48 protein-coding genes and 1 pseudogene (1 of these 49 running past the window's edge) are annotated in these 57,671 nt (G+C 64.2%); 27 read left to right on the plus strand and 22 right to left on the minus strand.

Annotated elements, in window-relative coordinates; all coding sequences use genetic code 11:
* Positions 1 to 103 precede the first annotated feature (103 nt).
* Positions 104 to 1,684, minus strand: coding sequence for an FMN-binding glutamate synthase family protein (locus F3H26_RS06700; protein ID WP_149775283.1), 1,581 nt, complete (start codon positions 1,682 to 1,684; stop codon positions 104 to 106).
* 203 nt (positions 1,685 to 1,887) lie between these two features.
* Here F3H26_RS06700 and F3H26_RS06705 point away from each other — a divergent pair, with 203 nt between their 5' ends.
* Entirely contained in the window at positions 1,888 to 2,256 is a 369-nt protein-coding gene (locus F3H26_RS06705; protein ID WP_149775284.1) for a fluoride efflux transporter FluC, read from the plus strand.
* Entirely contained in the window at positions 2,253 to 2,615 is a 363-nt protein-coding gene (locus tag F3H26_RS06710; protein ID WP_149775285.1) for a fluoride efflux transporter FluC, read from the plus strand. The genes F3H26_RS06705 and F3H26_RS06710 overlap by 4 nt, the downstream gene beginning before the upstream one ends.
* Before the next feature lie 6 nt (positions 2,616 to 2,621).
* Here the strand turns inward: F3H26_RS06710 and F3H26_RS06715 are convergent, their stop codons facing one another.
* Genes F3H26_RS06715 through F3H26_RS06730 form a run of 4 tightly spaced genes read right to left on the minus strand, consistent with a single transcriptional unit; the run spans position 2,622 to position 6,619 of the window.
* Positions 2,622 to 2,948, minus strand: coding sequence for a cytochrome o ubiquinol oxidase subunit IV (locus tag F3H26_RS06715; protein ID WP_149775286.1), 327 nt, complete (start codon positions 2,946 to 2,948; stop codon positions 2,622 to 2,624).
* A complete protein-coding gene (locus F3H26_RS06720) occupies positions 2,941 to 3,573 on the minus strand; it encodes a cytochrome c oxidase subunit 3 (protein WP_149775287.1) in 633 nt (210 codons plus the stop codon). Before F3H26_RS06720 ends, F3H26_RS06715 begins: the two co-directional genes overlap by 8 nt.
* Positions 3,570 to 5,660: a cbb3-type cytochrome c oxidase subunit I gene (locus tag F3H26_RS06725; RefSeq protein WP_149775288.1), complete on the minus strand. Its 2,091-nt coding sequence runs from the start codon at positions 5,658 to 5,660 to the stop codon at positions 3,570 to 3,572. The genes F3H26_RS06720 and F3H26_RS06725 overlap by 4 nt, the downstream gene beginning before the upstream one ends.
* Entirely contained in the window at positions 5,657 to 6,619 is a 963-nt protein-coding gene (locus tag F3H26_RS06730; RefSeq protein ID WP_223162453.1) for a cytochrome ubiquinol oxidase subunit II, read from the minus strand. The genes F3H26_RS06725 and F3H26_RS06730 overlap by 4 nt, the downstream gene beginning before the upstream one ends.
* 141 nt (positions 6,620 to 6,760) lie before the next feature.
* Here F3H26_RS06730 and F3H26_RS06735 point away from each other — a divergent pair, with 141 nt between their 5' ends.
* The 7 genes from F3H26_RS06735 to F3H26_RS06765 all read left to right on the plus strand — a co-directional run bounded on the left by F3H26_RS06735 (position 6,761) and on the right by F3H26_RS06765 (position 16,431).
* Positions 6,761 to 7,993, plus strand: a complete 1,233-nt coding sequence (locus F3H26_RS06735; RefSeq protein ID WP_149775289.1) for a lytic murein transglycosylase — start codon at positions 6,761 to 6,763, stop codon at positions 7,991 to 7,993.
* 416 nt (positions 7,994 to 8,409) lie between these two features.
* Entirely contained in the window at positions 8,410 to 10,038 is a 1,629-nt protein-coding gene (locus F3H26_RS06740) for a peptide ABC transporter substrate-binding protein (RefSeq protein ID WP_149775290.1), read from the plus strand.
* Positions 10,039 to 10,106: 68 nt separating this feature from the next.
* Entirely contained in the window at positions 10,107 to 11,030 is a 924-nt protein-coding gene (gene oppB / locus F3H26_RS06745) for an oligopeptide ABC transporter permease OppB (RefSeq protein WP_149775291.1), read from the plus strand.
* A gap of 10 nt (positions 11,031 to 11,040) precedes the next feature.
* A complete protein-coding gene (locus F3H26_RS06750) occupies positions 11,041 to 11,970 on the plus strand; it encodes an ABC transporter permease subunit (protein ID WP_149775292.1) in 930 nt (309 codons plus the stop codon).
* Position 11,971: 1 nt separating this feature from the next.
* On the plus strand, positions 11,972 to 13,777 hold the full coding sequence (locus F3H26_RS06755) for an ABC transporter ATP-binding protein (RefSeq protein WP_149775293.1): 1,806 nt from the start codon (positions 11,972 to 11,974) through the stop codon (positions 13,775 to 13,777).
* A 251-nt stretch (positions 13,778 to 14,028) separates the two neighbouring features.
* Positions 14,029 to 14,922 (plus strand): UTP--glucose-1-phosphate uridylyltransferase GalU, encoded by an 894-nt coding sequence (galU, locus tag F3H26_RS06760; RefSeq protein WP_149775294.1) that lies wholly within the window; start codon positions 14,029 to 14,031, stop codon positions 14,920 to 14,922.
* 72 nt (positions 14,923 to 14,994) lie between these two features.
* Positions 14,995 to 16,431: a mannose-1-phosphate guanylyltransferase/mannose-6-phosphate isomerase gene (locus F3H26_RS06765; RefSeq protein ID WP_149775295.1), complete on the plus strand. Its 1,437-nt coding sequence runs from the start codon at positions 14,995 to 14,997 to the stop codon at positions 16,429 to 16,431.
* Between the two features lie 519 nt (positions 16,432 to 16,950).
* Here the strand turns inward: F3H26_RS06765 and fcl are convergent.
* Together fcl and gmd are read right to left on the minus strand one after the other, a co-directional pair.
* Positions 16,951 to 17,928 carry a GDP-L-fucose synthase gene (fcl, locus tag F3H26_RS06770; protein ID WP_149775296.1) on the minus strand — a complete coding sequence of 326 codons (978 nt, stop codon included), beginning with the start codon at positions 17,926 to 17,928 and terminating at the stop codon, positions 16,951 to 16,953.
* 10 nt (positions 17,929 to 17,938) lie between these two features.
* Positions 17,939 to 19,063: a GDP-mannose 4,6-dehydratase gene (gene gmd, locus F3H26_RS06775; RefSeq protein WP_149775297.1), complete on the minus strand. Its 1,125-nt coding sequence runs from the start codon at positions 19,061 to 19,063 to the stop codon at positions 17,939 to 17,941.
* Between the two features lie 162 nt (positions 19,064 to 19,225).
* Between gmd and F3H26_RS06780 the strand changes: the two genes are divergently transcribed.
* Entirely contained in the window at positions 19,226 to 20,530 is a 1,305-nt protein-coding gene (locus F3H26_RS06780; protein WP_149775298.1) for a UDP-glucose dehydrogenase family protein, read from the plus strand.
* Between the two features lie 10 nt (positions 20,531 to 20,540).
* On the opposite strand, the gene F3H26_RS06785 is transcribed toward F3H26_RS06780, so the two are convergent.
* The gene (locus tag F3H26_RS06785) at positions 20,541 to 21,623 is read right to left on the minus strand and encodes a helix-turn-helix domain-containing protein (protein ID WP_394349764.1); all 1,083 of its coding nucleotides are present in this window, start codon (positions 21,621 to 21,623) and stop codon (positions 20,541 to 20,543) included.
* 141 nt (positions 21,624 to 21,764) lie between these two features.
* On the opposite strand from F3H26_RS06785, the gene F3H26_RS06790 reads away from it, so the two are divergent.
* Positions 21,765 to 22,781: an Ldh family oxidoreductase gene (locus F3H26_RS06790; RefSeq protein ID WP_149775299.1), complete on the plus strand. Its 1,017-nt coding sequence runs from the start codon at positions 21,765 to 21,767 to the stop codon at positions 22,779 to 22,781.
* 40 nt (positions 22,782 to 22,821) lie between these two features.
* Here F3H26_RS06790 and F3H26_RS06795 read toward each other — a convergent pair whose 3' ends face one another.
* Both F3H26_RS06795 and F3H26_RS06800 read right to left on the minus strand, forming a co-directional pair.
* Complete coding sequence (locus F3H26_RS06795) at positions 22,822 to 23,880, minus strand: ABC transporter ATP-binding protein (protein WP_149775300.1); 1,059 nt, start codon at positions 23,878 to 23,880, stop codon at positions 22,822 to 22,824.
* Positions 23,877 to 24,671, minus strand: a complete 795-nt coding sequence (locus F3H26_RS06800) for an IclR family transcriptional regulator (RefSeq protein WP_149775301.1) — start codon at positions 24,669 to 24,671, stop codon at positions 23,877 to 23,879. Before F3H26_RS06800 ends, F3H26_RS06795 begins: the two co-directional genes overlap by 4 nt.
* A 142-nt stretch (positions 24,672 to 24,813) precedes the next feature.
* Here F3H26_RS06800 and F3H26_RS06805 point away from each other — a divergent pair, with 142 nt between their 5' ends.
* The 10 genes from F3H26_RS06805 (at position 24,814) to F3H26_RS06850 (ending at position 36,063) form a co-directional block, all read left to right on the plus strand.
* On the plus strand, positions 24,814 to 26,073 hold the full coding sequence (locus tag F3H26_RS06805; RefSeq protein ID WP_149775302.1) for an ABC transporter substrate-binding protein: 1,260 nt from the start codon (positions 24,814 to 24,816) through the stop codon (positions 26,071 to 26,073).
* Positions 26,074 to 26,164: 91 nt separating this feature from the next.
* The gene (locus tag F3H26_RS06810; protein WP_149775303.1) at positions 26,165 to 27,088 is read left to right on the plus strand and encodes a carbohydrate ABC transporter permease; all 924 of its coding nucleotides are present in this window, start codon (positions 26,165 to 26,167) and stop codon (positions 27,086 to 27,088) included.
* Between the two features lies 1 nt (position 27,089).
* Positions 27,090 to 27,938 carry a carbohydrate ABC transporter permease gene (locus F3H26_RS06815; protein ID WP_149775304.1) on the plus strand — a complete coding sequence of 283 codons (849 nt, stop codon included), beginning with the start codon at positions 27,090 to 27,092 and terminating at the stop codon, positions 27,936 to 27,938.
* Between the two features lie 22 nt (positions 27,939 to 27,960).
* Positions 27,961 to 29,301, plus strand: a complete 1,341-nt coding sequence (melA, locus tag F3H26_RS06820) for an alpha-glucosidase/alpha-galactosidase (protein WP_149775305.1) — start codon at positions 27,961 to 27,963, stop codon at positions 29,299 to 29,301.
* A gap of 12 nt (positions 29,302 to 29,313) precedes the next feature.
* Positions 29,314 to 31,023 carry an IlvD/Edd family dehydratase gene (locus F3H26_RS06825; RefSeq protein WP_149775306.1) on the plus strand — a complete coding sequence of 570 codons (1,710 nt, stop codon included), beginning with the start codon at positions 29,314 to 29,316 and terminating at the stop codon, positions 31,021 to 31,023.
* Complete coding sequence (locus F3H26_RS06830; RefSeq protein WP_149775307.1) at positions 31,023 to 31,790, plus strand: SDR family NAD(P)-dependent oxidoreductase; 768 nt, start codon at positions 31,023 to 31,025, stop codon at positions 31,788 to 31,790. The genes F3H26_RS06825 and F3H26_RS06830 overlap by 1 nt, the downstream gene beginning before the upstream one ends.
* A gap of 4 nt (positions 31,791 to 31,794) precedes the next feature.
* Positions 31,795 to 32,688 carry a 2-dehydro-3-deoxygalactonokinase gene (locus F3H26_RS06835; RefSeq protein ID WP_149775308.1) on the plus strand — a complete coding sequence of 298 codons (894 nt, stop codon included), beginning with the start codon at positions 31,795 to 31,797 and terminating at the stop codon, positions 32,686 to 32,688.
* Positions 32,685 to 33,290: a 2-dehydro-3-deoxy-6-phosphogalactonate aldolase gene (locus F3H26_RS06840; RefSeq protein ID WP_149775309.1), complete on the plus strand. Its 606-nt coding sequence runs from the start codon at positions 32,685 to 32,687 to the stop codon at positions 33,288 to 33,290. Before F3H26_RS06835 ends, F3H26_RS06840 begins: the two co-directional genes overlap by 4 nt.
* The gene (locus F3H26_RS06845; RefSeq protein ID WP_149775310.1) at positions 33,287 to 34,147 is read left to right on the plus strand and encodes an SMP-30/gluconolactonase/LRE family protein; all 861 of its coding nucleotides are present in this window, start codon (positions 33,287 to 33,289) and stop codon (positions 34,145 to 34,147) included. The genes F3H26_RS06840 and F3H26_RS06845 overlap by 4 nt, the downstream gene beginning before the upstream one ends.
* On the plus strand, positions 34,144 to 36,063 hold the full coding sequence (locus F3H26_RS06850) for a beta-galactosidase (protein ID WP_149775311.1): 1,920 nt from the start codon (positions 34,144 to 34,146) through the stop codon (positions 36,061 to 36,063). Before F3H26_RS06845 ends, F3H26_RS06850 begins: the two co-directional genes overlap by 4 nt.
* Before the next feature lie 34 nt (positions 36,064 to 36,097).
* Here the strand turns inward: F3H26_RS06850 and F3H26_RS06855 are convergent, their stop codons facing one another.
* The 9 genes from F3H26_RS06855 to F3H26_RS06895 form a co-directional block, all read right to left on the minus strand.
* On the minus strand, positions 36,098 to 37,360 hold the full coding sequence (locus F3H26_RS06855) for an ABC transporter permease subunit (protein WP_149775312.1): 1,263 nt from the start codon (positions 37,358 to 37,360) through the stop codon (positions 36,098 to 36,100).
* Positions 37,357 to 38,277, minus strand: a complete 921-nt coding sequence (locus tag F3H26_RS06860) for an ABC transporter permease (RefSeq protein ID WP_149775313.1) — start codon at positions 38,275 to 38,277, stop codon at positions 37,357 to 37,359. The genes F3H26_RS06855 and F3H26_RS06860 overlap by 4 nt, the downstream gene beginning before the upstream one ends.
* Positions 38,278 to 38,290: 13 nt before the next feature.
* On the minus strand, positions 38,291 to 39,403 hold the full coding sequence (locus tag F3H26_RS06865) for an ABC transporter ATP-binding protein (protein ID WP_149775314.1): 1,113 nt from the start codon (positions 39,401 to 39,403) through the stop codon (positions 38,291 to 38,293).
* A 120-nt stretch (positions 39,404 to 39,523) separates the two neighbouring features.
* The gene (locus F3H26_RS06870) at positions 39,524 to 40,648 is read right to left on the minus strand and encodes an extracellular solute-binding protein (protein ID WP_149775315.1); all 1,125 of its coding nucleotides are present in this window, start codon (positions 40,646 to 40,648) and stop codon (positions 39,524 to 39,526) included.
* 316 nt (positions 40,649 to 40,964) lie between these two features.
* Positions 40,965 to 42,053 carry an ABC transporter ATP-binding protein gene (locus tag F3H26_RS06875; protein WP_149775316.1) on the minus strand — a complete coding sequence of 363 codons (1,089 nt, stop codon included), beginning with the start codon at positions 42,051 to 42,053 and terminating at the stop codon, positions 40,965 to 40,967.
* Between the two features lie 3 nt (positions 42,054 to 42,056).
* Complete coding sequence (locus F3H26_RS06880) at positions 42,057 to 43,712, minus strand: alpha-glucosidase (protein ID WP_149775317.1); 1,656 nt, start codon at positions 43,710 to 43,712, stop codon at positions 42,057 to 42,059.
* Between the two features lie 9 nt (positions 43,713 to 43,721).
* A complete protein-coding gene (locus F3H26_RS06885; RefSeq protein ID WP_149775318.1) occupies positions 43,722 to 44,870 on the minus strand; it encodes a carbohydrate ABC transporter permease in 1,149 nt (382 codons plus the stop codon).
* 11 nt (positions 44,871 to 44,881) lie between these two features.
* Positions 44,882 to 45,889 carry a carbohydrate ABC transporter permease gene (locus tag F3H26_RS06890; RefSeq protein ID WP_149775319.1) on the minus strand — a complete coding sequence of 336 codons (1,008 nt, stop codon included), beginning with the start codon at positions 45,887 to 45,889 and terminating at the stop codon, positions 44,882 to 44,884.
* 65 nt (positions 45,890 to 45,954) lie between these two features.
* Entirely contained in the window at positions 45,955 to 47,223 is a 1,269-nt protein-coding gene (locus tag F3H26_RS06895) for an ABC transporter substrate-binding protein (RefSeq protein WP_005977152.1), read from the minus strand.
* Between the two features lie 223 nt (positions 47,224 to 47,446).
* On the opposite strand from F3H26_RS06895, the gene F3H26_RS06900 reads away from it, so the two are divergent.
* The 5 genes and pseudogenes from F3H26_RS06900 to F3H26_RS06915 all read left to right on the plus strand — a co-directional run bounded on the left by F3H26_RS06900 (position 47,447) and on the right by F3H26_RS06915 (position 52,458).
* Complete coding sequence (locus tag F3H26_RS06900) at positions 47,447 to 48,478, plus strand: LacI family DNA-binding transcriptional regulator (RefSeq protein ID WP_149775320.1); 1,032 nt, start codon at positions 47,447 to 47,449, stop codon at positions 48,476 to 48,478.
* 2 nt (positions 48,479 to 48,480) lie between these two features.
* Positions 48,481 to 49,779 (plus strand): annotated as a pseudogene (locus F3H26_RS19600) (GH1 family beta-glucosidase); the annotation flags it as partial.
* Positions 49,780 to 49,827: 48 nt separating this feature from the next.
* The gene (locus tag F3H26_RS19605; protein ID WP_223162459.1) at positions 49,828 to 50,808 is read left to right on the plus strand and encodes a glucokinase; all 981 of its coding nucleotides are present in this window, start codon (positions 49,828 to 49,830) and stop codon (positions 50,806 to 50,808) included.
* Between the two features lie 39 nt (positions 50,809 to 50,847).
* The gene (locus F3H26_RS06910) at positions 50,848 to 51,774 is read left to right on the plus strand and encodes a carbohydrate kinase family protein (RefSeq protein ID WP_149775322.1); all 927 of its coding nucleotides are present in this window, start codon (positions 50,848 to 50,850) and stop codon (positions 51,772 to 51,774) included.
* 18 nt (positions 51,775 to 51,792) lie between these two features.
* Positions 51,793 to 52,458 carry a D-lyxose/D-mannose family sugar isomerase gene (locus F3H26_RS06915; RefSeq protein ID WP_149775323.1) on the plus strand — a complete coding sequence of 222 codons (666 nt, stop codon included), beginning with the start codon at positions 51,793 to 51,795 and terminating at the stop codon, positions 52,456 to 52,458.
* Here the strand turns inward: F3H26_RS06915 and F3H26_RS06920 are convergent.
* Together F3H26_RS06920 and F3H26_RS06925 are read right to left on the minus strand one after the other, a co-directional pair.
* Entirely contained in the window at positions 52,452 to 53,381 is a 930-nt protein-coding gene (locus tag F3H26_RS06920; RefSeq protein ID WP_149775324.1) for a cation transporter, read from the minus strand. The two genes, F3H26_RS06915 and F3H26_RS06920, sit on opposite strands and share 7 nt — an antisense overlap.
* Positions 53,382 to 53,458: 77 nt before the next feature.
* Positions 53,459 to 55,084, minus strand: coding sequence for a GMC family oxidoreductase (locus F3H26_RS06925; protein WP_149775325.1), 1,626 nt, complete (start codon positions 55,082 to 55,084; stop codon positions 53,459 to 53,461).
* A gap of 161 nt (positions 55,085 to 55,245) precedes the next feature.
* On the opposite strand from F3H26_RS06925, the gene F3H26_RS06930 reads away from it, so the two are divergent.
* On the plus strand, positions 55,246 to 56,796 hold the full coding sequence (locus F3H26_RS06930) for a trimethylamine methyltransferase family protein (RefSeq protein ID WP_149775326.1): 1,551 nt from the start codon (positions 55,246 to 55,248) through the stop codon (positions 56,794 to 56,796).
* 42 nt (positions 56,797 to 56,838) lie between these two features.
* On the opposite strand, the gene F3H26_RS06935 is transcribed toward F3H26_RS06930, so the two are convergent.
* A protein-coding gene (locus F3H26_RS06935; protein WP_149775327.1) for an NAD(P)/FAD-dependent oxidoreductase crosses the window boundary here: on the minus strand, positions 56,839 to 57,671 show its 3' portion. The gene runs 508 nt beyond the window's last position; the window shows 833 of its 1,341 coding nt (coding positions 509-1,341); its start codon lies beyond the right edge, outside the window; the stop codon is at positions 56,839 to 56,841.

A 57,671-nucleotide genomic window follows, 5' to 3' on the forward strand; every position in this document is an offset into this window, starting at 1 on the left:
CACCAGATACGAGAAACATGACGCCAACTTCCTCGCCCTAGTCAAACTCGCCGCAACACGCATCTGGTTGCGCGTCTATGAGTCGGTGACCTAGGCCCGGATGTCAGAACTGCGCCGATGAGGCACGCGCCCAATCATCGGCGAATTCGGCAGGGATTTCGGCACCCAGCAAGGCGCCGTCCTCGAGAAAGGTGTAAAGCTGGGCATAGGACCATTCGCGTTCGTCCGCCGTCCGGCGAAAGATGTCGGACGGGCGCAGATCCGACACCCGCTCCTTGCCCATGGCGCCCAGGATCTCGCGGAAGCTTTCCAGCGTCGCATCATGGAACCGGTGTACGCGCTTGCGTTTTTGCGGGACGTTGACCGCGCGGCCGCGTACCGGGTCCTGCGTGGCCACCCCCGAGGGGCAGCGGTTGGTGTTGCAATGCAGCGCCTGGATGCAACCCACCGCAAACATCATCGCCCGCGCCGCGTTGCACATGTCGGCCCCCAGGGCGCATTTTTCGATCATGTCATACCCGGTGGCGACCTTGCCCGAGGCGATCACCCGGATCTTGTCGCGCAGACCCACGCCACGCAGGCTGTTGTCCACGAAGATCAACGCCTCGTTCAGCGGGGCGCCCAGGCGATTTGTAAATTCCACCGGGGCGGCCCCGGTGCCGCCCTCGGCCCCGTCCACGGTGATGAAGTCGGGCAGGATGCCGGTTTCCAGCATGGCCTTGCAGATCGCCAGAAACTCGGATCGCGCCCCGATGCACAGCTTGAACCCGACGGGCTTGCCGCCCGACAATTCCCGCAATTGCCGGACGAAATGCAACAGCCCGGCCGGGCCGTCGAAGGCCGAATGCGTCGGCGGTGAGATCACGTCCTGATGCACCGGCACGCCGCGGATTTCGGCGATTTCGGCATCCACCTTGGCCGCAGGCAGCACGCCGCCATGCGAGGGCTTGGCCCCTTGCGACAGCTTGATCTCGATCGCCTTGACGACCTCCATCCGCGCGCGTTCGGCGAACTTGTCCTTGTCGAACCCGCCCTCGGGGGTGCGACAGCCGAAATAGCCGGTGCCGATCTGCCAGATGATGTCACCGCCCTCGGCCAGGTGATGAGGGGACAGGCCGCCCTCGCCCGTGTTGTGGGCGAAACCGCCATCGCGCGCGCCGCCGTTCAGCGCCCGGATTGCATTGGCGCTGAGCGCGCCGAAGCTCATGGCCGAAACGTTCAGACGCGACGCCAGATAGGGTTTTTCGCATTGCGGCCCGCCCAGCAGGATGCGTGCCTCGCTGTCCGGCACCGCCTTTGGGGCCAGCGAATGGTTGGCCCGGTGGTACCCGACCTTGAGGATGTCGTACTGCGTGCCGAAGGCCTGCGTATCGACCTGCCCCTTGGCCCGGGAATAGACCAGAGACCGCACGATGCGGTTGAACGGGCGGCCGCTTTCGTTGGTTTCCACGAAATATTGCCGAATCTCGGGGCTGACGAATTCCAGCATGTAGCGGAAATGCCCCAGCACCGGATAATTGTTCAACACATTGTGCCGGGTGGTCAGCATGTCATAGAGGCCCACCAGCGCGTAAGGCACCAACAGGACCAGCAGCCATAGCGCGGGCGGCCAGAACAGCCCCAGAATGACCGTCAGCGGCAACGCGACAAAGGTCACGGCAAAGTAGATCCTGCGTACGATCATCCTGCTCTCCCTCGTGATCTGCCGCCGATCGTGGAAAGCTTGTCGCGCGATTGCAAGCCTTTGTGCGGATCGCGCGGCCCTCCTTGCGCCATCGTGATCGCGCTTGAGCCTGATGGGCGCGCCCTTTATCCATGCACAAGACACACCGGAACAGGGACAGACTCTTGGCCAGAGCGCAGGCTGCCATTGCGGGACGACCGCTGATGTATGCCGCCGTCTTCATCGGCGGCGCGGCGGGGTCGATCCTGCGCGAGCTGTTTGCGCTGGAGATCCCCGGTGCGCCACTGCTGACCGCCACGTTCGGCATCAACGTGGCGGCCTGTTTCGTGCTGGGCTGGCTCTATGCGATCCGCACGCGCGTGCATGCCCATGTGCTGCATCTTGGCGCGGTGGGTTTCTGCGGTGGGTTGTCGACCTTTTCTTCCTTCGTCGCCGAGTTGGAGCGATTTGCCGAAACAACCGGGTGGGTGGTCATGGTGCCGCTGGCGGCCGAGATCGCCGCCGGGCTGGGCGCGGCCATTCTGGGCGAAGCCATCGGCCGTCGCAAACCGGCCCGAGAGTCCGGCGGATGACCGATCTGTACCTGCATATCATGTTCGGGCTGGGCGGCGGGCTGGGCGCCGTGCTGCGCCATTGGGTGACCCGCGCGGTCACCCATGACCTGCCGGTGGCAACCCTGATCGTGAACGTGGGCGGCAGCCTGCTGCTGGGGCTGTGGATCGGGTATCTGGGTGGAACCGTCGAAATGGCCGAAGATCAAAGGCGCCTTGTCTTCGGCTTTTGCGGCGGGTTCACGACCTTTTCCAGCTTTGCCTGGCAGTCGCTGGAACTGCGGCGCGAGCGCACCGTCGCCACCGCAGCCGCCAACATCCTGCTGAGCGTCGGCCTGTGCTGGCTGGCCCTTTGGCTGGGCCTGTGGGCAACGCGCTGAGCGGGCTTACATGACGGGCATGTGCATCCGCATCGCCAGATTGCCCAGAATCCAAACCGTTCCCCCGATGATGATCAGCAGAACCAGCGTCGAGAACAGCACCAGATCGAGATCCTCGCGGCTGCTGCGGCGACGGTCGATATGCAGGAAATAGACCAGCTGCACGATCAGTTGCGCCAGCCCCAGCAGGCCGATCGTCAGATAGACGCCACGGGTTTCGATGCCGAACCAATGCGCCGCGCCGAACATGGCCAGCGTCAGCAAAAGCGAGCCGCCATAGCCGATCACGTAGCGCCGCCGCTCACGCCGGTGCAGCTCGGAATGTCTATCCATAGGTCAGCCCTCCGAAATAGACGATGGTGATGATGCCGATCCAGATCAGGTCGAGGAAATGCCAGAACAACGCCAGCCGGACCATGCGCGAGACCACCAGATCGGTCATTCCCATCACCCGCAGTTGAATCCCCAGCACCACCAGCCACACGCAGCCCGCGGCCACGTGCAACCCGTGCAGCGGCACCAGCCCGTAGAGGGCGGACAGAAAACCGCTGCGCTGCGGGATGCCGCCCTTGTCCGCCATCGACATGAAATCGCGGATCTCGAGGAACAGGAAACTCAGCCCCAGCAGCAGCGTGACCGCGAACCACAGAACGATCCGGCCGCGCGGCAGGTCGTATTTCAGCGCCAGCATCGCCAGCCCGACGGTCAGGCTGCTGGTCAGCAGGATCAGGGTCTGGGCAAAGATGCTGTAGAGATCGAACAACTCGTGCGGTCCCGGCCCTCCGGCCTGCGCGTCGATCATGGTGATGTAGACGCCGAACATCAGCCCGAAATAGACCAGATCGCTCATCAGAAAGACCCAGAAACCGAAGGTCACCACCTCGGTCGCCTTGTGGGCGCCGGGCCTGCCGCGGCCCAGGTTCAGGCCCGGATAGCTGTGCGTTGGCGCCGGCTTCATGTCGTCGCCTCCAGATCCGGCCGGGCAAGCCCGGCATTTTCGGGCGCGCCTTCGTGATCCCGGGTCACGGGGGGCGTCGTGCGGACCAGATCCAGCCAGGCCTCGTGCTGCCTGCGCACATCTTCGGCCGAAACAACCTCTTCGGTATCGGTTCGGAAGGTCCACAGGATGAATGACAGGATCATCATCACGGTCATCAGCGCCGCCAGCCACCAGATCCACCAGACCAGCGCAAACATCCACACGCCGCTGAGCACGCAGAGCACGAAACCGATGCTGGTGTTGCGTGGCATGGTGATGTCCTCGTACCGATCGGGGTGCGGGTAGGCCGCGCCGCGCTCTTTCGCGGCGGCGAAATCGTCGCGGTCCGTGACATGCGGAATGATCGCGAAATTGTAGGGCGGCGGTGGGGCCGGGATCGACCATTCCAGCGTGCGGGCGTCCCAGGGGTCGCCCACCGGCACGCGGCTCTGTTCTCGGTTGCGGATGCTGACCCACAGCTGCACGACGACCGACAGCAAAGCCGCCAGAATGACCAGCGCGCCAATGACCGCCGTGATCATGTAGGGGTGAAAGCTCGGGTCCTCCCAGCTGTAGGAGCGGCGCGGCATACCCATCAGACCCACGAAATACAGCGGCAGGAAGGTCAGCATGAAGCCCACCGTCCACAGCACGACCGAAATCCGCCCCCAAACCTCATCCAGGCGGAAGCCGAAGGCCTTGGGAAACCAGTAGTTGTAGCCCGCCAGCAGGCCGAACAGGACACCCGGCAGCAACACGTTGTGGAAATGCGCGACCAGGAACAGCGTATTGTGCACCTGATAATCGACGGTCGGGTTCGCCAGGATCACCCCGCTCAGCCCGCCGATCACGAACAGCAACAGAAAGGCCAGCCCGTACAGCATCGGCACCGAGAACCGGATGCGGCCGCGATACAGGGTGGCCATCCAGTCATAGACCTTGACGCCGGTGGGAATGGCGATCAGCATCGTGGCGATGCCGAACACCGCGTTGATCAGGGCGCTTTGGCCCATGGTGAAGAAATGGTGCAACCAGACGGTAAACGATAGCACCGCAATCGACATGGTCGCGATCACCAGCGAGGTGTAGCCATAGAGCCGCTTGGCCGAGAAGGTCGCGAAGACCTCGGAATAGATGCCATAGGCCGGCAGTACCAGCAGATAGACCTCGGGGTGGCCGAACAGCCAGAACAGGTTGGCATAGTTCATCATGTTGCCGCCCAGGTCATTGGTGAAGAAGTGGAAATCAAGATACCGGTCAGCGGCCAGCAACAGCGCCGCCACCCCCAAGGGCGGCATGGCGAACACGATCAGGATCGAACTGCAGATGATCGTCCAGCAATACATCGGCAACCGCATGAATTTCATCCCCGGCGCGCGCAGTTTGTAGATCGTGACGGCAAAGTTGATCCCCGTCAGCGTGGTGCCGATGCCCGACACCACGATCGCCCAGATCCAGTAATCCGGCCCCACACCCGGATTGAAGGCCGCGCCGGTATAGGGTGGATAGGCCGTCCAGCCGCCGGTGGAAAACTCGCCCACCACCAGGCTGACCATCAGCATCATCCCCGCCGAAACCGTCAGGCCGAGGCTGATCTGGTTCATAACCGGAAAGGCCACGTCGCGCGCGCCGATCATCAGCGGGACGAGGAAATTCGCCAGTCCGAACACGAAGGGCACCGCAACGAAGAAGATCATGATCGTGCCGTGGGTGCTGAACAGCTCGGCAAAGTGTTCGGCTTCCAGGAACCCTTCGCCCGGCCCGGCCGCCTGTTGGGCGCGCATCACGACGCCTTCCAGAACGCCGCGCGCCAGCATGACGATGGCGAAGACGATATACATGATGCCGATCTTCTTGTGATCCGCGCTGGTCAGCCAGTCGCGCCACAGCGGCCCCCACAGGCGAAACCAGGTGAGCAGCCCCAGAACCAAGACCACCCCAACGATCACCACGCCCGCCGCGGCATTGGCCACGATTTCATTCGTGTTGGGATCCTGGATCAGCCCGGCGATGGGGAAGGCATCCCAGTTCAGACGGCCGAAGAAACCGGACTCGGCAGATGTCATGGATTGTCCTCCTGCCCGTATCGAGCGGTTCCCGGTTGCTGATCCTGCGGCAGAGGTTGCCCGTTGTGATACCGGCCCAGAATGCTGTGGAACAGATCGCCATCATCCAGACGGAAATACAGCGCATTATCGGGCATCTGCGCGGTGCCAAGCGCGGCCTGAACCTCGTCCCGGTCTGTCCGCATGGCCAGTGTCCGATAGGTTTCCGGGTCCAGAACGATTCCGTTTTGCCGAACCCGGTCGACCCATGCGTCAAAGTTCGGCGGCGGCATCGCGACCGTCCGGAACTTCTGCTTGGTGAAGCCGCGCCCGTTGTACTGGGTGTTTTCGCCCTGCATTTGTCCGGGGGCATCAGCCACGAGATGCAATTGGGTCGTCATTCCCGGCATGGCATAGATCTGCCCCGCCAGGGCGGGAACCATGAATGACTGCATCACCGTATCCGTCGTCAGTGTCAGGGCGACCTGCCGCTGCGTGGGAATCCCGAACTCGCCCACCGTCGCGATGCCCAGGTCGGGGTAGATGAACAGCCATTTCCAATCCAGCCCCACCACCTGCACGCGCAGGGCCGGTTCATCGCCGAACGTGGCCGCGTAAGGGTCCAGCCGGTGGGTCGCTTTCCAAAGATACAAGGACAACAGCGCCACGATCACCACCGGCACACCCCACATCGCGGTTTCCAGCAGCGGCGAAAACTCCCATTTCGGGCGATAGGCGGCCGGGCTGTGCGCGCGGCGGCGATAGCGCAGAGCGATCAGGGGAACCAGAACCAGAACCGGAATGACCGCGACAAGGATCAGCGCGGTGGCGCGCAGCAGGTGAACCTTCTGAACCTCGGCGATCGGGCCTTGCGGGTCCAGAAAGCTGTCGCTGGCCAGAGCCGGATGTGCGGCAACCGCCCAAACCGTGATCGCGATCAGTGTCGCTCGTACTACCGGGGTCGTCGGTTCTCTGGCCACGACAGATTGCCCTTTGCTCCCGCAGGTTCCTGCGACTATCGCCACAGTAGTGCGTATTCACAAGGATTTTCGCAAAAACCCCCGAACAGGCCGTCGCACGAGTTGACTTGGGTCGCGGGGTGGAGACACTCGGAACCTGTCATGCGTGTGCTGTTCGTCTTTCTCGGCCTGATCTGGGCCACCGCCGTTCCGGCGCTGGACAGGGCCGCCGTGGAACAACGATTCCAAGCCTGGCTGAGCACCGAGCTCTGGCCTTTGGCCCGGGCCGAGGGCGTGTCGCGCCGGGCGTTCCAAAACAGCCTGAGCGGCGTCAGGATCAATTGGGACCTGCCGGATCTGGTACCTCCGGGAACCACGCCGAAGACACCCAAGACGCAGCGGCAGGCCGAATTCGGCGCACCTGCGCGGTATTTCAACGCCAACACGGTGCAAGGCACCGCCGCAGCCGGGCGCAGGATGGCCAAACGCCATGCGGCGACCCTGCGCCGGGTCGAGGCGGACACGGGCGTGCCCGCGCGCATCATCCTTGCGATCTGGGGCCGCGAAAGCGGGTTCGGGCAGGTGCCCATCCGGCATGATGCCTTTCAGGTGCTGGCCACCAAGGCGTTCATGAGCACGCGCGCGGCGTATTTCACCGACGAGTTGATCGCCGCCCTGCAGATCGTCGAGGCCGGCCACATAAGCGGCCGGGCGATGAAAAGCAGTTGGGCCGGCGCCCTGGGCCAACCGCAATTCATGCCCAGCAGCTTTCTGACCTATGCCGCGGACGGCAATGGCGACGGGCGCGCCGATATCTGGGGATCGGCCGAAGACACGATCGCCTCGATCGCCAACTATCTTGCACGTCATGGCTGGGTATCGGGCCGCGACTGGGGGTTCGAGGTGACGGTGCCTGCGTCGGTGTCCTGTGCGCTGGAGGGCCCCGATCAGGGTCGGCCGATCCGCGACTGGGTGGCGATGGGCGTCACCCGCGTCTCGGGCCGACCCTTTTCCGCGCATGAACTGCGCGGCGAAGGATACCTGATGATGCCGGCGGGCCGGCACGGGCCGGCCTTCATCGTGACACCCAATTTCTATGTTCTGAAGGATTACAACACCAGCGACCTCTATGCCCTGTTCGTGGGCCATGTCGGCGACCGCATCCAGTACGGCGTGGGCGATTTCAAAGGGCACTGGGGCAAGGTCGGCGGCCTGTACCGGTCGGACATTGCAGCCATGCAGAAGGACCTGATCGCCATGGGCCATGACGTGGGCGGGGCCGATGGCCTGCCCGGATACAAGACGCGCCGGTCGATCGGACGCTGGCAAGAGGCGACAGGTCAGCGGCCCACCTGCTTTCCCGACGCGCGGATGAAATCGCGCTTGCGCCCCTGAGCACAATCGATTCGCCGCGTTCCGCGACTGCCACCTGGCCTTTGCGGCACACTCGGCGGCTTCGTCGCCCGGCTCCCTTGCGGTGCGGGCAAAAAAATATCGCGCGAACGGCCGGCATCGTCACAAAATTGCGACGACCTCGCGTCACGAGGTTTCTTTCTGCCGATGGGTGAGCGGACTCGCGCGGAGGCTTTAACCCTGCCGAAAATAATGGCACGGTCTTGCGCAGCGAGAGGAAGCTCTTGCATCCACTTCACCGACTGCAATCCAGAAAGCTGCGACGCAGTGTTCCTTGCGAATTGGCACAACCCAAAATCGAAGAGAACCGGGTCCCAGCGGATGTCGGGCAATCAGGGCCGCCGGACGCCATCCCACGGGGATGCGCAGACCGCCGCCACAATAATTGGGAGAAGACCATGAACACCATCCTTCGAAACTCGGTGGCGGGCCTGCTGTGCTCGACCTTCATCACCGGTGCCGCACTGGCCGCAGGCACCCATCCGGTCACCGGCGAGCCGCTGGCCGACGACCAGACCTTCGTCTACCGCGTGCTGGACGAGCACAGCTCGGTCGACCCGCAGGTGGTCGAGGACGTGTCGGGTGCCGAGATTGTCCGCGACCTGTTCGAAGGTCTGATGAACCAGGACGAGAACGGCAACCTGGTTCCGGGCGTGGCCACCGGCTATACCACCAACGAAACCAAGGACGTGTACACCTTTACCCTGCGCGACAACGCCAAGTGGTCGAACGGCGACCCGGTCACCGCGCATGATTTCGTATACGCATGGAAGCGTGCCGTCGATCCGGCGCTGTCCTCGCCCTATGCCTGGTTCATGGAACTGATGTCGATCGAGAACGCCGCCGAGATCATCGCGGGCGAAAAGCCGGTCGACGATCTGGGCGTCAAGGCGATCGACGACCATACGCTGGAAGTGAAACTGAGCGCGCCGCTGCCCTATTTCCCGCAGATGACCACGCATTCGACCACCTTCCCCGCCCCGCGGAAGGTCATCGAGCAGTTCGGCGATGAATGGACCAAGCCCGGCAACATCGTGTCGAACGGCGCCTATGTCCTGACCGAGCACCTGCCCAACGAACGCTCGGTGCGCGAGCGCAACCCGATGTACTGGGACAACGAAAACACCATTATCGACAAGGTCGTGGCCCTGGTCATCAACGATGAAAACGTGGCCCTGACCCGTTATCTGGCCGGCGAGCTGGACCGTACCGAGGTGCCCGCAGGCCAGTTCCCGCGCCTGAAGAAGGAATACCCGAACGAGGCGATCAGCTTCCCGCGCCTGTGCAACTACTACTACACGTTCAACCTGTCCGACAGCGGCCCCGAGGCCTTCAAGGACCCGAACGTGCGTCAGGCCCTGTCGCTGGCGGTTGACCGCAAGATCATCACCGAGAACATCCTGGCCGGCGGTCAGCCTGAAGCCTACACCTTCGTGCCCGAAGCCACCGCCGGGTTCACCCCGCCGGTCGTCGAAATGGCGTCGATGACGCAAGCCGAGCGCGACGAGCTGGCCAAGGAACTGCTGGCCGAGGCCGGGTATGGCCCCGACAACCCGCTGACCTTCTCGATGGTCTACAACACCTCGGAGGCGCACAAGAAAGTCGCCGTTGCCCTCAGCCAGATGTGGAAGCAGAAGCTGGGCGCGCAGGTCGAGCTGGCCAACATGGAATGGAAGATCTTCCTGGAAGAGCGTGGCAACCAGAACTTCGAGCTGGCCCGCGGCGCATGGTGCGGCGACTACAACGAAGCCTCGACCTTCCTGGATCTGCTGCAGTCGGATTCCGGCTATAACGACGGCAAATACAGCAACCCGAAGGTGGACGAGCTGCTGGCCCAGGCCAAGACCTCGGACGATCCGGCCCCGCTGTACACCGAGGTCGAGCGGATCATCGCACAGGAAACCCCTGTGATCCCGATCTACCACTATGCCGGTGTCTACATGCTGGACAGCGACGTGGGGAACTGGCCGGTGAACAACGTCGAGCAGAACTGGTACTCGAAGAACCTCTACAAGATCGCCGAGTAATCATCATCCTTTGATCGCGCCCTGCCCCGGACATGCTCTGGGGCAGGGCCAATAATTGGGGGCATGAAATGCTTGCCTATGTCATCCGGCGACTGTTGGTTGCCGTTCCGACGATCCTGTTGCTGATCGTCGCCAGTTTCTTTCTGATGCACTTCGCGCCCGGCGGGCCCTTCACCTCGGAGCGGCCGTTGCCGCCGCAGGTTCTGGCCAATATCGAGGCGCGCTACGGGCTGGACCAGCCGCTGTGGAAACAGCTGTGGGATTACCTGTACAACATCGTGGTGCATTTCGATTTCGGCCCGTCCTTCAAGTTCAAGGACCGCGACGTGAACGACATCATCGCGCAGGGCTTTCCGATTTCGCTGACCTACGGGATGCTGTCCTTCATCGTGGCCACGCTGGTGGGCGTCGGGCTGGGCATCGCCGCCGCGATCCGCCACAACAGCTGGATCGACTATTTCGCCGTGGGTCTGGGCATCGCCGCCCAGGCGCTGCCGAACTTCATCATGGGCCCGATCCTGATCCTGACCTTCACCCTGTGGCTGGGCTGGCTGCCGGGCGGCGGCTGGAACGGTGGGCAGTGGCAATACCTGATCATGCCCGTCATCGCGCTTGCGACCTCGTACATGGGCTCGATCGCGCGGATCACGCGTTCGTCGATGCTCGAAGTTCTGAATTCGAACTTCATCCGCACCGCGCGGGCCAAGGGCCTGCCCACCCGCACCGTGATCTGGCGCCATGCGCTGAAACCCACGCTGCTGCCGGTGGTGTCCTATTTGGGGCCGGTCTTCGTCTATGTGCTGACCGGGTCGGTCTTCGTTGACATCTACTTCTCGACCGGCGGGCTGGGGCAGGCCTATGTGGGTTCGGCCCTGTCGCGCGACTATGCTGTGCTGCTGGGGGTCACGATCCTTTATGGCGTGCTGACCGTTCTGGTGAACCTGCTAACCGACCTGGCCTATGCCTGGTTCGATCCGAAAATCCGGTACTGAGGGGCAAGCCATGCTTGGAAAATCACAAAAAGCCGCTCGGCTGGCCGAGACCATCACCGATCACACCGCCATCCAGGGCCGGTCGCTGTGGCAGGACGCGCGGATGCGTTTTGTCCGCAACAAGGCCGCCATGGCCAGCGTGTTCATCCTGGGCCTGATCGTTCTGTTCACGATCATCGGGCCTTACTTCGCCGTCTGGAACAACGAGGAAATCGACTGGAACGTCATGGGCGACGTGGCCGGCATGGGGATGCCGTCCATCGAAACCGGTCACTATTTCGGCGTCGACGATCTGGGGCGCGACCTGTACAGCCGGGTCATCCAGGCCACCACCACCTCGTTGCTGGTGGGTCTGATCGGGGCGGCCACCGCGCTGATCGTCGGCACCTGCTATGGCATCGCCGCCGGTTACATCGGCGGGCGCGTTGATGGCGTGATGATGCGCTTCGTCGACATCCTGCTGGCCATTCCGGCCACGCTGGTCATCATCCTGCTGCTGGTCGTCGCGGGGCGGTCGTTCTTCATGCTGTTCATCGCGCTGGGTGCGGTGGGCTGGCTGACCATGGCGCGGATCGTGCGCGGCCAGACCCTGACCCTGAAGAACCGCGAGTTCATCGAGGCCGCCCGCGCCGCCGGTGTCAGCGAGTTCACCATCATGTACCGCCACATCCTGCCCAACCTGCTGGGCGTGGTGATCGTCTATGCCTCGCTGCTGGTGCCCGAGATGATCCTGACGGAAAGCTTCATCTCGTTCCTGGGGCTGGGGATCTCCGAGCCCTATACCTCGTTGGGTCGTCTGATCGCCGAGGGCGCCGGAACCATGGGTTACGGCACGTTGTGGCAACTGATGTACCCCCTGGCATTTTACGTCACCATCATCATCACGATGTTCTTCATCGGCGATGGCCTGCGTGACGCACTGGATCCGAAGGACCGCTGACATGAGCCTGCTTTCCGTAAAAAATCTGAGCGTTCGGTTCGACACGCCCGACGGGGTGGTCGAGGCCGTCAAGAACATCAGCTTTGACATCGCGCCGGGCGAATGCCTGGGCATCGTCGGCGAAAGCGGGTCAGGCAAAAGCCAGACCTTCATGGCCGCGATGGGCCTGCTGCCGCCGGCGGGCCGGGCCACGGGGTCGGTGCTGCTGAACGGGCAGGAAATTCTGAACCTGCCCGTGAACAAGCTGAACCAGATCCGCGGTGCCGATGTGGGCATGATCTTTCAGGACCCGCTGACCGCGCTGACCCCGCATCTGCGGATCGGCCAGCAGATGCGCGAAGTGCTGAGCGTGCACGAAGGCCTGCAGGGTTCGGCCGCGCGGCAACGGTGCCTGGAATGGCTGGACCGCGTCCGCATTCCCGAGGCCGCGCGCCGTCTGGACCAGTTCCCGCACGAGCTGTCGGGCGGGATGCGCCAGCGGGTGATGATCGCCATGTCGATGCTGTGCAATCCCAAGCTGCTGATCGCCGACGAACCGACCACCGCGCTGGACGTGACCGTTCAGGCCGACATCCTTGACCTGATGGTGCGTCTGCAAAAGGACGAAGGCACCGCCATCGCCCTGATCACGCATGACATGGGCGTCGTGGCCCGCATGTGCGACCGGGTGCAGGTCATGCGCCTGGGTGAGTTCGTCGAGGCCGGTGACACGCGCGAGATCTTCCACGCGCCCAAGCACGACTATACCCGCACCCTGATCGAGGCCATGCCCCGCATCGATGCGGGCGACGCGCCCAAGGCGGTGGAGACCGACGCGGCGCCGCTGCTGAAGGTCGATGACGTCAAGGTGCATTTCCCGATTCACGTTCCGGGCGGCATCTTTGGCCGCAAGGTGCCGTTGAAGGCGGTGAACGGCGTCAGCTTTGACATCCGCAAGGGTGAAACCCTCGGCGTGGTCGGTGAATCTGGCTGCGGCAAGTCCACCCTCGCCCGTGCCGTGCTGCAGCTGATCGAGCCGAGCGCCGGCAATGTCAGCTGGCTGGGCCATCCGATCGTCGGGCTGAAACGGGCCGAGCTGAACAAGTACCGCAAGGATCTGCAGATCGTGTTCCAGGACCCGCTGGCCAGCCTGGACCCGCGGATGACGATTTCGGCCTCGATCGCGGAACCGCTGAAGACCTATCGCCCCGACCTGACCGAGCGCGAGCGCAAGCAGATGGTCGCCGAGATGATGGAACGGGTCGGCCTGAACGCCAACATGATCAACCGCTACCCGCACGAGCTGTCGGGCGGTCAGAACCAGCGTGTCGGTATCGCCCGGGCGATGATCAACAAGCCCAAGCTGATCATCTGCGACGAGGCGGTCTCGGCGCTGGACGTGTCGATCCAGGCGCAGATCGTGCAGCTGCTGAAGGAATTGCAGCAGGAGTTCGGCCTGTCGATGATCTTCATCAGCCACGATCTGTCGGTGGTGCGGGCGGTGTCGAACCGGATCATGGTTCTGTATCTGGGCCGCATCGTCGAACTGGGCGATGGCGAGGTGATCTGCGCGAACCCGGTTCATCCCTACACGCAATCGCTGATCTCGGCGGTTCCGATCCCGGACCCGGATGTCGAGCGCAGCCGCCAGCGGCTGAAACTGCCGGGCGAGTTGCCCTCGCCGATGGACCCCAAGGCGGCGCTGCGGTTCCTGCCCAGCCGTCTGGCGGCAGGTCAGACCGACTATGTGCCCAAGCTGACCGAGGTTGCCCCGGGGCATCTGGTGGCCGAGCACGACCCGCTGGACGCCATTCTGGGCCAGGCCTGATCGCGCGCCCCAAAGCCGGGTTTTCGGCTTTGGGGGATTCGTCCGCATGGCGGATTTCCAGGCCCGTGGCGTTTCACGGGTCGATCGGGTCTTTGCGGATGCTTTTGACACCGTCCGTTTCAGATGGCACGGTTCGGAAAGTGTCCGTTGGGTCGCCAAAGTGTCATTGAATGCGCTGGTCTCGCGGCCTAAAAGGGAACCCCGGCGGCAGTTTGTTCGCCTGCAGTTTATTTTTTGATTTGTGAGGTATCATGTCACGAAAGGTCACCAAGGCGATTTTTCCGGTCGCGGGATTGGGGACGCGATTTCTGCCCGCCACGAAATCGGTTCCGAAAGAAATCATGACGCTGGTTGACCGGCCATTGGTACAATACGCCATCGACGAAGCCCGCGCCGCCGGGATCACGGAATTCATCTTCGTGACATCGCGCGGCAAGTCGGCGCTGGAAGACTATTTCGACCACAACCCCATTCTCGAGGAAGAGCTGCGGGCCAAGGGCAAGGACAAGCTGCTGGAAACGTTGGATGCGACCAACATGGAAAGCGGAGCAATCGCCTATATCCGCCAGCACAAGGCTCTGGGCCTGGGTCATGCGGTCTGGTGCGCACGGCGTCTGATCGGCGACGAACCCTTTGCCGTGATGCTGCCCGACGACGTCATCGCCGCCGAGAAGCCCTGTCTGCAGCAGATGGTCGAAGCTTATGAAGAAACCGGCGGCAACATGGTCGCCACGATGGAAGTGGCGCCGGAGCGCACAAGCGCCTATGGCATACTGGACGTGGCCGAAAACGTGGGCACGGTGGTCCGCGCGCGCGGGATGGTCGAGAAACCCAAACCCGAAGAGGCCCCCTCGAACCTGGCGGTGATCGGGCGGTACATCATGGGTCCGTCCGTGCTGTACAACCTTAATCACATGAAAAAGGGCAGCGGTGGAGAGATCCAGCTGACCGACGCCATCGCCGAGGACATCGGCAACGGCGTGCCGGTCTTCGGCTATCGGTTCAAGGGCCAGCGGTTCGACTGCGGCTCGAAGGCGGGGTTCCTGCAGGCGACGGTGTCCTTTGCGCTGGCCCGCGACGACCTGCGCGACGACCTGACCCGATACCTGAACGATATCGTCGCCACGAGCAAGGCCGCACAGTGATGCGGCCGCGCCATACCTGACCGTCAGACGATGTAACCACCCAAATCACATCAAATAAGAGCGTTCTTAAACATGAGCAACGTCCATCCCGTGATCCTGTGTGGTGGCTCCGGAACCCGGCTGTGGCCCTTGTCCCGCAAGAGCTATCCCAAGCAATTCGTACCGCTGTTTGGTGAAACCAGCCTGTTGCAGGATTGCGCCGATCGGCTGCGGGGTCCGGCCGAGGCACCTTTTGCCAAACCCTTGATTCTAACCAATGAAGCCTTCCGCTTTGTCGTCACCGAGCAGTTGGCTGCTGCTGGAATCGACCCTGGCCCGGTGCTGATCGAGCCCGAAGGGCGCAACACCGCACCGGCCATTCTGGCGGCGGCCCTTTACCTGAAACAGCAGGACCCGGACGCGCTGATGCTGGTGGCGCCGTCGGATCACGTTGTGCCGGACAAGGCCGCATTCCATGCCGCCGTCGAAAAGGGCGTGCAAGCTGTCGCGCAGGACCGGCATCTGGTTACGTTCGGCATTGCGCCGGACCGGCCCGAGACCGGCTATGGCTATCTGAAGCTCGGCAAGACGCCCGACGCTTCGGGCAAGGCCGTCCCGTTGGACCATTTCGTTGAAAAGCCCGACCTCGAACGCGCCCGCCAGATGGTGGCCGACGGGACGTACCTGTGGAATTCCGGGATCTTCCTGTTCGCCGTCCGCGACATCATTTCCGCTTTCGAAGCCCACGCACCCGATCTGGTCGACCCGGTTCGAGTTGCCGTTGAAAAGGCCAAGGCCGATCTGGGTTTCCTGCGGTTGGACCGCGACGCATGGGAGCCGATCGAAGACATCTCGATCGACTATGCCGTGATGGAACGGGCCGACAACCTGAGCGTCGTGCCCTTCGCAGGCGGCTGGTCGGATGTGGGCAGCTGGTCTGCCGTTCAGGAACTGAGCAACCCGTCCGAGGATGGCGTCGCAACCGCAGGCGAGGTGACGGCGATCGACTGTCGCAACGTGCTGATCCGGTCGGAATCCCCGGCCCAGGAAGTCGTGGCGATGGGACTTGAGAATATGATCGCCGTGGCCATGCCCGATGCCGTTCTGGTGGCCAGCATGGACAAGGCGCAGGACGTCAAGGCAGCGGTCGCGGCCCTCAAGGCCAAGGGGGCCAAACAGGCTGAACAGCTACCGGTGGACCATCGCCCGTGGGGCTGGTTCGAAAGCCTCGTCGTGGGCGACCGGTTTCAGGTCAAGCGCATCCATGTGCACCCCGGCGCCGCGCTGAGCCTGCAGTCGCACCACCATAGGGCCGAACATTGGATCGTCGTCGAAGGCACCGCAAGGGTCACGATCGACGACAAGGTGCAGTTGGTCAGCGAAAACCAGTCGGTCTATATCCCGCTGGGCGCCGTGCACCGGATGGAAAACCCCGGCAAGGTGCCGATGGTTCTGATCGAAGTTCAGACCGGAAGCTATCTGGGCGAGGATGACATCATCCGGTACGAGGATGTCTATGCCCGCAGCTGAGCATCCCGGCGGATGACCCCAGGGGCGGCCCCGTGGCGGCCCCTTTTTCGTGCGGTCAGCAGAATCACCTTGATGCGTCACCGTCCGCAGGCGGCAACAAACCACACCATCGCACCGATTTGTTTCTCTGCTGGAAATCAACAGTTTCGAATTCGTTTCCGGGCCGTTCGCACGGGAAAGCGGACATATGACCATCGGCACGGCTGAGTGACGCGCCCAGCACTCATCGGCCCGACAGCCCAAGGAGCATGCCCACCGTGTCACAAACCACCCCCGCCTGAACTTGCCCTTTCAGAAACCGCCTGAGGTGCAAAAACATGTCACCCACACCGAGGCCCTTTGCGTGGATGCAACCACGGGCACCGTGGCCGGTTCCTCAGCCCCGGAGCCGCAACCGACGGTCAGGCCGACTGGCAGGTCGTGGCGATTGTCTCGGACACGACGGCAAACGCGCTTGAACCGGTCGCAATCGGCCGGTGGTTCCGAACCGTTCGGCCGCCCGGTCTTCGGGCTGGGCGGCTACTTGGCGCGCAGGTCGTGCTCGGGCTGCTCAAGGAACCAGGCATAGGTCTGGCGAATGCCGTCCTCGAGCCCGATGCGCGCCGTCCAGCCCATCCGGGCCAGTCGTGAAACATCCATAAGCTTGCGCATCGTGCCGTCGGGTTTGCTGGGGTCCTGGGTGATCCTGCCCTTGAACCCCGTGACCTTGGCCACCAGAGCGGCCAGTTCCGCGATCGAGACGTCCTGCCCGCACCCGACATTGATGTGGCTCAGCATCGGCTGCGTGTTGGCCTCATATTCGGCGCGCGGCAGATCCAGCACGAACAGCGACGCCTCGGCCATGTCGTCGACATGCAGGAATTCGCGCCGGGGTTTGCCGGTGCCCCAGATCACCACCTCGTCCAGCCCGTCGCGCGCGGCTTCGTGAAACCGGCGGATCAGGGCGGGCAGAACGTGGCTGTTTTCGGGGTGGAAGTTGTCGCCCGGTCCGTACAGGTTCGTCGGCATGACCGAGCGGTAGTCGACCCCGTGCTGGCGGTTGTAGCTTTCGCACAGCTTGATCCCGGCGATCTTGGCAACGGCATAGGGCTCGTTCGTGGGTTCCAGCAGACCGGTCAGCAGCGCATCCTCGCGCATGGGCTGGGCGGCCTCGCGCGGGTAGATACACGAACTGCCCAGTTGCAGCAGGCGACGTACGCCGGCGGCAAAGGCCTGATGGATCACGTTGCACTCGATCATCAGGTTGTCATAGATGAAATCCGCTGGATAGGTGTTGTTGGCGTGGATGCCGCCCACTTTGGCCGCGGCAAGGATCACCACATCGGGGCGTTCGGCCTGCATGAAGTCGCGCACCGCCGCCTGATCGGTCAGGTCCAGTTCTGCGTGGGTGCGCGTGATCAGCTGCAGGTCCTCGCCCTGGGCCTGACGCGACTGAAGACGGCGCAGAATCGCGCCTCCGACCATGCCGCGATGTCCGGCAATATAGACCTTTTGCATTTTGACCCCCTCAGCCGTTTTCCAGGCTGACCGGCATCTCATAGCCATGCTCTTTCAACAGGGCGTGGCGTTTGGCCGTTCTCAGATCTTCCCGGACCATTTCGGCGCACATTTCCCGTGCCGTCAGCTCCGGCTCCCAGCCCAGTTTTTCCTTGGCCTTGGTCGGGTCGCCCAGCAGGGTGTCCACCTCGGCCGGGCGGAAATACTGCGGGTCGATGCGCATGATCACGTCGCCCGGATTCAGCGCCGGAGCATCCTCGCCTTCGATCGCCGTCACCGTCGCAATCTCGTCGACGCCACTTCCGGAAAACTCGACCGCGATCCCCAGCTCGGCCGCCGACCATTCGATGAACTCGCGTACCGAATACTGCTTGCCGGTGGCGATCACGAAATCCTCGGGCTGGTCCTGCTGCAGCATCATCCACTGCATGCGCACGTAGTCCTTGGCATGGCCCCAGTCGCGCAGACTGTCGATATTGCCCATGTACAAGCACTGTTCCAGCCCCTGGGCGATGTTGGCCAGCCCGCGGGTGATCTTGCGGGTCACGAAGGTTTCGCCCCGGCGTGGGCTTTCGTGATTGAACAGGATCCCGTTGCAGGCATACATCCCATAGGCCTCGCGGTAGTTCACCGTGATCCAGTAGGAATACAGCTTGGCCACGGCATAGGGCGACCGGGGGTGGAAGGGCGTGGTCTCGCGCTGCGGGATTTCCTGGACCAGACCGTACAGCTCGGAGGTCGAGGCCTGATAGAAGCGGGTCTTTTTTTCGAGCCCCAGAAAGCGGATCGCCTCGAGCAGGCGCAGGGTACCGATGGCATCGACATCGGCGGTGTATTCCGGCGCCTCGAAACTGACCGCCACATGCGATTGCGCACCCAGGTTGTAGACTTCGTCGGGTTGAACCTCCTGGATGATCCGGGTCAGGTTCGACGTGTCGGTCAGATCGCCGTAGTGCAGGCGCAGCTTTGGGTCCGGTTCGTGCGGGTCCTGATAGATGTGGTCGATCCGCTGCGTGTTGAACGATGAGGCCCGCCGCTTGATTCCGTGAACCTCATAGCCCTTGGCCAACAGAAACTCGGCCAGATAGGAGCCGTCCTGCCCGGTGATACCGGTAATCAATGCTGTTTTGGTCATGGATAAGGTCCACCAGTCTGAAACGATCCCTGTTTGCCACCCAAAAACAGCAAGACGGGAAGGAATGCAAGCCGAGGGCAAGTTCGCCCATTGAAACCCGCGGAAGTTTACCCGAATGTATGCGCGCCCGAGGCGACAGTTGGAAACAGGGAATTTTGAACAATGCGTATTGCGATGATCGGCACCGGTTACGTCGGCCTGGTGTCGGGGGTGTGTTTTTCGGATTTCGGCCATGACGTGATCTGCGTGGACAAGGCCGAAGACAAGATCCGGATGCTGCAGGCGGGTCAGGTTCCGATCTACGAGCCGGGGCTGGACGTTCTGATGGCCAAGAACGTGGCTGCCGGGCGGCTCGGCTTTACCACCGATCTGGCCCGGGCGGTCGACGGGGCCGATGCGGTGTTCATCGCCGTGGGCACGCCGACCCGCCGCGGAGACGGGCATGCCGACCTGACCTATGTGATGGCCGCCGCCGACGAGATCGCCCGCGCCCTGACCGGCTATACCGTGGTCGTCACCAAGTCGACCGTGCCCGTGGGTACCAACCGCAAGGTTCACGAGACCATTTCGACCGCCAACCCAGAGGCCGAATTCGACGTCGCCTCGAACCCCGAATTTCTGCGCGAAGGCGCGGCGATCGACGATTTCATGCGACCCGACCGGGTCGTGGTGGGCGTCGAGAGCGACCGTGCCGCCCAGGTGATGGCCGACATCTATCGCCCCTTGTACCTGCGCGATTTCCCGATCCTGACCACCGATCTGGAAAGCGCCGAGATGATCAAATACGCAGCCAATGCCTTTCTGGCGACCAAGATCACCTTCATCAACGAAATCGCCGGCCTGTGCGAGCGGGTCGGCGCCGACGTCAAGCAGGTGTCGCGGGGCATCGGTCTGGACGGGCGCATCGGCAACAAGTTCCTGCACGCCGGTCCCGGATATGGCGGGTCGTGCTTTCCCAAAGACACCGCCGCCCTGGCGCGGATCGGCCAGGATCACGCCTTTCCCATGCAGATCACCGAGACGGTCATGCGGGTGAATGACGAGGTCAAGAAACGCATGATCGAAAAGATCCGCGACGCCTGCGGAGACAGCTTCAACGGCAAGACCATCGCGGTGCTGGGCGTGACCTTCAAGCCCAACACGGATGACATGCGCGACGCACCTTCGCTGACCATCGTGCCGGCACTGATCGGCGGCGGCGCCCGGGTGCGCGTGGTCGATCCCCAAGGCCGGGCCGAGGGCGAGGCCCTGCTGCCGGGCGTGACATGGGAAGACGACCCCTATGCCGCCGTGCGCGATGCCGATGCGGTGGTGCTGCTGACCGAATGGAACGAGTTCCGCGCCCTGAACCTGTCGCAGATGGCCCAGGCCATGAAAACCCCGCGGATGGTCGATCTGCGCAACATCTACGGGCGCGAGATGGCGCTGAAATCGGGGTTCGACACCTATGTGGGCGTAGGCCGCTAGGCCCGCCGCATCACAGCGCCGCCGCCCAGACGCGGTACCGCCCCTGCCCGGTCACCTCGCGGATCAGCCCGCGGCTGGTGAATCTGTCGAGATTGCGCTGCACCGCCGCGCGCGAGGCCTGCGTCAGTTCCTCGGCCAAGGGCGCCGAGACCATGGGCCAGGCGGCCAGAACGTCGATCAGAACCGGCGGTGTCCGGCCGCTCAGATCATCGGTCGCGGCGCGGGCGCGCGACTCCCAGGCGATGACGCGATCCAGGTGCAGCAGGGCGGCCAGCGCCGCCTGCCCCGCACCGCGCACCCAGGCGCGCAGCTTGTCCTCGGGCGCGCCTGCGCCGCGCAACGCCCCCGGCCCCGACAGGGCCAGCGGCATGAACAGCGCCCCGCCGCGGCCCATCGTGGCCGCGTGGCGGGCGGCGATGACGGCGGCCTCGGTGTCCTGGCCCATCCCTTGCGACAGCGCGCGCCAGGCGTGGAAGGCGATGGCCGACTGGGTCACCGGGTGCAGATCGGCGGCAGAGTCCATCACCTCGGCCAGATCGGCCACGGCCTCGGGCACCTCGTCGATGCCCTGCGCCATCCGGTCCAGAAACGCGGCCAGCCCATGCTGCCAGCCCCCCTCGGACGGACCCGCACCCGAGGTCAGCCGCCGCACCGCCCAGCCCGCCCGGAACAGGGCCTGCACGTCGTCGCCGGTGGCGCCGATGCGCAGCCCGGTCCACAGCGCCAGCCGGTCGACGCTGATCCGGTCTCCGGTCCACCAACCCAGATCGGACACGTCCATCAGCGCCAGCCGATGCGTCCAGCCCGCCGGGCCCGTCCGCAACCGTTCATCCAGCGCGCCGAAGGTCAGGGTCAATTCGGCCAGGTCCCGCGCCACGGCGGCCTGCGCGGCGCGCCAGTCGCGCGGGTCGAACAACAGGCGCCGGTCCGCCCGGGGACCGGGCGGCAAAAGATCCTCGGCCGCCGGGTCGCTGTCGGGGGGCAGAAACCACAGGTCCTCGTCTTCGGGGGGATCGACATCATAGATGCTGCGCGGGCCGGCAAAGGCCTCGTCCTCGTCGGGGGAATGCGGTCCTGACATCATGACCAGCATTCTTCGGCGAATTTCGACGCTTCACAAGGGGGCCGGCGGCATTTCCGCCCCGCGGCGCCGGCGCCGGTGGTTATCGGGTTGAACAGGTCCGGGCTTCCCCGGTACCCCTTGGGCGTCCAAATCAGCCCAGGGGGAAGGAACATGAGCGAAACGGTACGGCTGACGCCCGAGGAAATGACCGATCTGAGCCTGAAGGTCCTGACCCATGTGGGCTATGGTCCCGATCACGCACAGGCGATCGCGCGGATGCTGACCACCTGCCAGATGGACGATTGCCAGTCGCACGGGCTGTTTCGCCTGTTCATGTGCGTCCAGACCATGCAGGCGGGCAAGATCGACGGCCATGCGCAGCCCCAGGTTGCCTCCTCGGGCACTGCCATCGTGCGCGTCGACGCGCAGGGCGGCATGTCGTTGCTGGCGTTCCAGACGGGCCTGCCGCGGCTGATCGAGAAGGCCCGCTCCCACGGGATCGCGGCCATGGCGATCAACCGCTGTTTTCATTTCTCGGCCCTCTGGCCCGAGGTCGAGGCCCTGTCGGCCAAGGGGCTTGCGGCCATGGCGATGGTGCCCAGCCATTCCTGGGTGGCCCCTGCGGGGGGCACGCGCGGCAGCCTGGGCACCAACCCGCTGGCCTTCAGCTGGCCCCGCATGGGCCAGGATCCGTTCACCTTCGATTTCGCCACCAGCGCCTTCGCCCGCGGCGAGATCGAGCTGTACAAGCGCGCGGGCAAACCCCTGCCCGAAGGCGTCGCGATCGACAAGGACGGCAACCCCACGACCGATCCGCAGGCGGCGCTGGACGGCGCGATGCTGACCTTCGGCGGCTACAAGGGCTCGGCCCTTTCGATCATGATCGAGCTTCTGGCCGGCCCGCTGATCGACGACCTGACCAGCCTCGAAAGTATGGAGTTCGCCCAAGGCACGGGCGGCGCGCCATACCATGGCGACATCATCATTGCCTTCGACCCCGACCAGTTCAGCGGCGGGCGCCGTCCGGCCAACGATGCGCGGGCCGAACGCCTGTTTGCCGATATTCTCGACCAAGGCGCGCGGCTGCCGTCGCAGCGCCGCTTTGCCGCCCGCGCGCGCAACACCGCCCGCGGATATGCCGAGATTCCAGCGCAACTGCACCGCGACCTGCTGGCCCTTCTGGACTGAGCGCCCTTATGGCAAGGCGGCACTGCCGGCCGAAGACGGCTCAGCGCAGCCGTTGGCCGCTTTCGGGATCGAACAGCATCGCGCGCTCGGGCCGGACCGAAATACCGATCCGCTCGCCCGCCTTGCTGCGCTGGTCGTCGCGCTCTTCGACGATCAGCTTGTCACCGTTCGGCGCCAGCAGATAGCTGTAGGACACGCCGCCAAGCGCCTCGGTCAGATCGACGGTACAGGTGTCGCCGGACCGATCGACGCCGATATGTTCCGGGCGGATCCCCAGGGTTACCTTCCTGGCATCGGAGGGCACGCCCTTGGTAACGGGAATCGTGTCCGTCAGGGCGGGATGGCGCACCGTTCCATCGACGACATCGCATTCCAGAAAGTTCATTGCGGGCGAGCCGATGAACACCGCCACGAACCGGTTGTCGGGGTCGCGATACAGATCCATCGGAGCGCCGACTTGCTCGATCCGACCATCGCGCAGCACCACGATCTTGTCGGCCATGGTCATCGCTTCGACCTGGTCGTGGGTGACGTAGATCATCGTGGCACCAATTTCCTGGTGCAGTCGGGCGATTTCGACCCGCATTTCCACGCGCAGTTCGGCATCGAGGTTAGACAGCGGCTCGTCGAACAGGAAAACTTCGGGGCCGCGCACGATGGCCCGGCCGATGGCGACCCGCTGACGCTGCCCCCCCGACAGCGCCTTGGGCTTGCGCTTGAGATACGGGTCCAGCTTGAGGATTTCCGACGCTTCGGCCACCTTCTTGTCGATTTCGGCCTTGGGTACACCGTTCATGCGCAGGCCAAAGCCCATGTTCTCGGCCACGGTCATGTGCGGATACAGGGCGTAGGTCTGGAACACCATCGCGACGCCGCGCTTGGCCGGGTCCATGTGGGTCACGTCACGCTGACCGATGCGGATTTCGCCTTCGGTGGTTTCCTCCAGCCCGGCGATCATCCGCAACAGGGTGGATTTGCCACAGCCCGACGGCCCGACGAAAACGCAGAACTCGCCATCCTCGATTTCCAGATCAATGCCGTGAATGACCTGGGTCTGGCCATACCGCTTGATTGCGCCCTTCAAGGTAACGCCTGTCATGATGCTTGCATCCTGTCCTTGCGGCCCTCGGGGAACCGCCATGCTTCGGCTTCGGCCCCGATCTGGTCGGCGGCATGCCGCACCCGAGGGACCCATTTCTTCAACTGATCGAAATCCATGCGCTGGGTCGATCCGGTGATCGAGATCGCCCCCAGCATCCGTCCGCCCGATGTCAGGATCGGGCAGGCCACGCAGATGATGCCGGGCTCGTGCTCTTCATCATCCATGGCAAACCCCCGTTCGCGGATCCGGGCCAGATCGGCCCGCAATTCGGCCTCGGAGGTCAGCGTCCTGTCGGTGAAGCGGTGAAAGCTCTGCTGCGAAATCGCCTTGTCCAGCCGGTCGTCATCCAGATAGGCCAGCATCGCCTTGCCCACGCCGGTGCAATAGGCCGGTCCGACCTTTCCGGCCTCGGAATACATCTCGACCGGGTTCTTGGCGTTGCGCTTGTCGACATAAAGAACCTGGCTGGAATCCAACTGCGCCAGGTGCACCGTCTCGCCGGTTTCCAGGCTGAGCGCATCCAGGATCGGCCGCGCGATCGGCGCGAGCGAGCTTTGCGTCCAGGCCGAATGCGCCAACCGAACCAGCCGCAAGCCGGGCGAATAGGTCTGCCGGTCGGGGTCGTAGGACAACATGCCCTGATTGGTCAGCGATTGCAGAAACCGGTACAGCGACGCCTTGGGAAAGCTGCTGCTTTCCAGCAGTTCGGCGAACCGCACGGGCCGGCCGAACGCCGCGACCTGTTCCAGCACGTCACATGCCTTGCCGATGGTTCCGTCACCTGCCACGGGTCTGAATTCTCCTCCTCATCCCCATGCGTGCGGGCCGCCGGGGTATTGACAAGCCTAGCCGATTCGATGTGTAGTTTTCAATATATAAAACTTGGTTTCACTATTTGAAACCGCTAGATGGAAGCTAAGGGAGGAAACCATGCATTCCATGTTCAAGCGCACGACGGCGGCACTGGCTGTCAGCGTGGCAATTGCAGCCCCGGCCGCGGCGGAACTGACCGGTGAGCTGCGCATTTTCCTGGACACGTCGAACCCGGCGCCGCGCGCGACGATGGAGGCGATGATCGGCCGGTTCGCCGAGAAACACCCCGGGCTCGAGATCGAGACCACCGTGATCGACCGCGAAGCGTACAAGACCCAGATCCGCAACTTTCTGACCGCCGACACGCCCGACGTGGCCACCTGGTACGCGGCCAACCGGATGCGCCCCTATGTCGAGGCGGGTCTGTTCGAGGACGTGTCGGACCTGTGGGCCGAGCCCGAGATCGCCGAAAACCTTGCCTCGACCAAGGGGGCGCTGACCATCGACGGCAAGCAGTGGGGCGTGCCCTACACCTACTATCAGTGGGGCGTCTACTATCGCAAAGACATCTTTGACGAGCTGGGCCTGAGCGAGCCGAAGACCTGGGACGAGGAAATCTCGAACTGTCAGAAGATCATCGATTCCGGTCGGGCCTGCTATACCATCGGCACCAAGTTCCTGTGGACCGCGGGCGGCTGGTTCGACTATCTGAACATGCGCACCAACGGGTTCGATTTCCACATGGACCTGGCCGCGGGCAAGGTCAGCTGGGAAGACGAGCGGGTCAAGCAGACCTTCGCCAACTGGAAACAGCTGATCGACATGGGCGCGTTCATCGACAACCACCAGACCTACAGCTGGCAAGAGGCCCTGCCCTTCATGGTTCAGGGTGACGCGGCGGCCTATCTGATGGGCAACTTCGCCGTGGCGCCGCTGCGCGAGGCGGGTCTGACCGATGACCAGCTGGACTTCTACCAGTTCGTCACCATCAACCCCGATGTCGAACTGGCCGAGGACGCGCCGACCGACACCTTCCACATCCCGGCCAACGCCTCGAACAAGGAAGCGGCGCGCGAGTTCCTGCGCTTCGTCGTTTCCGCCGAGGAGCAGACCATCATCAACAACGGCCAGAACCTTGGCCAGCTGCCGATCAACGCCAAGTCGTCGGTGGATGATGACAAGTTCCTGCAGGAAGGCTTCAAGATGCTGTCGACCAACAGCCCCGGCGGCGTCGCCCAGTTCTGGGACCGCGACGCACCGGCGGAAATGGCCAAGGTGTCGATGGAAGGCTTCCAGGAATTCATGGTCAAGCCCGACAACCTGGACAAGATCCTGGCCAAGCTGGAACGCGCGCGTCAGCGCATCTATGACAACTGATCGGGTGGTGGCCGGGGTTGCCCCGGCCACGCCTCAGCCAATCGCAGGACGGGTCTGACCCCGTCCTGCCCTCTCCAAACCGGGATTGACCATGACCGCCGTCGACGTCACCGAACACGAAAGCTGGTTCCACAGAAATCAGCAACGTATCGCACCCTGGCTGTTTCTGGCTCCGGGCGTGCTGTTCTTCATGGTCTACGTGATCATCCCCGTGTTCCAGTCCTTCAACCTGTCGCTTTACGAATGGGACGGGCTGGGCGCCGCCGAATATGTCGGCATGCGCAACTATGAAGACCTGTATTGGGAATGGGTCGACCGCGACGCCTTCTATGTCTCGCTGAAGAACAACCTGATCTGGCTGGTGATGTACCTGCTGGCCATCCCGGCGGGCCTGTTCATCGCGCTGTTCCTCAACCAGACGGTCTGGGGCATCCGGCTGTACAAGTCGCTGTTCTTCTTTCCCTTCGTCATCAGCCAGGTCGTGGTCGGGCTGGTCTTCACCTGGTTCTACGACCCCACTTTCGGGCTGCTCAACGAATTCCTCAGCTGGTTCGGGCTGGGCCCGGTGAACATCCTGGGGGATGAACGCTTCGTCACCTACGGCATCATTTTCGCGGGCCTCTGGCCGCAGACCGCCTATTGCATGATCCTGTATCTGACCGGCCTGAACGCCGTGGACCCCGAACAGATCGAGGCCGGCCGGCTGGACGGCGCCAAGGGCGGGCGGATGCTGTGGCATATCATCCTGCCGCAACTGCGCCCGGCAACCTTCATCGCCTTCGTTGTGACCATCATCGGCGCGCTGCGCTCGTTCGACCTGATCTCGATCATGACGCAGGGCGGGCCGTTCGGATCCTCGCGCGTACTGGCCTATTACATGTTCGAGGTCGCCCTGTCGGAATACGGGTTCCGCATGGGATATGGCGCGGCCATCGCCGTGATCCTGTTCCTGATCATGCTGTGCTTCATCGCCTACTTCCTGTGGTCGATGTACCGCGAAGAAAAGGGGCACTGAGATGTTTCCCAAACCGATCGAAAAACAACCCCGCGCGGTGCAGATTTCCTATCAGGCGCTGCTGCCGGTCGCCCTTCTGCTGTGGCTCGGCCCGCTGCTGGCGGTCGCCCTGTTCTCGATCAAGCCCGAGGCGGATTTCACCAACGCCAACTACTGGGGCCTGCCCTCCAGCTTTGAAGGGGCGAAGAACTACGGTCAGGTGTTCTTCAACTCGGATATGCCGCGCTATCTGCTGAACTCGTTCCTGATCACGGTGCCCACGGTGATCGGCGCCGTGGCGCTCAGCTGCATGACCGGATTTGCGCTGGGGATCTACAAGTTCAAGTCGAACCTGTGGATCTTCTTCATGTTCGTGGCCGGCAACTTCGTGCCCTTCCAGATCCTGATGGTGCCGGTGCGCGACCTGACGCTGGACTTGGGGCTCTACAACACGAAAACCGGGCTGGTGCTGTTCCACATCGCGTTCCAGACCGGGTTCTGCACCCTGTTCATGCGCAACTTCATCCGCGCCCTGCCCTTTGAGTTGATCGAGGCCGCGCGGGTCGAGGGCATCAGCGAATGGCGCATCTTCTGGTACGTCGTCCTGCCGCTGATGAAGCCCGCGATCGCCGCGCTCAGCGTGCTGATCTTCACCTTCATCTGGAACGACTATTTCTGGGCCGTCGTGCTGACCCAAGGGGCCGAGAGCCAACCCGTCACCGCCGGCATCACCAGCTTCAACGCGCAGTTCCGCGCCGCCTATCACTTGATGAGTGCCGGCTCGATCGTCGCGGCCCTGCCGCCGGTGGCCATGTTCTTTCTGATGCAGAAACACTTCATCGCGGGTCTGACCCTCGGTGCCGTAAAATAACGCCTAGTCAAGGTTTACAGTTATGACCAAGATCACCTTCATCGGTGCAGGTTCCACGATTTTCATGCAGAACATCGTGGGCGATGCCCTGCTGACCCCGTCGCTGGCCGACAGCCATTTTGCCCTGATGGACATCGACCCCGAGCGTCTGGCCGAGAGCGAAACCGTCGCGCGCGCCATGATCCGCTCGGTCGGGACCGGCGCGACCGTGTCCACCCATACCGACCGCCGCGCGGCGCTTGACGGGGCCGATTTCGTTATCACCGCCTTCCAGATCGGAGGCTACGAACCCTGCACCGTCACCGATTTCGAGATCCCCAAGCAATATGGCCTGCGCCAGACCATCGCCGACACGCTGGGCGTGGGCGGCATCATGCGCGGCCTGCGCACCGTGCCCGTCCTGTGGGATGTGGCCCGCGACATGGCGCAGCTGTGCCCGGATGCCACGCTGCTGCAATACGTCAACCCGATGGCCATCAACACCTGGGCGCTGGCCGAACGGTTCCCGGCACTGAAACATGTGGGTCTGTGCCACTCGGTCCAGAACACGGTCGAGGAGCTGGCCCATGACCTGGACCTGCCCAAGGATGAAATCCGCTATCGCGTCGCGGGCGTGAACCATGTGGCGTTTTTCCTGCGGCTGGAACATCAGGGCCGCGACCTGTATCCGGCGCTGCGCCGTGGCTATCACGCGGGCCAGTTGCCCAAGGCGCCGCTGCTGATGCCGCGCTGCCCGAACAAGGTGCGGTACGAGGTGATGGATCACTTGGGCTATTTCTGCACCGAAAGCTCGGAACACCTGGCCGAGTACGTCCCGTGGTTCATCAAGGACGGGCGTCAGGACCTGATCGACCAGTTCCAGATCCCGCTGGACGAATACCCCACCCGCTGCGAAGAGCAGGTTGCGAACTGGAAGGAACAGGCCAAGACCCTGACCGACGGGCGCGACATCGAAGTGATCCGCAGCCACGAATTTGCCGCCGACCTGATGAACGCCATCGTCACCGACACGCCCTATGTCGCCTATGGCAACCTGCCCAATACCGGGCAGATCCCGCAGCTGCCTCTGGGCGCGGCGGTCGAAACGCCCTGTCTGGTCGACAGCAACGGCGTGCAGCCCTCGGTCGTGACCGATATCCCGCCGCAGCTGGTCGCCCTGATGCGTACCCAGATCAACGTGCAGGAACTGACCGTGCGCGCCCTGGTCGAGGAAAACCCCGAACACATCTATCACGCCGCCATGATGGACCCGCACACCGCCGCCGAACTGGACCTGCGCCAGATCCGCAATCTGGTGACGGATCTTCTGACCGCCCACGCCGACTGGCTGCCCGACTGGTGCCAGCCCGCCAAAGCCGCTTGAAAGGGCCCGCAAATGACCAGGAAACGCCGCTCACAGCATTGGTATGGCAAGCTCGACAAGGACGGGTTCATTCATCGGTCATGGATGAAGAACCAGGGCTTTCCCGATCACGTCTTTGACGGGCGCCCGATCATCGGCATCTGCAACACATGGTCCGAGCTGACGCCCTGCAATTCAGGTCTGCGCGACCTGGCCGAAGGCGTCAAGCGCGGCGTGTGGGAGGCGGGCGGCTTTCCCGTCGAATTCCCCGTGATGTCGCTGGGCGAAACCCAGATGAAGCCCACCGCCATGCTGTTCCGCAACCTGCTGGCCATGGATGTCGAGGAATCCATCCGCGCCTATGGCATCGACGGCGTGGTGCTGCTGGGTGGTTGCGACAAGACCACGCCGGGCCAACTGATGGGCGCGGCCTCGGTCGATCTACCCACCATCGTGGTCAGTTCCGGGCCGATGCTGAACGGCAAGTATCGCGGCAAGGATATCGGCTCGGGCACCGATGTCTGGAAGTTCTCGGAAGCCGTGCGCGCCGGCGAGATGACCTTGCAGGATTTCATGAACGCCGAATCCGGCATGAGCCGGTCCAAGGGCGTGTGCATGACCATGGGCACGGCCTCGACCATGGCCTCGCTGGTCGAGGCGATGGGCATGAGCCTGCCCACCAACGCCGCCCTGCCCGCAGTCGATGCCCGCCGCATGGCGCTGGCGCACATGACCGGCAAACGCATCGTCGAGATGGTGGACGAAGACCTCAAGCCGTCGGACATCCTGACCAAGGCGGCGTTTGAGAACGCCATCCTGGCCAATGCCGCGGTGGGCGGGTCCACCAACGCCGTGGTACACCTGCTGGCGCTGGCCGGCCGGGTGGGCGTCGACCTGACCCTGCAGGATTTCGAGATCGGATCGGACATTCCGCTGCTGGTCAACTGCATGCCCTCGGGCAAATACCTGATGGAGGATTTCTGCTATGCCGGCGGGATGCCGGTGGTCCTGTCCGAGCTGAAATCGCATCTGCGCCCGGCCCGCACCGTTCTGAACAAGGACATCTCGGCCCACTATGAAGGCGCGGAATGCTTCAACCGCGACGTGATCCACGCCTTTGACGATCCGGTGAAACCGGCCGCCGGGCTGCGCGTTCTGCGCGGCAACCTGGCGCCGAACGGGGCGATCGTGAAACCCTCGGCCGCCACCGACAGCCTGCTGGAAACGGAAGGTGAGGCCTTTGTCTTCGACAGCATCGAGGACCTGAAGGCCAATATCGACCGAGACGACCTGCCGGTGACGCCCGAGACCATTCTGGTGCTCAAGGGCTGCGGTCCAAAGGGCTATCCGGGCATGCCCGAGGTCGGCAACATGCCGATCCCCGCCAAGCTGGTGAAACAGGGCGTACGTGACATGATCCGCATTTCCGACGCCCGCATGTCTGGCACCGCTTTCGGCACAGTGATCCTGCATGTCAGCCCCGAGGCGCAGGCGGGCGGCCCATTGGCGCTGGTGAAAACCGGCGACAGCATCCGCGTGTCCGCCAGCAAGGGCGAGCTGGAACTGCTGGTCGACGAACAGGAGCTGGCGGCCCGACGCGCGGCCTGGCGGCCCGACGACCCGCATTACACCCGCGGCTATGCCAAGCTGTACATCGACCATGTCCTGCAGGCCGATCGGGGTGCCGACCTTGATTTCCTGGTGGGCAAGGACACCCGCCTTGTGACCCGAGAGAGCCATTGATGACCCAGCCAGCAACCTTCCATGACCTGAACGGCGCGTCCGTCTTCATCACCGGCGGCGGGTCGGGCGTGGGCGCGGCCCTGACCGACGGATTCCTGGCCCAGGGCGCAAAGGTCGCCTTCATCGGCCGGTCCGACGCCAGCGCATTCGTCAAAGAGATGCGCGCCAAGCACGGCCGCGCGCCCTTGTTCCTGCAGGGCGACATGACCGACACCGCGCTGCTGCACGAAACCATGACCAAGGCCGCCGAGGCCCACGGTCCGCTGAACGTGCTTGTCAACAACGCGGCGAACGACAAGCGCCACAACCTCGAGGAAACCACGCCCGAGTTCTGGGACTGGATGATCGCGGTCAACCTCAAGGCCTATTACTTTGCCTGCCAGCAGGCCGCGCGCCAGATGGCCGAAACCGGCGGGTCGATCATCAACTTCAGCTCGATCAGCTACATGATGGGCAATGCGGGCTATCCGATCTATACGACGGCCAACGCCGGAATCACCGGCATGACCCGCTCGCTCGCGCGCGAGCTGGGGCCGAAGAACATCCGCGTCAACGCGCTGGCGCCCGGCTGGGTGCTGACGCAGAAACAACTGGACATGTGGGCCACGCCCGAGGATCTGGCCGCGCATATGGATCGACAGTGCCTGAAGGAACATCTGAGCCCGGACGACATGATCGCGCCGACGCTGTTCCTGGCATCGACTGCCAGCCGCGCCATGACCGGGCAATGCATGGTCGTCGATGGCGGCGTGGTCACAACGGGGTGAGGACATGAACACCGAGTGGATCGCAGTAGACTGGGGCACCTCGCATCTGCGCGCCTGGGCGATGCAGGGCGACACGGTGCTGGACCACGCCCAGTGCGACCGGGGCATGGCGACGCTGCGCCGGGATCAGTTCCAGGACGCGCTGCTGACGTTGGTCCAGGGCTGGCTGGGCGCGGCGCCCGTCGACGTGATCGCCTGCGGCATGGTCGGTGCCCGGCAAGGCTGGGTCGAGGCGCCCTATGTGGCGGTGCCGGCCAAACCGATCTCGACCGTTCCGGTGCGCGTGCCCGGCACCGATCCACGCATCCGCGCCTTCGTGGTGCCGGGCCTCAAACAGGACGACCCCGCCGACGTGATGCGCGGCGAGGAAACCCAGATCGCCGGCTACCTGTCCACGCGCCCGCATTGGGATGGCGTGATCTGCCTGCCCGGCACCCACACCAAATGGGTGCAGGTCAGCGCCGGCGAGGTCGTCAGCTTCCGCACCTTCATGACCGGCGAGCTGTTCGATCTGCTGGGCCAGCACTCGGTGTTGAAACACTCGGTCGGCGAGGGCTGGGACGACGACGCCTTTGCCACGGCCGTGGCGGACACGCTGTCCAAGCCCGAGCAACTGGCCGGGCGGCTGTTCGGGCTGCGCGCCGCCGACCTGCTGCAAGGCCAGGATCCGGCCACCGCGCGCGCCCGCCTGTCCGGTGCCCTGATCGGCGCCGAACTGGCCGCCACCCGCCCCTATTGGCTGGGCCAGCAACTGGCCATCATCGGGGCCGAGGCCCTGTCGAACATCTATGCCACCGCGCTGCAGCAACAGGGCGCGTTCGTCGAAACCGCCGACGCGACCCAGGCCACGCTGGCCGGTCTGCTGCTGGCCCGCACCCTCACGAGGCAAACCGCATGAGCCGCCCCATCATCGCCATTCTGCGCGGGCTTGACCCGGCGCAGGCCGAGGCCGTCGGCCAGGCCATTCTGGATGCCGGCATCGACCGGATCGAGGTGCCTCTGAACTCGCCCGACCCGCTGGACAGCATCGGCCGTCTGGCCCGTTCGATCGGCGACCGCGCGCTGGTCGGCGCCGGAACCGTCCTGACCGTGGACGAGGTCGAACAGGTGGCCGCCGTGGGCGGCAAGCTGATCGTGTCGCCCAATTGCGATGCCGAGGTGATCGCGCGCACGGTGGATCTGGGGCTGCAAAGCTGGCCCGGGGTCTATACCCCGACCGAGGCCTTCGTCGCCCTGCGCGCCGGGGCCACCGGGTTGAAACTGTTTCCCGGGGTGATGGCCGGACCAATAGGGCTGGCGGCGATGCGCCCAATTCTGCCCAAGGGCACGCAGGTCTATGCCGTGGGCGGCGCGGGGCCCGAGAATTTTGGCGACTGGCTCAAGGCCGGGGCCGACGGGTTCGGCATCGGCTCGGCCCTGTTCAAACCCGGCATGTCCGCGGACCAGATCGCCGAGAACGCCCGCCGGATCGTCGCCGCCTATGACGAGGCCACGCGATGAGTCAGGTCTTTGACGACCGCCCGTGCGAACTGGGCGAAGGCCCGTTGTGGCATCCAGAACGGCAACAGCTGTTCTGGTTCGACATCGTCAACAAGCGCCTGATGACCCGCGACGCAAATGGCCCTCAAAGCTGGGATTTTGCCGAGCACGTCTCGGCTGCGGGCTGGATCGACCGCGACACGCTGCTGATCGCGTCGGAAACCGGGTTGTGGCGGTTCGGGCTTGAGAACGGTCACAAGGACCGCATCGTCGCGCTTGAGGCAGACAACCCGCTGACCCGCTCGAATGACGGGCGGGCTGATCCGTGGGGCGGGTTCTGGATCGGCACCATGGGCAAGCGCGCGGAACCGGGCGCGGGGGCGATCTATCGTTTTTGGCGGGGTGAGCTGCGGCAGCTGGTGCCGGATGTGACCATCTCGAACGCGATCTGTTTCGCGCCCGACCGGTCCTGCGCCTATTTCTGCGACACGGCCACCGGGCTGGTGCGGCGCTGGGCACTGAACCCGCAAACCGGCTGGCCCGAGGGCGACAGCGCGGTGTTCCTGGACCTGCGCGCCGAAGGTTTGAACCCCGATGGCGCAGTCGTCGATGCCGCGGGCAACCTATGGCTCGCGCAATGGGGCGCGGCGCGGGTTGCGGCCTATGACGCCGGCGGAACCTTCTTGTGCGCGGTGCCTTTCGCGGCGGCCCATACCTCGTGCCCCGCTTTCGGCGGGCCGGATCTGACGACGCTGTTCTGTACCTCGGCCCGTGAAGGGCTGGATGCGGACACCATCGCGTCGCACCCCACCAACGGAATGACCTTTGCCGCCGAAAGCGCGGACCAAGGTCAGGCGGAACACAGAGTCATCCTATGACCCCCGAACTTGGCGTTTGCTATTACCCCGAACATTGGCCCCAGTCGATGTGGGCCGAAGATGCCGCGCACATGGTCGAGGCCGGCCTGCGCTGGGTCCGGGTCGGCGAATTCAGTTGGAGCCGGATGGAGCCGGAACCGGGCCGACTGACATTCGACTGGCTGGATCAGGCCATCGAAACCCTTGGTGCGGCCGGGCTGAAAGTGGTGCTGGGCACCCCAACCGCCACGCCGCCGCGCTGGATGCTGGACCGGCACCCGGACATGTTGGCGGTGGACGAAAACGGGCAGCCGCGCAAGTTTGGCTCGCGCCGGCACTACTGTTTCAGCCATCCCGGATACATCGACGAGTGCGTCCGCATCGCCCGGATCATGGGCGAACGCTATGGCCGCAACCCGCATGTCGCCGCCTGGCAGATCGACAATGAATATGGCTGCCACGACACCACCGTCAGCTACAGCGCGCCCGCGCGGCAGGCCTTCCGCCGTTGGCTGGCCGAACGCTATGGCTCGGTCGAGGCGCTGAACGCCGCCTGGGGCAACGTGTTCTGGTCAATGGAATACGGCGATTTCGATCAGATCGACCTGCCCAACCTGACCGTGACCGAACCCAACCCCGCGCATGTGCTGGCCTTCCGCCGGTTCAGCTCGGATCAGGTGGTGGCCTTCAACCGGGCGCAGGTTCAGGCGCTGCGGCCCCTGACCGATGCGCCGCTGCTGCACAACTACATGGGCCGGATCCTGGATTTCGACCATTTCGAGGTGGGCGCCGATCTGGATATCGCCACCTGGGACAGCTACCCGATCGGGTTCCTGTCCGACCGGCTCGAGGCCGACGCGGCGCACAAGGCAGCCTTTCTGCAACAGGGCGACCCGGACATGCAGGCCTTTCACCACGATCTGTACCGCGCCGTTGGACGCGGCCGCTGGTGGGTGATGGAACAGCAGCCCGGACCGGTGAACTGGGCGCCCTACAACCCGGCCCCCCTGCCGGGCATGGTGCGGCTTTGGTCGCTCGAGGCCGTGGCCCACGGGGCCGAGGTGGTCAGCTATTTCCGCTGGCGGCAGGCGCCTTTTGCGCAGGAACAGATGCACGCGGGCTTGCTGACACCGAACAACCAACCCGCCCCCGGTCTGGCCGAGGCGCGGCAGACGGCCGAAGATCTGGCCGCGCTGGGACCGCTCGAACCGGTGCAGGCGCGGGTGGCCATCCTGTTCGACTATCCGTCGGACTGGGCCTGGGCCACCCAACCGCAGGGCGCGGGGTTCAACTATTTCCGGCTGGTGTTTTCCGCCTATCGCGCCCTGCGCCGCGCCGGACTGTCGGTCGACGTCGTGCCGGCCTCGGGCCTGGACGACGCCGACTATGATCTGATCCTCGCCCCCGGTCTGGCCACGCTGGACGACGCGCTGGCCGACCGCCTGCGGGCGGCGGCCAAACTGACGGTTCTGGGCCCGCGCACCGGGGCTATCACGGCTGATTTCCAGATCCCGGCCCAAGGCCGCCCTGGGCTGCAGGCGCTGAACTGCGACGTGGCGCTGGTGGAATCCCTGCCGCCCGAAATCACCCGCCCGGTTCAGGGCGGCGGAGCGGCGCGACACTGGGTCGAGCGGCTGACCGGCGACGCGCCCGATCTGTTGACCTTCGAGGGCGGAACTTCGGCGCTCAAGGGCACTGACCAGCTTTGGTATCTGGCCGGGTTCCCGGACGAAGACCTGTGGGACCGGATCGTTGAAATGGCCGCGCAGAAAGTCGGGCTGACCCTGCATCCGATGCCGCCCGGCCTGCGGCGGCGCGAGACCGCGACCCATGACGTCCTGATCAACTACAACGCGCATTCCGTCGAGTGGAACGGGCACAGCATCGCAGCCTGCGACGTGGCCATCACGAGACGCAATCCGCCCGGCCGGGGCTGACCCCGGGGCCGGGCGGAATCCCTGACCGACGCGCCTATTGGTCGCCGCTCAGGCTGTTGGGATCGAACACGTTCCCAAAGCCGCCATTGCCCTTGGGCGGCTCTTCAGCTTCGGGTTCGGCGTCCGTGCCACCACCCAGAGCGCCGGGCGCGAACACACCGCCAAAGCCGCTGTTGTTCGAGGGTTTGGGCGCCGATTGCGTGGCTCCGCCCTGCTCGGCCTCCTGGGCTTCGCGCTGCTTGCGCTGTTCCTCGCGCTGCTTGCGCAGCTCCTGGATCCGGCGCTCGGCCTCGAGGCGTTTCTGCTCTTTCACGTTGGCGATGCACTGGTCGGGGCTGTAGACCGTCGCCGTGCCCACCACCGTGATCGTCGCCACCGCGAAGACCACCAGCAGCACCGCCGCCATGTTTCCGGCAAAGAAGCCGGGCAAGCGGATCTTGCCGCCCAGGTCCTGCACCGTCGCGTTGCGGCGCGCGGCGGCGACCAGCTCCTGCCGGCGCAGCTTGGCCTCGTTCAGCAGGGCAAAGAACACCGTCAGCGCCACGATGATGAAGGCCAGCGCCGAGATCGCGGGCGTGATGCCGTACCGCACCTTCTGCGCCAGTTCGATGGTCAGCGTCGGATACTCACCGAAGGTGAAGGTGGTGGTGTTGTAGTTCTCGAACGAGGCCAGAAACGCCAGCACCGCCGCCGACGCGATCGCCGGGCGCATGAACGGCAGCAGGATCTTGCGAAACGCCTGCGCATGGGTCGCGCCCAGGTCCAGCGCGGCCTCGGTCAGCGCCGTGTCATAGCGCTGCAACCGCGCCACCAGCACCAGCATGCAGTAGCTGGCGATGAAGGTCGACTGCCCGATCACCGTCAGGAACACCCCGTTCGACAGGACGCTGTCGGCGCCCAGCCCCAGCATCCGGTTGATCCGGTCCCAGAACACCAGGGTCGAGATGCCCAGCACCACGCCCGGGATCAGGATCGGCGCGATGATGATCGTATAATAGGTGGCGCGCAGTTTGGGCCAGATCTGGGTCAGCATCAGCGCGCCGGCCAGCCCCATCGCCACCGACAGAACCACCGTGCCCATGCCGATGATCAACGAGTTCTTGATCCCGTTCAGGATGCGCTGATCGTGGAACAGCTCGGTGAACCACTGGAAGGTCAGGCATTCCCACGGGCTGATCCGCGGAAAGCTGGACGAGTTGAAGGCGGTGATCGACATGATCACCAGCGGACCCAGCAGATAGGCGAAGAAGATCGCCAGATAGACCCAGATGCTTATGCGGAGGAAGGAAGAGTTCATTTCCCGATATCCCCCATGTTCACCTTGAACAGGCGCATCATCGCCAGAACGAACAGGATGCAGGTCACCAGCAGAACCACCGCATAGGCCGCGCCCTGAGGCCAGTCATTGTTGTCGTTGAACTGCTGATAGATCAGCTGTGTGAACCACAGGCTGGACGGCCCGCCCAGGATCTGCGGCGCGGCCAGCGCACCGGCCGACAGCATGAACACCATGGTACAGCCGGAACTGATGCCAGGCTTGGCATAGGGGATGACCACCCTCCAGTGGATCCGCCACCACGGAGCGCCCAAGTCGCGCGCCGCCTCGATCTGGTTCCGGTCGAGGCTTTCGATCACGTTGTAGATCGGAAAGATCATCAGCAGGATGTAGGCATAGCCCAGACCGGCATAGAGCGCGATGTCGTTGCGGATGAAATCGAAGGGCGTATCCCAGATGCCCAGGCCCGTGAACAGCGTGTTCAGAACGCCGGTTTCGCCGAAGATGATGCGCAGCGCAAAGGCCCGCAGTATCTCGTTGATCCAATAGGGGATGATCAGCATGATCGCGAAGATGCGGATGTGGCTGCCCTTGGACTGGCCCAGGTAATAGGCGATCGGATAGCAGAGGATCAGGTTGAAGATCGTCACGCAGACCGCCGCCACCAGTGTGCGGAAGAACACCCGCAGGTCGACGGTGTTGTAGTCCTGACTGCCGCCCTCGGGGCCGTAGATCAGGTATTTGTAGTTCTCCAGCGTGTACACGTCCTTGGGGCCGCCGATTTCCGGGGGCGGCAGGTTGGGACGGAACGAGAAGTCCAGCATCGACAGCTGCGGCAGGATGATCAGGCCGATCGTCCAGAACAGGACCAGACCCAGGATCGTCAGCCCCATGCCGGTGCCGTTGCGGTTGAAAAATTCCTTCAGAAAGGAGGGCATGTCGCGGGCCTCCCTATTCCGCGGCCAGTTCACCCGCCGGAACCACCACCGCGTTGCGGGTGTCGTATTCCAGCGTGATGTTCTGTCCGGTGTGGTCCTTGAACGACTGGCCGTGGTTCGGGATCGAGACCTTGATCTCTTTCCCGCCATCGCCTTCGGTGAAGATGTTGAAGACGTTGCCCTCGAATTCCTCGTGCGTCACGCGCGCGGTCACGAAGTGATCGCCGCTGGCGCCCTCGGGCGCGACCGAGAAGGCCTCGGGCCGGATGAACATCATGGCGTCGTCGCCCTCGGCCAGCTTGCCCCGGTTGGCGGTGGAAATCCGCGCCACCAGTTCCCCCGAGCGGTTGGTCGCGATCAGCGCCTCATCCCCCATCACCCGCTTGGCCTTGCCGCGGAACACGTTGTTTTCGCCCACGAACGAGGCGGCAAAGGCCGTGGCCGGATCGTTGTAGATGGTCTTGCCGTCGGCGATCTGGTCGATCACCCCGGCGCGCATCACGGCGATGTTGTCCGACATGGTCAGGGCCTCGCCCTGGTCATGGGTGATGTAGATGAAGGTGATGCCCACCCGCTGCTGAATTTCGCGCAGCTCGGTGCGCATGTGCTGGCGCAGCTTGAGGTCCAGCGCCGACAGCGGTTCGTCCAGCAGCAGCACGTCCGGCTTGGCGCACAAGGCGCGCGCGATGGCCACCCGCTGGCGCTGGCCGCCCGACAATTCACTGGGCAGCTTGTCGCCCTGGCCCGGCAGCGCGATCATGTCCAGCAGCTCATCCGCGCGTTTGCGGCGCTCGGCGGCGCTGGCGCCCTTGATCTCCATCGAAAAGGTGATGTTTTCCCAGACCTTCATCAGCGGAAACAGCGCAAGGTTCTGAAAGATCAGGGCGGTCGGGCGCTTGTTGGGACCGATGCCCTTCATGTTCTTGCCGCCGATCAGGACATTGCCTTCGCTCGGCTCGAGGAACCCCGAGACCGCCCGCAGGATCGTGGTCTTGCCGCAGCCCGAAGGCCCGAGGAACGAAAAGAAATCGCCCCCGTTTATGTGAACGTTCGCATCGCGTACGGCGACGAAGTCGCCGAAGCGAATCCACAGGTTTTCCAGATCAACTCCGATTCCTGCACTCATTTTTGGTATCTCCCTGTGACACAGCCTTGGGCCGCACCGCATCGTTGCCCGTCACGCGGCGCACGCGTGCGGGGTCCTGTGGCCCCCCGCGACGGTGCGGGGGGCGTGATCGAGACGCGATCAGGCGCTCTTGAACTTGTTGACGAACTCGGTCCGGGTCTCGGCGTACCACGGCGCCTCGGCCGGCCAGGGGTTCAGGTTGGCCAGCGAGTCGCCCGGATAGGCCTCGGCAAAATTCTTCTTGTAGGTGTCGCCGGCATATTTGTCGGCGCCCAGTACCGGCGAGTTGTAGCCGTGGCTGTCGATCGCAACGCCTGCGGGCTCGGGCTGATAGGCGAATTCGATGAACGCATAGATCTGGTCGATGTTCTGCGCGCCAACGGGCATCGACATGCCATCGACCCAGGCCATCGCGCCTTCGACCGGGGCCTGGTAGTGCACCGGCTCGCCCGCCGATTTCAGCGCCAGCGGCGGGCCGTCCCAGGTCTGGCCGACGACCACGCCTTCGTTCAGCAGGCCGTTCTTCTGGGTGTCGGCATCGTTCCACAGCAGCTTGATGCGGTCCTTGCGGGCGATGCACCAATCGGTGATCTGGCCCCAGACCTTGCGCATGGTGTCCTCGTCATTGTAGGCCGCCCAGACCGAACCGGGCTCCATCTCGCCCGCACGCTCCATGTACAGGCCCGCGCCCAGCATCATCGAATGCGCCCGGCCCATGGTCTTGCCGGCGTTTTCCTCGGACCAGACATCGCCATAGGACGGCGCGTCGCCATCCGGCAGCCACAGGTCGGTGCGATAGGCGATGCCCTCGGTGCCCCAGATATGCGGCAGCCAGTGGGCGCCCTTGCCGCCGAAGTTCCAAGCATCCGTGCCGATCTTGGCCATGGCCGGGTTCACCTTGTCGATGGGCACGCGGCTCATGTCGAAGGGCTGCAGCAGTTCCAGCGGCTCCCACTGAAGCGAGCGGTTGTTGGTGGGCGACACGATGTCGAAACCCTGGCCCTTGGTGGCCTTCATCTTGTTGATGATTTCCTCGTTCGAGCCGATGCCGGTATAGTTCACCTTGATGCCGGTCTTGGCCTCGAAAGCCTCAAGAAAGCTGGGCGGCAGGTAATCCGACCACATCAGGATGTTGACCTCGCCCGAGGATGCCAGCGCGCTTTTGCTGTAGAGTGGCGCGGCAAGAGCGGCCGCACCGGCCCCCTTCAACACCGTGCGACGGTTCACATTCGACGATTTCGCCATTGGTTTTCTCCCGTGTTTGGACTGAGTTTTCTTGTTGTATGTACGTCACGTTAGAGTTTTGCGACCGCTGCGTCAGTCCAAAAAGTGACAGTTTGCGAAATTCGTAGGTCCAGATTGGCAGCCACACCGGGCAATTCCTGCGAACTCGCCCCCAAATCATACGTCAGAATGCGTCGAGTTGGAAACGGCGGCGGGGCGCGTTGCGTTCGGATCAGGGGCATCCGACGGTCCAACCCACGCGCCTGGGTGACAAAAAAAGGCCGCGCCCCGGCCCACTCGGGGCGAGATGCGGCCTTTTTCGGCAGAATCAGAAGTGTCAGGCGCGCGGGCGCATCGACAGCCCGTCATGGAACAGGTGCACTTTTTCCGGCGCCGCCGAGACCGAGACCGTCTGCCCACGCAAACCGCGATGGATGCCCGGCAATTTGCCTATCACCGACTCGGCCCCCGGCGCCTTGGCGAAATAGAGCAGCGTCACCTCGCCCAAGGCTTCGGTGAAATCCACGACACCGGTCAGCAGGGGCGCGCCATCGGCCACCACCAGGTCCTCGGGCCGGACGCCCACATTGACCTTCTTGCCGGCATCCGTTTCCCGGGTCGGGATGGCCGACACCGCCGTGCCGCCGGAATCCAGCGCGACGGTCGTGGTGGCGCCGGCGCCGGTGATCGTGCCCGGCAGCAGGTTCATGGCGGGCGAGCCGATGAACTGGGCCACAAATTCATTGTCAGGCGTCTCGTACAGCTCCAGCGGCGTGCCGACCTGCGCGATACCCTTGTTGGCCAGAACCACGATCCGGCTGGCCAGGGTCATTGCCTCGACCTGGTCGTGGGTGACATAGATCATCGTGCTGTCGGGCATCGCCTCTTTCAGGCGCGCGATCTCGATCCGCGTGGCCACCCGCAGCGCGGCATCGAGGTTCGACAGCGGCTCGTCGAACAGATAGACCTTGGGGTCGCGCACGATGGCCCGGCCGATGGCGACCCGCTGACGCTGACCGCCCGACAGAGCCTTGGGCAACCGGTCCAGAAACGGTTCCAGCTGCAGGATCTGCGCCGCGCGGTTCACCGCCGCGTCGATCTGATCGGCGGGCATCTTGGCGATCTTCAGGGCAAAGGCCATGTTCTCGCGCACGGTCATGTGCGGATACAGCGCGTAGCTTTGGAACACCATGGCGATGCCGCGCTGTGCCGGGGGCACGTCATTCATCACCTGCCCCTCGATCTCCAGCGTCCCGCCCGAAATGCGTTCCAGCCCCGCGATCATCCGCAGCAGGGTGGACTTGCCGCAGCCCGAAGGGCCGACGAACACGATCAACTCGCCGCGCTCGATCTCGAGGTTGATGTCCTTGAGGACATCGACATTGCCATAGGTCTTGGCGACATCGGTCAGCTTGAGCTCGGACATGGGTTACCCTTTCTCTCGGACCATCAGGCAGAATTGCGACGGCGCCAGCGTGGCGCGGCCCTGCACCTCGACTGCGCCCAGATCCTGACCGATGCAGCGCCAGTTGCCTTCGGGCAGGTCGATTTCGGCGGCGCCATCGCCCAGGTTGAAGGCACAGAACACCTGCTGGGTGCCATCCTCGCGCAGGAAGCTGAGGATCGGGCCGGTTTCGCGCATGTCGGACTGGGTGCCCGACATCAGCGCCGGATATTCATGGCGCAAAGCGATGGCGCGGCGATAGTGGTTCAGCACCGACTGCGGATCGGCCTCCATCCGGTCAACGGCGCGCTCGGCCTGCGTGGTGCTGACGGGCAGCCAGGGCGCACCGGTGGTAAAGCCCGACTGTTCGTCCTGCGCGGCCCAGACCATGGGCGTGCGGCAGCCGTCGCGGCCCTTGTATTCGGGCCAGAACTCGATGCCATAGGGGTCCTGCAGGTGTTCAAAGGGCACGTCGGCCTCGGGCAGGCCCAGCTCTTCGCCCTGATACAGGCAGGCCGAGCCGCGCAGGCACATCATCAGAACCGCATGCTGGCGGATGCCGGCCTCGTCCAGATCCCAGCGCGAGGCGTGGCGCTGCACGTCGTGGTTGGAGAACGCCCAGCACGGCCAGGCGTCGCCAGCCTTGGACAGAAGCTGGTCGAACACATGCTTGGTGTATTCTGCCGTCAGGCGGCGTTTTTCCAGAAATTCAAACGCATAGCACATGTGCATGCGCGTGTCGCCACGGGTGTATTCGCCCATGATCTCAAGCCCGCGCTGTGCGTCGCCCACCTCGCCCAGACAAGCGCGACCGTCATATTGGTCGGTCAGGGCGCGCAGCCGTTCCAGGAAGGCGATGTTTTCCGGCTGGCTCTTGGAATACAGGTGATCCTGATGGTTGTAGGGGTTGACCATCGGCGCGATGGTGGCGTTGCGCTGATCCAGCGGCAGCGCCGGGTTGTCGCGCAGTTGCGCGTCGTGGAAGTAGAAGTTGATCGTGTCCAGCCGGAACCCGTCAACGCCCATGTCCAGCCAGAACCGCGCCACGTCCAGCAGCGCGTCCTGCACGTCGGGGTTGTGGAAATTCAGGTCCGGTTGCGAGGTCAGGAAGTTGTGCAGGTAATACTGCTGCCGGCGCGTATCCCACTGCCAGGCCGAGCCGCCGAAGATCGACAGCCAGTTGTTGGGCGGGGTCCCGTCCGGCTTGGGGTCGGCCCAGACATACCAGTCGGCCTTGGGGTTTTCGCGGTTGCTGCGGCTTTCGACGAACCACGGGTGCTGGTCCGAGGTATGCGACAGAACCAGGTCGATCATCACCCGCAGACCCAGACCATGGGCGCGGTCCAGCAACGTCTGGAAATCCTCCATCGTGCCGAACATCGGATCGATGGCGCGATAGTCGCTGACATCGTACCCGAAATCCTTCATCGGCGACTTGAAGAAGGGCGAGATCCAGATCGCATCAACCCCCAGACCGGCGATGTAGTCCAGCCGCTGGGTGATGCCCCGCAGGTCTCCGATGCCGTCGCCGTTGCTGTCCTGAAAGCTGCGCGGGTAGATCTGATAGATCACCCCGCCGCGCCACCAGTCGGACGCCGTCTTGGTTGAGTGCTTGAGGTCCACGTTGTTCTGCACGTTCATCACACGCCCTTATTTGACTGAACCGGCCAGCAATCCGCGGACCAGGTATTTCTGCATTGCAAAGAAGACGACCAGCGGCACCGCGATCGACACGAATGCGGCCGTGGCCAGGATTTCCCAATTGCCGCCACGGGTGCCCAGAAGCTCGACGATACTGTTGGTCATCACGGTGGTTTCCCCGGATGCGTCGATCAGGAACACCTTGGCCACCAGCAGGTCGTTCCATGTCCACAGGAACTGGAAGATGGCGAACGAGGCCAGCGCCGGAAAGCTCAGCGGCAGGATCAGCTTGGTGAAGATTTGAAACTCGGTGGCGCCGTCGACCCGCGCATTCTCGATCAGGTCGCGGGGCAGCCCGGCCATGTAGTTGCGCAGAAGATAGATCGCCAGCGGCATGCCAAAGCCGGTATGGGCCAGCCAGACGCCCAGATACCCTTTGCCGATGCCGATGTTCAGGTGGAATTTCAGCAGCGGGATCAGCGCCAGTTGCAAAGGTACCACCAGCAGACCGACCACCGCGGCGATCAACAGCGCACGGCCCGGGAAATCCATCCAGGCCAGCGCATAGGCCGCAAAAGCCGCCACCAGGATCGGAATGATCGTGGCTGGAATCGTGACCGTCAGCGTGTTAAAGAACGCCTTGGCCATGCTGTCGGTGCTGTCCTCGGCCAGCAGGACCTTGTGGTAATTGTCCAGCGTGAATTCGGGCGGCAGTTCGGCGGTCACGAAGACGCGCGACCCACGGCTGCCGGTGAATGCTTGGGTGTTCTCCATCCGGTAGTCGCCATTGGCCTGAACGGTGATCGTACCGCCCTTGCGCAGCTCGGCCGTCTGGCCCGGCTCAAACGCATCGATCTCGCGCGAGCTGATGCCCCATTTCGAGATGCGCGCCTTGGTTCCGGCGTCGAACAGGTTGCCTTCGATCACATACAGGCCGTTTTCCTGCACCTGGGTGTCGGGCGCGGCGCTGCGCAGCGTCAGGTTCTGCTCGGACGGGAAAATCGCCCGCCACCAGCCGCTGGTCGCGATCTGGTCCGCCGTGCGAAACGACGAGATGAACAGGCCCAGCGTGGGCACCACCCACAGCACCACCAGAAACAGAACCGAGGCATGTACGGCCCATCTGAGCGCCGGGCGGGTTCCTGCGATCTCACTCATGACGCGCCCTCCTATTCCATTTCCTTGCGCGCGTTGCGCACGTTCCAGACAAGGATCGGCGTCACCAGCAGCATGATGACCATGGCCGCAGCCGAGCCCACGCCCCAGTCATTGGCGCGGAACAGCTTGTCGAACATGTAGTTGGCCAAGACCTGTGTCTCCCACTGGCCGTTGGTCATGGCGAACACGATGTCGAAAACCTTCAGCACGACGATGGTGATCGTTGTCCACACCACCAGAATCGTGGTCTTGATCTGCGGCACCTTGATCTTGAAGAAGATCTGAAACGGGCTCGCGCCATCCAGAATGGCGGCCTCGACCGTTTCTTCGGGAATGCCGCGCAGGGCCGCCGACAGGATCACCATGGCAAAACCCGTCTGAATCCAGATCAGCACGATCATCAGGAAGAAATTGTTCCACAGCGGAATGGTCAGCCAGGTTTGCGGCTCGGTTCCGCCAAAGAAGATGTACAGGGCGTTCAGCATGCCGATCTGGTCCTGCTCGACCGGGCGGGTGTCATAGACCAGCTTCCAGATCACCGAGGCGCCCACGAACGAGATCGCCATCGGCATGAAGATCAACGACTTGGCGATGCTGCCCCAGCGGATGCGGTCGGTCAGCTGGGCCACCAAAAGGCCGAATGCCGTCGACAGCGCCGGGACCACGATCAGCCACAGCATGTTGTTGCGCATCGCTTCCCAGAATTTCGGCTCGGCGACCATCTGGGCATAGTTGTCGAGGCCGACCCATTCGTACCCGCCACCGGGCACGCGCTCGGTCAGCGACAGGCGCAGCGTTTCCACCACCGGGTAAGCCAGATACAGCCCCAGCGCCGCCAGGGCGGGAAACAGGAACAGCCATGGCCGGATCATGTTCGCGCGATTGATGTTGCGCCCGGCATTCGGGCCGCGGGCCGGGAACAGGATTTTGTCCAGAACTTGGTTGGACAGGTAGAAATAGCCGATGCAGCCGGATACGCCGATGGCGATCGTCAGCAGACCTTGGATTGCGGGATGCATGTCACCCTCCGTGGCGACGATGGGTCGGGCAACCCGTTCTTTCGGGTTGCCCGGGGTTCAAGAAGTTACTTGATCGCGTCCCAGGACGCCTGGATCTCGTCCGCGACCTCTTGTGCGGATTTGCCGCCGACATAGTCGACCATGCCGGTCCAGAAGCTGCCCGCACCAACCGCGCCCGGCATCAGGTCGGACCCATCGAACCGGAAGGTGGTCGCGCCCAGCAGGATGTCGTTCATCTTCTTCAGCGTCGGATCGGCAAAGACCGACGTATCCACGCCCTTGTGCGGGGTCAAAAAGCCGCTGAGCGCCATCCAGGTCTCATGCGCCTCGGGGGTCTGCAGGAAGGCGATCAGATCATGCGCCGCGGGGCTGTCATTGGTGATCGCCCACAAGGTGCCCGCGCCCAGCACGGGGCTGCCCAGATCCTTGCTTTCATAGGCGGGGAAATAGAAGAAATCCGCGTCCTCACCCACGACCGTGCCTTCGGGGAAGAAGGCCGGGATGAACGAGGCCTGCCGGTGCATGTAGCATTGCGGCGGCGAGCTGAACAGACCCTTGGGGCTGTCGCGGAAATCGGTGGTTGCAACCGCGCCCGCGCCGCCGGCGACATAGTCGTCATTGCGGGCGAATGCGCCGAATTCTTCGATCGCAGCCACGACCTTGGGGTCGTTGAACTTCAGCTCGTTGGTAACCCACGCGTCGTAGTCCTCGGGAGACTGGGTCCGCAGCATCATGTCCTCGACCCAGTCGGTCGCAGGCCAGCCTGTCGCCCCGCCCGAACCCAGGCCGATGCACCAGGGCGTGCCGCCATCGGCGACGATCTGGTCGGTCAGCGCCTTCAGCTCTTCCATCGTGGTGGGAATCTCATATCCCGCGTCCTCGAAATTTTCGGGCACATACCAGACCAGCGACTTCACATCGACCTTGTAGAAGAAGCCATACAGGTGGTCCTGACCGTCCGGCCCGGCATAGGTGCCCAGATCGACCCAGGACTGGCCCGCGGCATAGTTGTCGCGCACCCAGTCCGCCGTTCCATCGGCCAGCGGCGTCAGAAATCCGCTCTTGGCCATGTCGGCCGCAAGGCCCGGCTGCGGGAACACGGCGATGTTCGGCGCCGACCCGGCCTCGGCGTCGATGCGGATCTGCTGCTCGAAGCTGTCCGACCCGACATAAGAATATTCATGGCCAGTCGCCGCCGCAAAGGCATCAAGCACCTTTTCGACATTCTCTTGGTCCGGGCCAAGCCACGGCCCGAACACGGTGACCTTGTCGGCCTGTGCCGCACCCGCCATCAGAGCGAACGTGGCCGCACCTGCATACAGCTTGAATTTCATGGATCATCCTCCCAAAGGTATCTGGCGCATGTGAGACTCGGTTTTCAAAGCGCTTTGGATGCCGGCTGTTATCCGCCAACGGACCGCATCTGTCAATCGTCAGTTTTCCCGATCAGCTTGATTTAATACCCTAAGCTTTGAAATGGCGAAACGACTTGACGCAGAAAGACATTGCCCGCAAAACAGGAAACGAACCGCATTTTGAAGGCGCTTTGAAAGCCGAATGAACCTGAAGCAGCTCTCTCAGATCCTGGACCTGTCACCTACGACGGTCAGCCGCGCGCTGAACGGATACCCCGAGGTGAGCGAAGAAACCCGCCTGCGGGTTCAGGCGGCGGCGGCCAAACATGGCTATCGGCCGAATGCGCGCGCCAAGGGGCTGGCGACGGGCCGGTCGATGGTGATCGGCCATGTTATCCCCAGCTCGTCGCGGCACGAGATGGTGAACCCGATCTTCGGTGATTTCGTCGCCGGCGCGGTCAAGAAATATGCCGAGCACGGCTATGACATGATGTTCACCAATGCCGACGACACCTCGATCGAAGACGCCTATCGCAGCCTGTTCCAGCGCGGCGCGGTTGATGGCGTGGTGCTTCAGGGCCCGAAGGTGAACGAGCCGCGGATCGAGGTTCTGACCCGGATGCAGGTGCCGTTCATCGTGCATGGCCGGTCGACCGGCGTCAGCCTGCCCTATGACTGGATCGACGTGAACAACAAAAGCTCGTTCCTGCGCGCCACCCGATTCCTGATCGACCTGGGCCACCGGCGGATTGCGCTGATCAACGGTCTGGAAGACATGGACTTTGCCCAAAGGCGCCGCGACGGGTATCTCGAGGCGCTGAAACAGGCCGGCCTGTCGCCCGACCCGGCCCTGATGCGCAGCGCCGAGATGACCGAGGTCTATGGCCACCACGAAACCCGAGACATGCTGCGGCTGGACGATCCGCCGACCGCAATCCTGACTTCCTCGATGATCTCGGCGATCGGGGTGCGGCGCGCGCTGGACGAGGCCGGGCTGAAGATGGGACGCGACGTATCGGTGATCGCCCATGACGATGACCTGTCCTATCTGAAGAACGGACAGGACGTTCCGATCTTTACTGCCACCCGGTCTTCGGTGCGCCACGCCGGCGAACTGGCCGCCGAGATGCTGATCGAGCGCATCCGCGCGCCACACGACCCGGTCAAGACTAGATTGCTCGAGGCCGAACTGGTAGTCGGCGGCTCGACCGGTCCCGCCCCCAACAGGTTCTGAACATGAAATACACCCGCGCTGATTTCCCCAAAGACTTCCTCTTTGGTGTCGCAACCTCGGCCTATCAGATCGAAGGCCACGCACAGGGCGGCGCCGGCCCGACCCATTGGGACAGTTTCGCGGCCACGCCCGGCAACGTTGTGCGCGCCGAAAGCGGCGATCTGGCCTGCGACCACCTGCACCGGTTCGAACAGGATTTCGACCTGATCCGCGAGGCCGGTTTCGATTGCTATCGCTTTTCCACCAGCTGGGCGCGCGTGCTGCCCGAAGGGCGCGGGCCGGTGAACCAGGCCGGGCTGGACTATTACGACCGGCTGGCCGACGCTCTGCTGGAACGCGGCATCCGCCCCTGCGCCACCCTGTATCATTGGGAGCTGCCCTCGGCGCTGGCCGACCTGGGCGGCTGGCGCAACCGCGACATCGCCAACTGGTTCGCCGATTTCACCGAGATCATCATGCGCCGCATCGGCGACCGCATGTACAGCGTCGCCCCGATCAACGAGCCCTGGTGCGTCAGCTGGCTGAGCCATTTCGAAGGCCACCACGCCCCCGGCCTGCGCGACATCCGCGCCACGGCCCGCGCCATGCATCACGTCCTTCTGGCCCATGGCCGCGCGATTCAGGCGATGCGGGGCCTTGGCATGTCGAACCTGGGCGCGGTGTTCAACCTGGAATGGGCCGAACCTGCCGATGACACCCTCGAGGCCCGCGCGGCCGCCGATCTGTACGACGGCATCTACAACCGGTTCTTCCTGGGCGGCGTGTTCAACAAGGCCTATCCCGAGAATGTGCTGCACGGGCTGCAGGCCCACCTGCCCGACGGGTGGCAGGACGATTTCGACACGATCGGCACGCCGGTCGACTGGTGCGGGCTGAACTACTATACCCGCAAACTGATCGCGCCCGCCGACACGCCCTGGCCCAGCCTGCAAGAGGTCCCCGGCCCCCTGCCCAAGACGCAGATGGGGTGGGAGATCGAGCCAGGCGCGCTGACCCGGTTCCTGACCCGTACGGCGCGGGACTACACCGGCGATCTGCCGATCTATGTCACCGAAAACGGCATGGCCAGCCCCGAGCGGCAGCAGGATGACGACCGCATCGACTATCTGAATCAGCATCTGGCGGCGGTGCAGGACGCGCTGGATCAGGGCGTTCCGGTCAAGGGCTATTTCATCTGGTCGCTGCTGGACAATTACGAATGGGCACTGGGATACGAAAAGCGGTTCGGCCTGGTCGATGTCGATTTCGACACGCTGGAACGCCGCCCCAAGGCCTCGTTCCGAGCGATGCAAACCGCTTTGGCCCAGGGCGATCCCGTCTCGGTTCCGATGGCGCAGCCCAGGGGCGCGATGCACGACCACTGGAACCTGGTGGCCGATATCGGCGGCACCAACACGCGGCTGGGGGTTGTCACCAATGGCACGCTCACCGATCTGCGCAAATCGCCCACCGGCACCCTGCCCGAGTTTCTGGCCGCCCTGCACGACCTGTGCGCCGAGATCGGAACGCCGCCGCGCGCCGTGGTCGCCGCGGGCGCAGGCCCGGTGCGCAATGGCACGATCCGCCTGACCAATGCCAATCTGGATCTGTCCGAGGCTGACATCGCCACGGCCACCGGCGCGGACCACACCTTTGTCATCAACGACTTCACCGCCGCCGCGTGGTCGGTGGCCGAAATCACCGGCGATGACGTGCAAGCCCTGCAAGGCGACCCGACCCCGCCCAAGGGCACCCGACTGGTGGTCGGCCCCGGCACCGGGCTGGGCGTCGGCGCGCTTTTGTATTCCGAAGGCCACTATCACACCGTCTCGGGCGAGGGCGGCCATGTCGGCCTGTCACCCCGCACCCGCGACGAGGTGAACGTGTTCGAAGCCGCCCGCCGGATCGCGCCCGAGTGTTTCTTTGGCAACAGCCTGACGCTTGAGGCCGAGATGTTCCTCAGCGGAACGGGCCTGCCGATCCTGTATCGCGCCTTAGGCATGACCGCTGGCCAGCCCGACACGCCCGCCCTGCCCGCCAAGGACATCCTGCAGGCCGCGCGCGACGGGTCCGATCCGGTCGCCATGCGCGCCGCGCAGATCTTCACCACCCATCTGGGCGCCGTGATGGGCGACATGGCCGTGACCGTGATGCCCACCGGCGGCGTCTTCCTTGTGGGCGGCGTGGCCGAGAAGAACCGCTGGCTGTTCGGCGACGACTTTCTGGCGGCCTTCAACGCCGGCGGCCGGTTCGACGCGCTGCGGCAGGCCTTTGGCGTTTATGTGTCGGAACAGGCCGAATTTGGCATTGTTGGCGCTAACAACTTCTGCAAAAATGCGCTCGCGCGGTAAACTCACCGCCTGATCTTTGCAGAAGGAAGGAGCCGGGACATGATCCTGTGCTGTGGCGAGGCCCTGATCGACATGATCGCAGAGCCGACGGTTTCGGGCGCGCAAGGTTTCGTGCCGCATTCGGGCGGCGCGGTGTTCAACACCGCCATCGCCCTGGGCCGGCTGGGTGCGCCTGCCGGAATGCTGACCGGGCTGTCGCGCGACATGTTCGGCCAGCAATTGGCGCAGGCCCTGAAAGACAGTCATGTGGATGGCTCGCAGGTTGTTCTATCGGACCGTCCGACCACGCTGGCCTTCGTACAACTGCAGGACGGGCACGCAACCTACTCCTTCGTCGATGAAAACTCGGCCGGGCGGATGCTGCGCCCCGAGGACATGCCGGACCAGTTGAGCACGACCTCGGCGCTGTATTTCGGCGGCATCAGCCTGGCCTGCGAGCCCTGCGCCGATGCCTATGCCGCCCTGCTGGACCGCCACGGGGCCGAGCGCGCAGTGATGATCGACCCCAACATCCGCCCCGGTTTCATCCAGGACCAGACCCGCTATCGCACCCGGCTGAACCGGATGATCGCGCAGGCCGACATCGTCAAGGTCTCAGACGAAGATCTGGACTGGATCGTCCCCGGCCCCGAAACGCTGGAAGAAAAGGTGCCGCTGCTGCTGCAGGCCGGCCCCGCAGTGGTGATCGTCACGCGCGGCAGCCAAGGCGCGACCGGGTATCTGGCCGATGGCCGCACGGTTTCGGTGCCGGTCACGCCGGTTCAGGTGGTCGATACGGTGGGCGCGGGCGACACGTTCAACGCCGGGGTGTTGGCGCAACTGCACCGCGCCGGGCTGCTGAGCAAAAAGGCGCTCCGCGCGATCTTGCCCGACGACCTGCGCGCCGCGCTGGAACTGGGCGGCAAGATCGCCGCCGTCACCGTATCCCGCGCTGGGGCCAACCCGCCCTGGGCGCACGAGCTGTAAGTCATCGAAAGCACCGATATGAAACGATCCGAGATCAACCGCATCAAGGCCGAGGCGCAGGCCTTCATCAATTCGTTCGGCTTTGCCCTGCCGCCCTTTGCCGACTGGACACCCGAGCAGATGCGCAGCCCGCAGGCCGCCGGCATCCGCGCCCGCAGCCTTGGCTGGGACATCACCGATTACGGCCAGGGCAAGTTCGACGAGCTGGGCCTGTTCCTGTTCACCCTGCGCAATGGCGACGAAAAGGACCTGAGCGCGGGCCGGGGCATGCTCTATGCCGAGAAGTTGTTGATTTCGCGTGACAAACAGCTCTCACCGATGCATCGCCACATCGTCAAGGCCGAGGACATCATCAACCGCGGCGGCGGCGATCTGGTGATGGAGATCTACGCCTCGGCCCCCGATGGCAGCATCGACCGCGACACCCCCGTCACCGTGCCCAGCGACGCCTGCCCGGTGACCATCCGGCCGGGCGAGCATCTGCGCCTGAAACCGGGCGAAAGCGTCACGCTGATGCCCGGCATCTGGCACGCCTTCTGGGCGGAAAAGGGCGATTGTCTGATCGGCGAGGTCTCGACCGTCAATGACGACCGCACCGACAACGTGTTCGAACAGCCGATCCCGCGCTTTGCCACGATCGAGGAAGACACCGCGCCCGAATTCCTGCTGGTCGCCGATTACTGAGCGCGCGGGGCCGGGCCAAAGGGCGGGTCCGAGGCCAGTGTCAACGCGACCCGGCCCGGGCTTGCGGCCTGGGCCAGCCGGTCGCGGACGGCCTCGAAGGCTTCGATCGTAACGGGTTCGGCGGGTTTCAGATAGACAAGGTGGAACAGCGCCCGCCCGCTGCGCACCGTCGCCACGTCCAGCACCTGAAACGGGCTGTCTGCACAGATCCGGCGGGCCTGCCCAATGATCTCGGCCCGGGCATCTGCCGGCAGCGCCACACCCACGATATCGCGCAGCGCGCCCAGAAACACCTTGATCGGCTGCGGCAGCAGCGCCAGGCACAGCAGCAACACCACGAGCGCATCCGACACCGGAACCAGACCGGCAAGCGGCCCGCCCTCAAGCAGGTTGATCGCGAAAAACGCCGCCCCGGCCCCAAGGCTCAGCACCCCGTCGACCATCGCGGCCCGGGCCTCGACCCGCAGCAGATCGCTGGTCTTGCCGGTGCGGCGCCAGTTCCAGCGGTGATAGGCGAACAGCGCCAGGCAGGTCGCCGCCATCGACCCGGCATAGATCAGGATCCATTCCAGAACCACCGGCGCGGCTTCGCCCGTCTTGGCATAGGCCAGCAGACGATTCACTGCCGAACCTGCTGCCATCACGATGATCCCGAACAGCAGCAGGCTGCGGAACATCACGAAGACGGATTCGTCGATCTCGTATCCGAAGGGGCGGTTCTGGTCCGGGGCCCGTCGGATCGAGGCGGCGACCCATCCCGCCACCACAGCCGTTGCGAAATTGAGCCCCGAGAACAACCCGTCCAGCAACAGCGCATCGGAGTTTGCCAGCAACCCGGCCACAACCCCGGCACCTGCCATGAACAGGCTGGCCCATTTTGCCGCGTTCAGCGACCGGCGTTCAAAGATCAATGTGTCCTGCATCGGTTCAGCTTTTCCGGTTGATGAGGCTGGCGGTCATTTATGTCCGACGGGCCAAGGCGCAAGCCCCTGTGCCGTGCTCATGCCCGTCCACGTATCATGTCGGCGGCCTTTTCCGCGATCATGATCACCGGCGAGGCGGTATTGCCCGAGACGATCTTCGGCATGACCGAGGCATCGACCACCCGCAGCCCCTCCAGCCCCCGAACGCGTAACCGTGGATCGACCACCGCGGCGGCATCATTGCCCATGCGGCAGGTGCCGACCGGGTGAAAGATCGTGGTGGCGATGTCGCCCACCGCATCCAGAAGGCCCTGCTGGTCGTTGATCTCGGGGCCGGGCAGAACCTCTTGCGGGTGATAGGGCGCCAGCGCCCGCGCGGCCATCACCTGCCGGGCCTGCTGTACGGATTTGACCGCCACCTGCCGGTCACGCTCGGCCGAGAGGTAGTTCAACCTGATCTCGGGCTGGGCCGTCGGATCGGGCGTGGTGATGTGGCAGTGCCCCCGGCTTTCGGGCCGCAGATTGCAGACCGAGACGGTGATGGCCGGGAACGGATGCAGCGGATCGCCCAGCCGGTCGGTCGACAGCGGCTGTACGTGATATTCCAGATCCGGCGTGGCCAACATCGGGTCGGACTTGGTGAACATGCCGAACTGGCTGGGCGCCATCGCCATCGGACCCGACCGAGTCAGGGCGTATTGCGCCACGATGCGCGCCTTGCCCCACAGGCTGTTGGCCATGGTGTTCAGGGTTTTGGCGTTCTGCACCTTGAACACGGTTCGGATCTGCAGGTGGTCCTGCAGGTTCGCCCCCACGCCCGCGCTTTCATGCTGAACCGCGATTCCATGCGCCGCCAGCACCTGAGGGTCGCCGATCCCCGACAGTTCCAGCAGCTTGGGCGAGTTGATCGCCCCCGCTGCCAGCAGAACCTCGGCCCCGGCCAGGGCCCGGTATTCGGTGCCGCCACGGGCAAAGCGCACGCCGCGCACGGCCTTGCCTTCGAGGATCAGACCCAGCGTCTCGGCCTCGGTCAGGACCCGCAGGTTGGGCCGTTTCATCGCCGGGCGCAGAAATCCCTTGGCCGTGTTCCAACGCACGCCGTTCTTCTGGTTGACCTCGAAAAACCCCGAGCCTTCGTTGTTGCCGTCATTGAAATCGGCGCGGGGCTGTATGCCGATCTCGCGCGCGCCGTCCTGCACGGCCTTCAGGATCTCCCAGCTCAGCCGCTGTTTCTGAACCTTCCATTCGCTGCCGGTCCGGTGCATTTCGCTGTCGCCGGCGTGATGATCTTCGGATTTCAGGAAATAGGGCAGCACGTCGTCCCAGCCCCAGCCCGCATTGCCCAGTTGCCGCCAATGGTCATAGTCGGCCGCCTGCCCGCGCATGTAGATCATCCCGTTGACCGAGCTGCACCCGCCCAGCACCTTGCCCCGCGGATAGGCCAGCGACCGCCCGTTCAGCCCCGGCTCGGGCGCGGTTTTCATCATCCAGTCGGTGCGCGGATTGCCGATGCAGTACAGATACCCCACCGGGATGTGGACCCAGTGGTAGTTGTCCGACTTGCCCGCCTCGAGCAGCAGAACCCGTGTCTTGGGGTCTTCGGTCAACCGGTTGGCCAGCACGCAGCCCGCCGTACCCGCGCCTATGATGATATAGTCATATTCACCCTCAAGCCGGGCGGTTTCAGATGTGGCGGAATTCATTCTCGGTCTGCTCTGTGCATTGTTCCTGATCCTGCGAAGCGCAGCTTAGCAGCTGTTGCGGGCAATTCACGGGCTCGATGTCGCATTCCGCAACAGTATTTCGCAATCCTGCAGGTCGCGCCCCCGGTCGGCGGTCAGACTGGTGTCAAAGGAGGCCCAGAATGACCCAGACCGCCACACGCACTCGGACCGGAGGCCGCGCCGCCCGCCGCGCCCTGCGCACCGCACCCAGCTTTGACATGTTGCCGGGCCTGACCCGCACCATCCCGCTGTGCGAAGTGATGGACGGGTCGCAGGTCGCGCGGATCGACGCGGCCTCGATGGATATCCTCGAAAACGTGGGCGTGCAGTTCCGCGACCCGATCGCGCTGGCCGACTGGAAGGCGGCTGGAGCCAAGGTTGACGGCGAGCGGGTGTATCTTGATCGCGGGCTGGTCCGCGACTTGATCGCGACGATCCCCTCGGATTTCACCTATCATGCCCGTGACCCGCGCAAGAATGTGCGCCTGGGCGGGCCGCATGCGATTTTCGTGCCGATGACCGGCGCGCCGTTTCTACGCGATCTGGATGACGTGCGCCGCAACCCGACGCTGGACGATCTGGCAATGTTCCACAAGCTCAGCCACATGCTGCCCGCACTGCATTCCAGCGCCCACCACATCGTGGAACCCTATGATCACCCGATCAGCCAGCGCCACCTGCGCATCACCTATTCGTCGATGAAATATTCCGACAAGACCTTCATGGGCATGACCACCTCGCCCAAAAACGCCGAAGACGTGATGGAGATGTGCGCGATCCTGTTCGGCGAGAAGTTCATGGAGGATCACCCGGTCACCACCGGCAACTGCAACGGCAACTCGCCGCTGGTCTGGGACGAGACCATGCTGGGGGCGATGCGCGCCTTCTGCCGCCGCAACCAGCCGGTGCTGTGCTCGCCCTTCGTGCTGGGCGGGGCCAACACGCCGGCCAGCGTGCCTGCGACGGTCGCGCAGCTGAACGCCGAGGCGCTGAGCGCGCTGGCCTATACGCAGGTGATCCGGCGCGGCTGTCCGGCGATCTACGGGCACTACCTGTCGACCGTCAGCATGAAGTCCGGCGCGCCGATGGCCGGCACGCCCGAGATCAGCCTGATGAACTTCATGATCGGCCAGATGGCGCGGCATTACGGCGTGCCGTGGCGCAGCTCGAACACGCTGGGCGGGGCCAAGACATTCGATGCGCAGGCGGGATATGAATCGGCGACGACGCTGTCGGCGGTGATCCATGCGGGGGCAAATTATATCTGGCATTCGGCGGGCTGGAACGAGGCGGGGATGCATTGCTCGACCGCCAAATTCGTGGTCGATGCCGAGCAATGCGCCATGGCCTACCGCATGGCCGAGGGGCCGAAATGGCACGACTTCGACGAGGCCGTTGCCGCCGTATCCGATATCGGCCCCGGCGGCCACTATCTGGGCCATCCGCACACGCAGGAGAACTTTCAGGAGGCGTTCTTCATGCCCGAACTGTTCGACAACAACTCGATCGAACAATGGGTGGCCGAGGGCGAGGTCGAAATCACCGAGCGCGCGCTGAACAACGCCCGCAAGCTGCTGGCCGAGTATCAAGAGCCCCGCCTGGACCCGGCCACCGACGAGGCGCTGCGCGACTATATCGCCCGGCGCGAGCGGGAAATTCCCGCCGCCGACGAATTGAACCAGCACTATTAGGAAACACTCCACTTGCCCGCCTGCCTGTCAGGCGGGCCTTTTTCATTCGTCGCGCGCGCGCCATTCCTTCCAGCGCAGCACCATGTTGGCACCGATCTCAGACAACGGCCGGGGCGGCAGGCGTTTGGGACGGTCCTCGGCGCCGAAATGCTCGCTGATCCCGGACCGCACGCCACAGGCCATTTCGGCCGCGGCGATCCCGGTCAGGGTGCCGCGCGCGGTGCCCAACCCGTTCTGGACGCAGGCGGAATAAACGCCGGTCTCGATCTCGCGGGTGACCGAGACGCCGTTCAGGCTCAGGCATAGATGGCCGGCCCATTCGTACTCCATCGCGATGCCGCGCAACTGCGGAAAGCGCCGGTCGAACTTGCGCCGCATCACCGCAGACGCGCGCCGCAGGTCCGATGCCCGCGCCTCCATGCCCGGGCGCAGCACGGCGCAGGTGCGGGTGATGATCCGGTTGCCGCCCTGCCCGGTGTCGATTCGGCGCACGGTGGTGCCCATCGGATCGGACGGGGTCACGCCCCAGCGCGATTGACCACCCAGCCTGGCCAGCGCATCAGCGTCCAGTTCCTGCGTTATCGCGGCGAACAGAAACAGCTGCATCAGCCGGCCACGTTCCACCCCAAAACTCTCCAGATGACCGTTCACCGACAGGATCAGCCGGCCGGTCGAGACCTGCCCGAGCGCCGTCTGCACGCGCCAGCCCGCCCCGTCGCGCTGGAACCCAGTGACCGCGCCGTGCTCAAAAATCTGCACCCCATCGGCCGCCAACCCCGCCGCCAAACCGCGCACATAGCCCGCCGGCTGCAGCATGACCGTGCCCGGCGTAAACAGCCCCGAGACATAGTGCCGGGACCCGGTAAGTTCATGCA

Source organism: Ruegeria intermedia, from assembly GCF_900129345.1.
Lineage (GTDB): Bacteria > Pseudomonadota > Alphaproteobacteria > Rhodobacterales > Rhodobacteraceae > Ruegeria > Ruegeria intermedia.

Coding starts and splice junctions, on each gene's coding strand:
- F3H26_RS06700 (WP_149775283.1), bottom strand. CDS start 1,684: ATGATCGTACGCAGGATCTACTTTGCCGTGACCTTTGTCGCGTTGCCG.
- F3H26_RS06705 (WP_149775284.1), top strand. CDS start 1,888: ATGTATGCCGCCGTCTTCATCGGCGGCGCGGCGGGGTCGATCCTGCGC.
- F3H26_RS06710 (WP_149775285.1), top strand. CDS start 2,253: ATGACCGATCTGTACCTGCATATCATGTTCGGGCTGGGCGGCGGGCTG.
- F3H26_RS06715 (WP_149775286.1), bottom strand. CDS start 2,948: ATGGATAGACATTCCGAGCTGCACCGGCGTGAGCGGCGGCGCTACGTG.
- F3H26_RS06720 (WP_149775287.1), bottom strand. CDS start 3,573: ATGAAGCCGGCGCCAACGCACAGCTATCCGGGCCTGAACCTGGGCCGC.
- F3H26_RS06725 (WP_149775288.1), bottom strand. CDS start 5,660: ATGACATCTGCCGAGTCCGGTTTCTTCGGCCGTCTGAACTGGGATGCC.
- F3H26_RS06735 (WP_149775289.1), top strand. CDS start 6,761: ATGCGTGTGCTGTTCGTCTTTCTCGGCCTGATCTGGGCCACCGCCGTT.
- F3H26_RS06740 (WP_149775290.1), top strand. CDS start 8,410: ATGAACACCATCCTTCGAAACTCGGTGGCGGGCCTGCTGTGCTCGACC.
- oppB (WP_149775291.1), top strand. CDS start 10,107: ATGCTTGCCTATGTCATCCGGCGACTGTTGGTTGCCGTTCCGACGATC.
- F3H26_RS06750 (WP_149775292.1), top strand. CDS start 11,041: ATGCTTGGAAAATCACAAAAAGCCGCTCGGCTGGCCGAGACCATCACC.
- F3H26_RS06755 (WP_149775293.1), top strand. CDS start 11,972: ATGAGCCTGCTTTCCGTAAAAAATCTGAGCGTTCGGTTCGACACGCCC.
- galU (WP_149775294.1), top strand. CDS start 14,029: ATGTCACGAAAGGTCACCAAGGCGATTTTTCCGGTCGCGGGATTGGGG.
- F3H26_RS06765 (WP_149775295.1), top strand. CDS start 14,995: ATGAGCAACGTCCATCCCGTGATCCTGTGTGGTGGCTCCGGAACCCGG.
- fcl (WP_149775296.1), bottom strand. CDS start 17,928: ATGCAAAAGGTCTATATTGCCGGACATCGCGGCATGGTCGGAGGCGCG.
- gmd (WP_149775297.1), bottom strand. CDS start 19,063: ATGACCAAAACAGCATTGATTACCGGTATCACCGGGCAGGACGGCTCC.
- F3H26_RS06780 (WP_149775298.1), top strand. CDS start 19,226: ATGCGTATTGCGATGATCGGCACCGGTTACGTCGGCCTGGTGTCGGGG.
- F3H26_RS06785 (WP_394349764.1), bottom strand. CDS start 21,623: ATGCTGGTCATGATGTCAGGACCGCATTCCCCCGACGAGGACGAGGCC.
- F3H26_RS06790 (WP_149775299.1), top strand. CDS start 21,765: ATGAGCGAAACGGTACGGCTGACGCCCGAGGAAATGACCGATCTGAGC.
- F3H26_RS06795 (WP_149775300.1), bottom strand. CDS start 23,880: ATGACAGGCGTTACCTTGAAGGGCGCAATCAAGCGGTATGGCCAGACC.
- F3H26_RS06805 (WP_149775302.1), top strand. CDS start 24,814: ATGCATTCCATGTTCAAGCGCACGACGGCGGCACTGGCTGTCAGCGTG.
- F3H26_RS06810 (WP_149775303.1), top strand. CDS start 26,165: ATGACCGCCGTCGACGTCACCGAACACGAAAGCTGGTTCCACAGAAAT.
- F3H26_RS06815 (WP_149775304.1), top strand. CDS start 27,090: ATGTTTCCCAAACCGATCGAAAAACAACCCCGCGCGGTGCAGATTTCC.
- melA (WP_149775305.1), top strand. CDS start 27,961: ATGACCAAGATCACCTTCATCGGTGCAGGTTCCACGATTTTCATGCAG.
- F3H26_RS06825 (WP_149775306.1), top strand. CDS start 29,314: ATGACCAGGAAACGCCGCTCACAGCATTGGTATGGCAAGCTCGACAAG.
- F3H26_RS06830 (WP_149775307.1), top strand. CDS start 31,023: ATGACCCAGCCAGCAACCTTCCATGACCTGAACGGCGCGTCCGTCTTC.
- F3H26_RS06835 (WP_149775308.1), top strand. CDS start 31,795: ATGAACACCGAGTGGATCGCAGTAGACTGGGGCACCTCGCATCTGCGC.
- F3H26_RS06840 (WP_149775309.1), top strand. CDS start 32,685: ATGAGCCGCCCCATCATCGCCATTCTGCGCGGGCTTGACCCGGCGCAG.
- F3H26_RS06845 (WP_149775310.1), top strand. CDS start 33,287: ATGAGTCAGGTCTTTGACGACCGCCCGTGCGAACTGGGCGAAGGCCCG.
- F3H26_RS06850 (WP_149775311.1), top strand. CDS start 34,144: ATGACCCCCGAACTTGGCGTTTGCTATTACCCCGAACATTGGCCCCAG.
- F3H26_RS06855 (WP_149775312.1), bottom strand. CDS start 37,360: ATGAACTCTTCCTTCCTCCGCATAAGCATCTGGGTCTATCTGGCGATC.
- F3H26_RS06860 (WP_149775313.1), bottom strand. CDS start 38,277: ATGCCCTCCTTTCTGAAGGAATTTTTCAACCGCAACGGCACCGGCATG.
- F3H26_RS06865 (WP_149775314.1), bottom strand. CDS start 39,403: ATGAGTGCAGGAATCGGAGTTGATCTGGAAAACCTGTGGATTCGCTTC.
- F3H26_RS06870 (WP_149775315.1), bottom strand. CDS start 40,648: ATGGCGAAATCGTCGAATGTGAACCGTCGCACGGTGTTGAAGGGGGCC.
- F3H26_RS06875 (WP_149775316.1), bottom strand. CDS start 42,053: ATGTCCGAGCTCAAGCTGACCGATGTCGCCAAGACCTATGGCAATGTC.
- F3H26_RS06880 (WP_149775317.1), bottom strand. CDS start 43,712: ATGAACGTGCAGAACAACGTGGACCTCAAGCACTCAACCAAGACGGCG.
- F3H26_RS06885 (WP_149775318.1), bottom strand. CDS start 44,870: ATGAGTGAGATCGCAGGAACCCGCCCGGCGCTCAGATGGGCCGTACAT.
- F3H26_RS06890 (WP_149775319.1), bottom strand. CDS start 45,889: ATGCATCCCGCAATCCAAGGTCTGCTGACGATCGCCATCGGCGTATCC.
- F3H26_RS06895 (WP_005977152.1), bottom strand. CDS start 47,223: ATGAAATTCAAGCTGTATGCAGGTGCGGCCACGTTCGCTCTGATGGCG.
- F3H26_RS06900 (WP_149775320.1), top strand. CDS start 47,447: ATGAACCTGAAGCAGCTCTCTCAGATCCTGGACCTGTCACCTACGACG.
- F3H26_RS19605 (WP_223162459.1), top strand. CDS start 49,828: ATGCACGACCACTGGAACCTGGTGGCCGATATCGGCGGCACCAACACG.
- F3H26_RS06910 (WP_149775322.1), top strand. CDS start 50,848: ATGATCCTGTGCTGTGGCGAGGCCCTGATCGACATGATCGCAGAGCCG.
- F3H26_RS06915 (WP_149775323.1), top strand. CDS start 51,793: ATGAAACGATCCGAGATCAACCGCATCAAGGCCGAGGCGCAGGCCTTC.
- F3H26_RS06920 (WP_149775324.1), bottom strand. CDS start 53,381: ATGCAGGACACATTGATCTTTGAACGCCGGTCGCTGAACGCGGCAAAA.
- F3H26_RS06925 (WP_149775325.1), bottom strand. CDS start 55,084: ATGAATTCCGCCACATCTGAAACCGCCCGGCTTGAGGGTGAATATGAC.
- F3H26_RS06930 (WP_149775326.1), top strand. CDS start 55,246: ATGACCCAGACCGCCACACGCACTCGGACCGGAGGCCGCGCCGCCCGC.